Genomic DNA, 57671 nt, shown 5'->3' on the forward strand with positions numbered 1-57671 from the left:
GCAGCCCTGCTGGGTCTCGGCACGGCATCGAACCTCCAGGCGCGATTCGCCGCCGTCGATCTCGCCGCACCGGAGCACCGCGGACGATCGCTTGCAACCGTTGTCTGGGCAATCACCATCGGCGCCGTGGCCGGTCCGAACCTCATCCAACCTGGCGCTGCGGTGGGCGAAGCTCTGGGCCTGCCCGCAATCTCCGGGCCATTCGTCTTCTCCGTTGCCGGCCTCCTTCTGGCCGCGGTGTTACTGATGGGCGCACTGCGCCCCGACCCGCTGTTGCTGGCAAGGCGCCTGGCCGAGGGGACGCACGACGACGGCGGAAGCGCTGGCGCCCGTGCCGAAGCAGGAGGACCCCGACGTCGTTCATTGACTGCCGGATTCCAGGCCGTGCGGGCGTCTCCGCGCGCCAAGCTGGCCCTGACTGCGGTGGTTGCGGCGCATGGAATCATGGTGGCGGTCATGTCGATGACGCCGTTGCACCTGCAGGAGCTCGTCTCCACCGGGCCGGTTGGGGGCCATGTGGGTCACGAGGGCGGCCACGCCATGGGTACCGACGCCCTGGTGATCATTGGATTTACGATTTCCCTCCACATCGCCGGCATGTTCGCTTTGTCGCCGCTGATGGGGTGGCTGACGGACAGGGCGGGCCGGATCCAGACGATCGTGCTGGGCTTCGTGCTGCTGGCGGTGGCTGTCGCCGTGGCCGGCTTCGGGCAGCAGGACCCGGCCCTGGTCACGGTGGGGCTCGTTGTGCTCGGCCTAGGGTGGTCGGCCGCGACGATTTCAGGATCCACCCTGTTGGCCGAGAGCGTCGAGCGGCAGCAACGCGTCATCGTCCAGGGAGTCTCAGACACACTCATGGGGGCTGCCGGTGCCTTGGGCGGAGGCTTCTCCGGGCTCGTGCTGGGCTGGGTGGGCTACGAGGGTCTGAACATGGCTTCCGGTGCCGTGGCCGTCGTCGTGCTGGCCGTCGTCGCGGCTTCGGTGAAGCGTCCGGCAGTACGGCCGGCGGGCTGAGCTGAACAGCAGAACCTCAGTTCTTGCCGCGCACCATCCCCAGGAGCCGGTTGAAGATTCCTTCCCCGTCTTCGCCGATGCCATCGTGATGGAAATCCCCTGTGGTCCAGGCCTGCAGTCCGCGGACGGCGGCCGCGGTTTCCATGGATAGCTGGAAGTCCACATAGATGTCGTCGCGGTAGACAGCTGCCGCGACCGGCACAGTATTCGCCTTCAGCCGGGACACATCGTAGAGCGGTTTCCAGTCTTGTTTGCCGGCCAACAGCGCAGCCACTTCCTGCAGGGGCACGAGCGCTGGATCCTGTTCGAAGTACCAGGGGTAGACCATTTCGCCCGTAAGGAGCGGCTCCGCGGCGTCGGGATGGAACTCGGGGAACTCCCCGCTCACCCGCCACGCCGCCCAGCCGGTCGCCTGCCCCTGTCCGTAGATGGACTCGTGCAAGACCGCGTACAGGGGATTCGATGCCCGGGAAACGAGGCCGTAGACCTGTTCCAGAAAGGCGTCGGAGAGGCGTTCGCCCGCCGGAGACGGCACGAAGGCGTCCTCCAGGAGGGTGTGCAGGGCATCCACGCGGGCGTTCCCGCCCAGGAACGATCCCACCATTTGGAAGCGTTCCGTGGTGAGGCGTTCTCCGCTGGGCAGCCGCTCGTCCGTCGATTCCAGATGCCGCGCGATCCGGGTGACCCGCTTGCGGTCCTCCGGGTACCACCCGAAGTATTCCGCGTTGCGTTCCGCGACCCGTTGGAAAGTCGCCTTGTAGACGCGTTCGGCCGGACCTTCCAGCGGCGCCAGACCTCCCGTGATGAGCACTTCGCTCAAACCTTCCGGCGCGAAGGACAAGTAGGTCAGCGCGCAGAAACCGCCGAAGCTCTGGCCCAGGACGGTCCAGGGTTCCGAACCGAGGGTCTTGCGGATGAGTTCGGCGTCGGCCACGATCGAATCCGCCCGGAAATGCGTGAGGTAGTCTGCCTGTGCGGCGGCATCGCCCCGGAGCGGCAAGGTATTTCGGTCCGCCGGCGTGGACAGGCCCGTGCCGCGTTGATCCAGCATCAGGATGCGGAAACTCCTCGCGGCAGCCTTCATCCAGCCGGACAGGGAGGTGGTCCGGGTTCCGCGTCCGCCGGGCCCGCCCTGGAGGTAGAGCAACCATGGTAGCCGGGCTGTGTCCTCCTCCGAGTGCTCGGCGGAGACGAACTCCCGCGCGAAGACTGTGATCGTTTCCGCGGTGCTGTCGGCTTCCACACCTGCGGACGCCCAATGGTCGAGGGGGACCGCGAAGAAGTGTTCGGTGGTGCGGACGCCCCGGAATTCGTGACGTGCCCGGATGGTGTGCGCCACGCCCTCAACCACGCGCTCAGCCACGAGCCATGACCTTGTCGCTGCCGAAGGCACCCAGCGCTTCGCCGGTCAGCCGGAAGGTCGACCAGCCGTCCATGGGCACCGCTCCGAGGCCGCGGTAGAAGTTGATGGACGGTTCGTTCCAGTCCAGGACACTCCATTCCACCCGTGCATAACCGCGTTCGACGGCGGTGGCGGCCAGGTGCTGCAGGAGCGCCTTCCCGTGGCCTTCGCCCCGGGCATCGGGCGTGACGTAGAGGTCCTCGAGATAGATGCCGTGGACGCCTTCCCACGTGGAGTAGTTCAGGAACCACAAAGCGAATCCCTGGACGTCTCCTGCCGCGTTTTCCGCCATGTGCGCGTACACCCGTGGATTCTCGCCGAACAAGGCCTCGGTGAGCATTTCCGGCGTGTTCTTCACGGCGTCGGGCTCTTTTTCATAGACGGCAAGCTCATGGATCATCTGCAGGATCGCGGGGACGTCGGACACTGTGGCTGGGCGGACAACACTCATGATTCGAGCTTACTAGGCGCCTACAGGCGGTTGACCGAGGTCACCCTGACCACGGCGGTGCCGCTCTCGTCCGAGGCTGCCAGGTCCACTTCGGCGGAAACGCCCCAGTCATGGTTGCGGGCCGGGTCATCGAAAATCTGCCGCACCCGCCAGATGCCTGGTTCCTCCGTGATCATGAGGAGTCCCGGGCCGCGGGCATCGGGGCCGGTTCCGATGTCGTCGTGCTCGTCGAAGTAGTCGTCCAAAGCGTCTTCCCAGCGCTCCGCATCCCAGCCGCTGCCGACGTCGAGCTCGCCCAAGGCAGCCGCATCCTCGTCCGCGAACAACTCAACGCGCCGGAACATTTCGTTGCGGACCATGACCCGGAAGGCGCGGATGTTGGACGTGAGCGACGGCGGCGGGGGAGGTGGAGCGTCGTGCGGCGTCGGAGCCACCCCGGAGGTGAGCTCTTCCCACTCGTCGAGCAGGCTGGAGTCGACTTGGCGGACCAGTTCACCCAGCCAGGCGATGAGGTCCTCGAGGTCTTCGCGGAGCACGTCCTGCGGGACCGTCTGGCGCAGGGCCTTGAAGCCGTCGGCCAAATACCGCAGCACGATTCCCTCGGAGCGGGCCAGCCCATAGAACTGCACGAACTCACCGAAATTCATGGCGCGCTCATACATGTCGCGGACCACCGACTTCGGAGCCAGCTCAAAGTCGCCCACCCAGGGTGCGGCCTTGCGGTACACCTCGAACGCTTCGCCCAGGATCTCCGCGAGGGGCTGCGGGTAGCTGACCTCTTCAAGCATCGCCATGCGCTGGTCGTAATCGATGCCGTCGGCCTTCATCGCGGCGACGGCCTCGCCGCGTGCCTTCTTCTGCTGCGCAGAGAGGATCTGCCGGGGCTTCTCGAGGGTCGCTTCGATCACGGACACGACGTCCAAGGCGTACGACGGCGACTCCGGATCGAGGAGCTCGAGCGCGGCAAGCGCAAACGGTGAAAGCGGCTGGTTCAGGGCAAAGTTGGCTTGCAGGTGAACGGTCAGCCGGACGGATCGTCCTTCTTTCTCCTGCTCGGCCTCGGGAATGCGTTCAACCACTCCGGCTGCCAACAGCTCGCGGTAGATGCTCAGGGCCTTCTTCATGAGCTGCAGTTGGGCGGGCCGTGCCTCGTGGTTCTCAGTGAGGAGACGGCGGGCGGCGGCGAACGGGTCGCCGGGGCGCTCCATCAGGTTGAGCAGCATCGCATGCGTCACAGTGAAACTCGAGGTCAACGGGTCCGGCACGGACTCCACCAAACGGGTGAAGGTGGGCTGGCCCCAGGAGACGAAGCCTTCCGGTGGCTTCTTCCGAACCACTTGCCGCAGTTTCTTCTGGTCGTCGCCGAACTTCGCGGTGGCTTTCGCCATCGCCTTCGCGTTCTCCACGACGTGTTCGGGAGCCTGCACGACCACCGTACCGGCCGTGTCGTAGCCCGCCCGGCCGGCGCGGCCCGCGATCTGGTGGAACTCCCGGGAGTTCAGCAGGCGGGTGCGGACGCCGTCGTATTTGCTGAGCGCCGTCAGGAGGACTGTGCGGATGGGAACGTTGATCCCGACGCCGAGGGTGTCGGTGCCGCAGATGACCTTCAGGAGTCCTGCTTGTGCCAGCTGCTCAACGAGGCGGCGGTACTTGGGCAGCATGCCGGCGTGATGGACGCCGATGCCATGGCGGACCAGCCGGTTCAGGGTCTTGCCGAAGCCGGCGGCGAACCGGAAACCCGCGATCAGCTCGGCAATCTTGTCCTTCTCCTCGCGCGTGCACATGTTGACGCTCATGAGGTTCTGGGCCCGCTCGATGGCCTCGACCTGGCTGAAATGCACCACGTACACGGGAACCTGCTTGGTGCTGAGCAGTTCTTCGAGGGTTTCGTGGACCGGTGTTTCCTGGAAGTAATAGTGCAGCGGGATGGGCCGTTCGGCCGAACTCACGGTGGTAGTGGACCGTCCGGTGAGTTCGCTCAGGCCGGCTTCGAAGCGGCTGACGTCTCCCAGGGTGGCCGACATCAGCAGGAACTGGGCCTGGGGGAGCTCCAGGAGCGGCACCTGCCACGCCCAACCGCGCTGGGGATCGGAGTAGAAGTGGAATTCGTCCATGATGACTGTGCCGAGCTCGGCTTCCTTGCCTTCGCGCAAAGCGATGTTGGCGAGGATTTCGGCGGTGCAGCAGATGATCGGCGCATCCTGGTTGACTCCCGAATCTCCGGTGATCATGCCGACGTTCTCTGCTCCGAAAATGTCGCAAAGCGCGAAGAACTTTTCCGAGACCAAGGCCTTGATGGGGGCGGTGTAGTAGCTGCGCAAGCCGCGGGACATCGCCTCGAAGTGCGCGGCGATCGCCACGAGGGATTTTCCGGAACCGGTGGGGGTTGCCAGGATGACATTGGCGCCCGACGCGAGTTCCATGATGGCCTCGTCCTGGGCGGGGTAGAGCTGAAGTCCGCGGCTCTCCGTCCAGGCGACGAAGCGTGTGTAGATTTCGTCCGGGTCAACGCGTCCGCCGTCGGGGAGCTGCTCAAGAAGTTTCATTGCCTTCCAGCTTAGTGTGGGTGGAGCAGACCACGGGGACCGACCATGGAGGATGCAGTGAAGTGGGATCCAGCCAAGTACATCGAGTTCGGCAATCACCGCGACCGGCCGTTTTTTGACCTGACGTCGAGGATTCTGGCGGAGGACCCCCGGCACGTCGTGGATCTGGGCTGCGGTCCGGGGAACTTGACGGCGACCCTCGCGACGCGATGGCAGGGCGCCGCCGTCGTCGGGCTGGACTCCTCAGCCGAAATGCTGGCAAAAGCCCAAGTCCTCGCTGCCGCGCAACCGGGTCTTTCGTTCGTGCAGGCAGACATTGCCGGATGGGCACCGGAAGCGGACACCGACGTCGTGGTCAGCAACGCGGCGCTGCAATGGGTGCCGGGCCACTTGACGATGCTCGCCGGGTGGCTCGAAGCTCTGAAACCAGGTGCGTGGTTTGCGCTCCAGGTCCCCGGAAACTTCGGTGCGCCGTCCCACGTGCTCATGCGCGAACTGGCCGCTTCGCCGGAATGGTCCGGAAGGCTGTCCGGCGTGCTCCGCCATGACGACGCCGTGGGCGAACCGGCCGACTACCTGCGGATCATGCTCGACGCCGGATGCGACGCCGACGCCTGGGAAACCACCTACCAGCAACTCCTGCCGGGAGCCGATCCGGTACTGGAGTGGGTGCGCGGGACCGGCCTGCGTCCAGTGCTCGCAGGGCTTCCCGAAGACGAAGCACGCGAGTTCGAAAACCACTACGCAGCCGCGCTCCGCGAGGCCTATCCGCGGGGCCGGCACGGAACAGTGTTTGCCTTCCGCAGGGTTTTTGCGGTGGCACAAAAACGAGGCTGAGCGGGCCCGCGTCCAAAGCACGCCGGAAGTGCCGCGTTTACAAGGTTTCGCACTGTGTTCTGAACTACAATGGCAACGCGATCTCGGGGTGGCATCGTGTGGAATCCGCTGCTCCGGAGGCCAACGATTGGAGGCAGTGTGCTGGCATCCTTGCTGTTGCAGCGCCTCGCCCCCTACAAGCCCCACGTGCTGGCCATCGTTCTCCTGCAGCTCGTCCAGACCGGCGCCACACTCCTCCTGCCCACCTTCAACGCGAAGATCGTCGACGACGGCCTGGTCGCCGGGAACAGCGAGGTAATCCTGCGCCTGGGTACCTGGATGCTGGTCCTCACGGTGATCCAGGTGCTCGCCGCGGTGCTCGCCGGCTACCTCGGAGCGATTGTCGCCATGAAGGTCGGCCGCGGGCTGCGGCAGGAACTCTTCGACAAGATTCATTCCCTGCCCGACCAGGACGTCGCAGCCTTCGGACCGGCCAGCCTCGTGGTCAGGACGACGAATGATGTCCTGCAGCTGCAGAACATCACGGTCCTGGTTTTCGGCATGCTGGTGGCGGCGCCCGTCATGGGCATCGGAGGCGTGATCCTGGCGGTCGAACAGGACGTTGCCCTGTCTTGGATCGTTTTCGCCATCGTTCCCGTGTTGCTCGCCATCATGCTGTTGATTGTCCGCAAGCTCGTCCCGCTGTACCGCGAGGGCCAAGGCTTGGTGGACCGGATCAATAGCGTCCTCCGGGAACAGATCCTGGGGACCGCGGTCATTCGTGCGTTCGTCCGCCAGCCGTTCGAGATGAAACGGTTCGAGGCCGCCAACGACGCACTGACAAGGAACAATCTCCGTTCGGCCAGGATTGTCGCGGCCATGCTTCCCCTCGTCATGACCGTGGTCAATCTTTCATCCGCGGGCGTGGTCTGGCTAGGCGGGCACCGCATCATCGCGGGAGACATGGAGCTGGGTGCGCTCACGGCGTTCATCGCCTACATCATGCAGATCCTCCTCGCGATCATGATGGCAATGTACGTGTTGAGCACGGCCCCCCGGGCGGCTGTCAGCGCTGAACGCGTCACCGAAGTGCTCAACACGGAATCAGAAATCACGCAGCCGGGAAACACTGCCGGCGGGATGGTGGCACGCCCCTCGCGGGCTGAAGGCCTGCGCTTCGACAATGTCGTTTTCGCCTACCCGGGAGCCGAAACACCAGTAGTGGAAAGCATCACATTCCACGCGGCTCCGGGAAGCACGACCGCGGTCATCGGCTCCACGGGAAGCGGCAAGTCGACCATCGTCAGCCTTGTGCCGAGGCTGCTTGAGGTGAGCAGTGGAAGTATCTCGCTCGACGGCCGGGACATCGCGGCCGTTCCGCTCAATGCCTTGCGCAACCAGCTCGGCGTCGTGCCCCAGGAGAGTTGGCTGTTCCGCGGAACCATCGCCGAGAACCTGCGGATTTCCTTGCCTTCCGCGACAGATTCGCAATTGTGGCATGCCCTTGAGACGGCCCAGGCCGCGGATTTCGTGAACGAGTTGCCGCAAGGACTGGAGACCATGTTGTCCCAGGGCGGCGCCGGTCTGTCCGGCGGCCAGCGGCAGCGCTTATGCATAGCCCGCGCCATTCTGCGCCCTGCATCCGTCTATTTGTTTGACGACAGCTTCTCTGCGTTGGACACGGTGACGGAAGCAAAGCTCCGGGCCGCGCTTGAACCGGAACTCCGGGGGGCGACCGTCATCATTGTCGCCCAGCGCATCAACACCGTGGTGTCGGCGGACCAGATACTGCTCATCGACGAGGGCCGCCTGGTGGCACAAGGAACCCATGCCGAACTTCTCGAGTCCTCGGAAACTTACCGGGAAATCGTAGCGTCCCAGCTGGAAACGGACGACGCCGCGTGAGCAGCGAAGGCGAACACCTCGCCATTCCAGCGAAACCGTCGCGGTCGCTCCTCCGCCTGGTGGGCTTGATGAAGCCCTCCCGGGGAATCATGACCGCCGCGATCCTGTGCATCTGCGGCTTTGTCACGCTCAATGTCGCCGCACCCAAAATACTCGGTGACGCCACCGACGTCATCGCCGCCGCCGTGTTCGGCGCGCAGTTCGACGCCGGGCGCTTCGTCTTCCTCTTGCTCCTGGCCGCAGGCATGTATTGCGTCACGTCGCTGCTTAGCTGGGCGCAGGGCCGCCTCAACGCCCTCGCCGTCCAGCGCCTCGCACACGACCTCCGCGAAGCCGTGGAAGGGAAACTGCATCGCCTTCCCGTGGCCTACTACGACGGCCGCTCCCGGGGCGACGTGCTGAGCCGCGCGACGAACGATCTCGACAACGTGTCGCAGACGCTCAACCAGCTCCTCTCCCAGCTCCTGACCTCAACACTGATGGTCATCGGCTCGCTCGTGATGATGCTGCTGCTTTCGCCGCTCCTCGCCGTCGTGTCCCTGCTGGCAGTTCCGGTTTCGGCGCTGGCGTCGATTATCGTGACCCGACGCTCGCAGAAATACTTCGTCCGGCAGTGGGAAGCCACGAGCGACGTGAACTCGCTTGTGGAGGAGACAGCCACGGGTCACGAGACCATCAAGCTTTTCAACGCCCAGTCATCGATGGCGGTCCGCTTCGCTGATCACAACGACGGGCTTTACGCGGCCAGTTCCAAGGCACAGTTCGCTTCAGGGTTGCTGGTGCCCCTCATGGCTTTCGTGTCCAACGCCAGCTACGTGGGGGTTGCCATTGTCGGTGCCCTGCAGTTCCTCGCCGGGGCGATGAGTATCGGGGGCATTCAAGCGTTCATCCAATTCAACCGCCTCTTCAGCCAGCCGCTGGGCCAGATCGGCGGATTGGCCCAGGTCCTGCAATCATGCGCGGTTTCCGCCAGCAGGGTCTTCGAGCTGCTGGACGCCGCCGAACTGACAGGGGAACGTGCGGAACAGGGCGCAGATGCGCGCGCCGACGCCGGTCCGGGCCTTGAGTCGCGGTTTGACGCGCGGTTTGATGCCCCTTCGGGGCGCGTTGCCTTCGAACACATCTCCTTCAGCTACCGGCCGGATGCGCCCCTCATCGAGGACCTGTCCTTCCAGGTGGAACCGGGACAGACAGTTGCGATTGTCGGGCACACCGGAGCCGGGAAGACCACACTGGTCAGCCTCCTCATGCGTTTCCACGAACTCGGCTCCGGACGGATCACCATCGACGGCGTTGACATCGCGGGCATGGGACGCGACGCACTCCGCCGGAATTTCGGCGTCGTTCTCCAGGATCCGTGGATTTTCACCGGCACCATCCGGGAGAACATCGAGTATGGCTTTCCGGGCGCCAGCGAGGCCGAGATCGTGGCCGCAGCCGAGGCGAGCCACGTCGACCACTTTGTCCGCTCGCTGCCCAACGGGTACTCAACCATGCTCAGCAACGGAGGTGAACCCCTCAGCCAGGGCCAGAGGCAATTGCTGAGCATCGCGCGCGCACGGCTCTCGGGCCGCCCCATCCTGATCCTGGACGAAGCGACAAGTTCGGTGGATACCCGCACCGAAGTCCTTATCCGCCAAGCGATGCACCGGCTCCGGAGCAACAAGACGTCATTCGTCATTGCGCACCGCTTGTCCACCATCCGCGACGCTGATCTAATTCTCGTCATGGACCACGGACGGATCGTTGAACACGGCACGCATCATTCGCTGTTGGCGCTTGGCGGGCACTACGCCCATTTGCATGAAGCGCAGTTTGCCGCCGGAGGCGGCGAACTCGCCGCGATGCCGGTGAGGTCCGCGAAGCACCGCGCCGGGCAAGGAGAGAGGGAAGCATCATGAGCCCGCTTGAGTTTCCCGGTTCGTGGCGTCCCAATCAGTCCAGTACCGTCGCGCTGTACGAACAGCTTCGGCTCCGCGTCATCGAGTTGGCCGACGGCGGCATCCTGGCTGTCGGTACCAAGCTCCCCGCGGTGCGCAGCTTGGCCGAACAATTGGATGTCGCCCCCCACACGGTGGCCCGGGCCTATAAAGAACTTGAAGCTGCTGGAGTAGTGGCCACGCGTGGCCGCAACGGAACAGTTGTGTGCGCCCGGGATGACCGCTGGAGCGCATTGGCAGCCGTGGCTGCGAGCTACTCGGCGGCGGCCAAAGCGCAGGGCGCCAGTTTCGCGGAGGCGGTGCAGCTTCTGGCGGCTGCCTACGACGCCGATTGATACCCGTCGGTAGGCTGTGGGAAGCCACATGGAAATTCGAAGAAGTTTTCGATTAGCATTAGTGGGTGCCTAAAGCCGTAGCTGAAGTCCCCGCCGTCGAATCCTTCGCAAGTGTTTCCGAGCAGCAAGCTGCCACGCCCGTAAGACATGACCTGTCCCGGCTCGTGGTCAAGGGAGCGCGTGAACACAACCTCCGCAACGTCGATCTCGATCTTCCCCGTGACGCAATGATCGTTTTCACGGGCTTGTCAGGTTCAGGCAAGTCGTCCTTGGCTTTCGACACTATCTTCGCGGAGGGCCAGCGCCGGTACGTGGAGTCATTGTCGGCATATGCCCGCCAGTTCCTGGGCCAAGTGGACAAGCCGGACGTGGATTTCATCGAGGGCCTTTCGCCGGCAGTGTCCATCGACCAGAAGTCGACGAGCAAGAACCCGCGCTCCACAGTGGGCACCATCACCGAGATCTACGACTACATGCGCCTTCTCTGGGCACGTGTCGGCCGGCCGCATTGCCCCGTGTGCCACGAGCCGATCACGCGCCAGACGCCGCAGCAGATCGTCGACCAGTTGCTGGAACTCGAATCCGGCACCCGATTCCAGATTCTTGCCCCTGTGGTCCGCGGACGCAAGGGCGAATTCGTCGAGCTCTTCAAAGAGCTCACGGCCAAGGGATACTCACGCGCCCGGGTGGACGGAGATCTCGTCCAGCTGAGCGATCCGCCCAAGCTCGGCAAGCAATTCAAGCACTCCATTGAAGTGGTCGTGGACCGGCTCGTTGTCAAGGAAGGGATCAGCCAGCGGCTGACCGACTCGATCGAAACCGCGCTCCGGCTTGCGGAAGGCCGGGTACTGGTCGAGTTCGTGGATCTCGACGCCGAAGACCCAGCCCGGATCCGGGCCTTCTCCGAAAACCTTGCCTGCCCCAATGAGCACCCGCTGGCCATCGACGAGATCGAGCCACGCTCCTTCTCGTTCAACAACCCCTTCGGCGCATGTTCGGCCTGCAGCGGTATCGGCACCAAGCTCGAGGTCGACGAAGAGTTGGTTGTCCCCAATCCGGAACTTTCCTTGAACCAGGGTGCCATCGCACCTTGGTCGCTGGGTACTGCCACCACGGAGTACTGGAACCGGCTCCTCGAAGGCCTGGCCCTGGAGCTCGAGTTCTCCATGGACACCCCGTGGGAGAAGCTGCCGCAGGAAGTCCGGCAGACGGTGCTGCACGGCAAGGACCACAAAGTAGTCGTCCAGTACCGCAACAGGTTCGGCCGGGAGCGCAAGTACAGCACCGGCTTCGAAGGCGCCATCCAGTACGTTCACCGCAAGCACGGCGAAACGGATTCCGACTGGGCCCGCGACCGCTACGAAGAGTACATGCGGCAGGTTCCTTGCCCCGCATGCAACGGTGCGCGGCTCAACCCGGCGTCGCTGTCCGTGCTGATCAACGGCAAGTCCATCGCCGAAGTTGCGGCCCTTCCGATGCGTGATTGCGCGGATTTCCTCGGTAGCCTCACGCTCACCGACCGCGAGGCCCAGATCGCCCACCAGGTTCTCAAGGAGATCCAGGCGCGCCTGACATTCCTCTTGGACGTCGGGCTCGAATACTTGAATCTCGAACGGCCGTCCGGGACCTTGTCCGGTGGCGAAGCCCAGCGTATCCGGCTCGCCACGCAGATCGGCTCCGGCCTGGTGGGCGTCCTGTATGTCCTGGACGAGCCGTCCATCGGGCTGCACCAGAAGGACAACCGCCGCCTGATCGAGACGCTCACCCGATTGCGCGATCTCGGCAACACGCTGATTGTGGTCGAACACGACGAGGACACGATCCACGAGGCCGACTGGGTTGTGGATATTGGACCCGGCGCCGGTGAGCACGGTGGCCAGGTGGTGCACTCCGGTTCCTACAAGGAGCTCCTGGAAAACACGGACTCGCTGACCGGCGACTACTTGTCCGGTCGGCGCAAGATCGACATCCCGGCCAAGCGGCGCAAGTATGACAAGAAGCGCGAGCTCAAGGTCATCGGCGCACGCGAAAACAACCTGAACAACGTTGACGCGACGTTCCCGCTGGGCCTCTTCACGGCAGTCACTGGCGTCAGTGGATCGGGGAAGTCCACCCTGGTGAACGAGATCCTTTACAAGGTCCTTGCCAACAAGCTCAACGGTGCCAAGCAGGTCGCCGGCCGGCATCGCTCCGTGGCCGGCCTTGAGCACCTCGACAAAGTGGTGCACGTGGACCAGAGCCCCATCGGGCGGACCCCGCGCTCCAACCCTGCCACGTACACGGGCGTCTTCGACAACATCCGGAAGCTTTTCGCGGAAACCACCGAAGCCAAGGTCCGTGGATACCAGCCTGGACGGTTCTCCTTCAACGTCAAGGGCGGCCGCTGCGAGGCGTGCTCCGGTGACGGCACCCTGAAGATCGAGATGAACTTCCTGCCGGATGTCTATGTTCCCTGCGAGGTGTGCCACGGTGCCCGGTACAACCGCGAGACCCTGGAGGTCCATTACAAGGGCAAGACCATCGCGGACGTCCTCAACATGCCCATCGAGGAGGGTGCCGAGTTCTTTGCCGCTTTCACCCCCATTGCCCGGCATTTGAACACCCTCGTCGACGTCGGCCTAGGTTATGTCCGGCTCGGGCAGCCGGCCACCACGCTTTCCGGCGGCGAGGCGCAGCGCGTGAAGCTGGCCTCGGAACTGCAGAAGCGTTCGAATGGCCGGAGCGTCTACGTCTTGGACGAGCCCACAACGGGCCTCCACTTCGAGGACATCCGGAAGTTGCTCATGGTGCTGCAGGGTTTGGTGGACAAGGGCAATACGGTCATCACCATTGAGCACAACCTCGACGTCATCAAGTCCGCTGACTGGATTGTGGACCTTGGCCCCAATGGCGGTTCAGGCGGCGGCCGGATCGTGGCAACGGGCACGCCCGAACAGGTTGCCAAGTCCACGGAAAGCCATACCGCAACCTTCCTGGCGGAGATTCTCGGTTAGCCCTGCGTGAACGGCCGGGGAATTTTTCGGCAGTGGTCGAAGTATTCCCTGGCCGGCATGTGAGTTTCAGGCATGCCTCAACTCGTGAGAAACTAACCCGGTGACTCAAACAATGGTGCCCGTAATCTTTGATCTGGACGGCACCCTTGTCGATCCTGCAGGCGGCATAACCGGCGGTATCGCCGCGGCCCTGGGCGAAATGGGGCTCCGTGTCCCGGAACAGGCCGTGCTGGACTCCATGGTCGGGCCCAAGCTCAGCGATTCCCTGGAACACATTGCCGGGGTTCCCACAGGAAAAGTCGACGAAGTCATTGGGCTGTACCGCAGCTATTATCGTTCCGTCGGAATCGCTCAAAGCCGGCTATACCCCGGAATCCGTGAGCTCCTGCAGTTCTTCGCGGAGTCGCGGCGGCCGGTTGCCGTCGCCACCCAGAAACCCCAGGGCTTGGCCCACACCGTGTTGGAGCACCATGGCATTGCCGGTTTCTTTGCCTCCATCTGCGGTGCGCCGGACGACGAGTCAATAGCCGCCAATACAACTCCGGGTAAGGTGGCAATCGTTGGTGCCGCTCTGGCCACGTTGCGTTCCCAGCCTGCGGTGATGGTCGGAGACCGCCACCAGGATGTTGCCGGTGCCATGGCCAACGGCCTTGACTGCATCGGGGTCAGTTGGGGATTTGCGCCCGACGGCGAACTTCAGGAGGCAGGCGCCGTCGCCGTCGTGGACACCGCGGCGCAGCTGCTGAAGAAGATCGAAGAACTTGACGCTGTCCGCGCGGCGGCCCTGAGCGAGGTGCAGAACGATGGAAGCCTTTGATGTCATCCGCTGGACCACGCGCGGACTGATTTCCAGCACCTGCCGGCCCACGGTCATCGGGCTGGAGAACGTGCCCAAGGAAGGGCCTTTCATCGTGGCCCCGAACCATTTGTCTTTTCTGGACAGCGTTATTGTCCAAGCCTTGATGCCGCGCCCGGTGGGCTTCTTTGCCAAGGCCGAGTATTTCACCACCAAAGGCTTCAAAGGCCGCGCGATGAAGGCGTTCTTCCAGGCCGTTGGATCCATTCCGGTGGAACGCGGAGAGCAGGCAGCCAGCGTGCAGGCCCTCAAGACCCTCCTGGACATCCTGGAGAACGGCAGGGGCATCGGCATCTATCCGGAGGGGACCCGCTCGCGCGACGGCTTGCTCTACCGCGGGCGGACCGGTGTCGGCTGGCTTGCCCTGACAACGGGGGCGCCGGTGGTGCCGGTTGGCCTCATCGGCACGGACAAGCTGCAGCCCGTGGACCGGAACACCGTTCGTCCACAGCATTTCACCATGAAGGTCGGCGAGCCGCTGTACTTCGAGAAGACCGGTCCGGACCATTCCCTGCCGGCCAGGCGCGAAGTCACGGACAAGATCATGGAAGCCATTGCGGTATTGAGCGGCCAGGAACGTTCCACGAGCTACAACCAGAGCAAGTCCGCGGAGTAGCCCTCCGCGAAGCGGGCCCGTACGGGGGAGCGCGATTCCCTTACTAGACTGGATCTGTGGCAGATCCAGCGAGTTATCGACCCCAGACGGGAGAAATCCCCACCACCCCCGGCGTCTATCGGTTCCGGGATCCGCACGGCCGTGTCATCTACGTGGGCAAGGCGAAGAACCTCCGATCCCGGCTGAACTCGTACTTTGCCAACCCGGCGGGTTTGCTGCCGAAGACGCACGCGATGGTGCACGCGGCCAGTAGCGTCGAATGGACCATGGTGGGCAGCGAGCTTGAGTCGCTCCAGCTCGAATACACCTGGATCAAGGAATTCAAGCCCCGCTTCAATGTGGTCTTCCGCGATGACAAGACGTATCCGTACCTTGCCGTGAGCATGGCGGAGAAGCTCCCGCGGGTACAGGTCATGCGCGGGGAGCGCCGCAAGGGCACCCGCTACTTCGGGCCATACACGGCCGGGGCCATCCGCGAAACAATGGACACCTTGCTCCGCGTCTTCCCGGTCCGCAGCTGCAGTCCCGGCGTGCTGAAGCGCGCCCAGGCCAGCGGCCGGCCATGCTTGCTCGGCTACATCGACAAATGCTCGGCCCCGTGCGTCGGCCGCGTCACCGCCGAAGAGCACCGGGCCATCGCCGAAGACTTCTGCTCGTTCATGGGTGGCGAAGCCAAACGCTTCATCACCCGCCTCGAAAAGGACATGGGCGCCGCCGTCGCCGAGCTGGACTACGAGCGGGCGGCCCGGCTCCGGGACGACATCATCGCGCTCCGCAAAGTGTTCGAGCGCAACGCCGTCGTGCTCTCCGAAGACACCGACGCGGATGTCTTCGCCCTGCACGACGACGACCTTGAGGCTTCCGTGCAGGTATTCCACGTCAGGGGTGGCCGGGTGCGCGGCCAGCGGGGCTGGGTCGTGGAAAAAGTCGAAGACGCCACCACTCCGGAACTCATCGAACACCTCTTGCAGCAGGTCTACGGAGAGGACAGCGACAACCAAGGCCGTATTCCGCGCGAAGTCCTCGTCCCTGAGATTCCGAGCAACCATCACGAACTGCTAGAATGGCTCGGCGGCCTCAGGGGTGCCAAGGTGGACATCCGGGTGCCGCAGCGTGGCGACAAGGCCGCCCTCATGTCCACCGTCCGCGAAAACGCCGAGCAGGCGCTGAAGCTCCACAAAGTCCGGCGCGCCGGCGATATCACGGTCCGTTCCCAGGCGCTCCAGGAACTGCAGGAAGCGCTCGAGCTTCCCGTGCCGTTGCTCCGGATCGAGTGCTACGACATTTCCCATGTGCAGGGCACCAACGTGGTTGCGTCCATGGTGGTGGTGGAGGACGGCCTCCCGAAGAAGGCCGACTACAGGAAGTTCTCCATCACCGGTGCGGCGGCAAGCGACGACACCGCTGCGATGCACGACGTCCTCACCAGGCGCTTCAGGCACTACTTGCAGGATAAATCCGCCCAGCTTCCCAAGAGCGGAGAAGTTCCGCACCCGGGAACAGGTGAACCGCCGTCGTCGGAGGATGCTGCCCTCACGGGTGCCAAGGCGAGATTCGCCTATCCGCCCAACCTCGTCGTCGTCGACGGCGGGCAACCCCAAGTGAATGCGGCCGCCCGGGCCCTCGCGGAACTGGGCATCGACGACGTCTACGTCGTGGGCCTCGCCAAGCGCCTCGAAGAGGTCTGGTTGCCGGACAGTGACTTCCCGGTGATCCTGCCCCGCACCTCCCAGGGGCTCTATCTGCTCCAGCGCATCCGCGACGAAGCCCACCGTTTCGCCATCACCTTCCACCGGCAGAAACGTGGAAAGGCCATGACGGTGTCGGCGCTTGACGGCGTTCCGGGTCTCGGCGAAGCCAAACGGAAGGCGCTCGTGGCGCATTTCGGTTCGCTCAAGAAGATCAAGGCGGCAACGGCCCTCGAGCTCACGGCCGCGAAGGGGATCGGCCCGGCATTGGCGGAAGCGGTCGTCAGCCATCTCGCGGCGGCCGGTGCCTCCGGGGAGGCCGCTCCTGCCGTGAACATGACCACCGGCGAAATCCTTGAAATTTAGTTAGGGTAATAAGCGGACCCCTCCTGAAGGGGTCCGCTTGTGGACCATCCCAAAAACTTTGGACCATCTCAGAAACGGGGAAACTTGATGTCAGAGCCAACAGCAGGATCCGGCGCGGAGCAGGACGGTCTGGTACCCGTCAAGCCTGTCGAAGCGGAACTGCTGGTGGTGACCGGCATGTCCGGAGCAGGCCGGAGCACCGCCTCCGACGCCCTGGAGGACCATGGCTGGTACGTCGTCGAAAACCTTCCCCCGCAGATGCTGGGGACGCTGGCGGAAATCGTCTCGCACGCGCCACAGTCCATCCCCAAGCTTGCCGTCGTCGTGGACGTGCGCAGCAAGGGCCTCTTCACCGATATCAGGACGGCGCTCGGCGCGCTCAGCGCCACCGGAATCACCTTCCGCGTCCTCTTCCTCGATGCCAGCGACAACGTCCTGGTGCGGCGGTTTGAGCAGGGCCGCCGCCCGCATCCGCTCCAGGGCGGTGGCCGGATCCTGGACGGCATCGCGGCGGAGCGGGACGTCCTGAAAGAGCTAAAAGAATCCGCGGACGTCGTCTTGGACACGAGCACGTACAACGTCCACGGCCTGGCGACCGCCATCACCGAACTCTTCACCGACACGGGCCCTGTGGCGCTGCGCTTGAACGTCATGAGCTTCGGCTTCAAATACGGCCTGCCCGTGGACGCCAACTTCGTGGCGGATGCTCGCTTCATCCCCAACCCGCACTGGGTTCCGAAATTGCGTCCGCACACAGGGCTCGACGCCGACGTCAGCGACTATGTCCTGGGGGCCGCTGGCGTGAAGGACTTCGTCGACCGTTACGTCCTCGCCTTGGAGCCCGTCCTCGACGGCTATCGGACGGAAAACAAGCACTACGCCACCATTGCCGTCGGTTGCACCGGCGGCAAGCACCGTTCGGTCGCGGTCGCCGTCGAACTCTCCAAACGGCTCGCGCAATACCCGCGGGTCACCGTCACCACAAGCCACCGCGATCTGGGTCGCGAATAATGGGGGTCCTGACCGGACCCCTGCCGCTGGTTCCACCGAAGGGCACCCCGGGCAGCCAGCCCGCCAAGGGCCCCTCGGTTGTGGCACTCGGCGGCGGACACGGGCTTTCCGCGTCGTTGTCGGCGTTGCGGCTCTTGACCTCCGAGCTCACCGCTATTGTCACCGTTGCCGACGACGGCGGATCCTCCGGGCGGCTGCGCGAAGAGTACGGTGTCCTTCCGCCGGGCGACCTTCGAATGGCGCTGAGCGCACTGTGTGACGACACCGATTGGGGCCGCACCTGGCGGGACGTCATGCAGCATCGCTTCAAGACTCCAAGCGGACGCCAAGGCTCCCTGGACGATCACGCCATGGGGAACCTGCTCATTGTCACCCTCTGGGAGCTTCTGGGCGACGCAGTGGCCGGACTGAAATGGGCAGGCGCCCTTCTGGGTGCCCGCGGCCAGGTCCTCCCGATGTCCACCCAGCCGCTGAACATCGAGGGCGACGTCCGGGTGCCACTGCCCGGGGGCGGGTACGAGTTCCAGATCGTCAAAGGCCAGGCCAAGTGCGCCGTTGCCGGATCGCTCGAAAACGTCAGGCTCCTTCCGGAAGACGCACGCGCCTGCATCGAAGCGTTGACCGCAATCGAGCTTGCGGACTGGATCATCCTGGGTCCCGGCTCCTGGTACACGTCAGTGTTGCCGCATTTGCTGCTGCCGGAAATGCGCCAGGCCTTGTGCGACACCCCCGCCAAACGCTGCCTCACCATGAACCTCGCCATGGACACCAAGGAAACCTCCGGGATGTCCGCGGCGGACCACCTGGATGCCCTGCGCCACTATGCGCCGGAGTTCAGCGTGGACGTTGTCCTGGCCGATCCCACCTCGATATCGGACCTCAAGGAATTCGAACGCGCTGCCGGGATGATCGGTGCGGAGGTGGTCTTGGGTAAAGTGGGGGCGTCGAGCCGCCGTCCAGTCCACGACCCGCTGCGTCTGGCATCGGCGTATCACGATATCTTCGGGAATAGTTAGGAACATGCGATGGCACTGACCGCATCGGTCAAGGAAGAACTTTCCCGGCTGGACATCAAGAAGTCGTCCGTCCGCAAGGCCGAAGTTTCGGCCATGCTGCGTTTTGCCGGCGGGCTGCACATCATTTCGGGCCGCATCGTGATCGAGGCGGAGGTTGACCTCGCCTCAACGGCGCGGCGGCTGCGCGCCGCGATCGCCGAAGTCTACGGGCACCAGAGCGAGATCATCGTCGTCTCCGGCGGGGGACTCCGTCGGGGTAGCCGCTACGTTGTCCGCGTAGTGCGCGACGGCGAAGCCCTGGCCCGCCAGACCGGCCTCCTCGACGGCCGCGGGCGGCCCGTGCGCGGCTTGCCGTCCGCCGTCGTCAACGGTTCGGCGTCGGACGCGGAGGCTGTGTGGCGCGGCGCGTTCCTGGCTCACGGTTCCCTCACCGAACCCGGCCGGTCCTCCTCGCTCGAGGTCACGTGCCCCGGGCCGGAATCGGCGCTTGCCCTGGTGGGCGCTGCCCGCCGCCTCGGCATCCAGGCCAAGGCCCGGGAAGTGCGCGGCGTGGATCGCGTGGTCATCCGTGACGGCGACACCATCGCCGCGTTGCTCACCCGGATGGGCGCGCATGACGCCCTCATGGTGTGGGAGGAGCGCCGCATGCGGAAGGAAGTCCGGGCCACGGCCAACCGCCTCGCGAACTTCGACGACGCCAATCTGCGCCGTTCGGCCCAGGCCGCCGTCGCGGCTGGCGCCCGCGTGGACCGGGCCCTGGAAATCCTGGGTGACGACGTTCCGGACCACCTCAAGTACGCGGGTGAACTCCGGGTCGCGCACAAGCAGGCCAGCCTCGATGAATTGGGCCGGCTTGCCGATCCGCCCATGACCAAGGACGCCATCGCGGGAAGGATCCGCCGGCTGCTGGCCATGGCGGACAAGCGGGCCGGCGACCTGGGGATCCCGGGCACCGAGGCAAATGTGACCCCCGAAATGATGGACGAATAGGGCGCCCGTCCTAGAATCGTCAGGGTGTAGATTTCCGGCCGGTTCGCCGGTCGGATGAACAAAACGAGAGTTACCAAACGGACCCCGGTCCACTACATTGGAGGATTTCGTGACAGAGTACGTACTGCCCGAGCTCGGCTACGACTACGCAGCACTTGAGCCGCACATTTCGGCGAAGATCATGGAGCTGCACCACAGCAAGCACCACGCCGCCTATGTAGCAGGCGCCAACAACGCTTTGGCCCAGTTGGCCGAGGCGCGCGACAAGGGCGACTTCGCCAACATCAACCGCCTCTCCAAGGACCTCGCGTTCCACACCGGCGGCCACATCAACCACTCCGTGTTCTGGAACAACATCTCCCCGGACGGTGGCGACAAGCCCGAGGGTGAGCTGGCTGCGGCCATCGATGACGCCTTCGGCTCCTTCGATGCTTTCCGTGCCCAGTTCTCGGCAGCCGCGCTTGGACTGCAGGGTTCCGGCTGGGGCTTCCTTGCCTACGAGCCCATCGGCGGCAACCTCCTCATCGAGCAGCTCTACGACCAGCAGGGCAATGTCGCAGTCGGCACCACGCCGCTGCTCATGCTGGACATGTGGGAGCACGCTTTCTACCTGGACTACGTCAACGTCAAGGCCGACTATGTCAAGGCCTTCTGGAACATCGTCAACTGGGCCGACGTCGCAAAGCGCTTCGAAGCGGCCCGCGCGAACGCCACCGGGCTGATCGTTCTCTAGGGACTCCGCCCAGGATCGGTGAGTGACGCGGAATACACGGGGATGTAACAAACTTCACATTCAGGTGAATTTCGCCCAAATACCGGATTGTCTGCCCCCGCAGTTGCGGGGGCAGACGTAGTTAAACGTAAGATGGGTCACGGAAGGCGGTTAGCCTTCAGCAATGTGGCTGGTCGCCCTCCGATCTGATAATCACTTCTGCCCAATGATGTGCGGGAATTGTTAGTTGGAATCAAGATCCGACTCACTAGGTGTGCTTGCAAGAGCACCAAGGAGACTGAAATAGTGACCACCCGTATTGGTATCAACGGCTTTGGCCGCATCGGCCGCAACTACTTCCGCGCAGCACTCGCCCAGGGTGCCGACCTCGAAATTGTTGCGGTCAACGACCTCACGAGTCCCGAGGCACTTGCCCACCTTTTGAAGTACGACTCCGTCGGCGGCCGCCTGACCCAGTCCGTCGAAGTCAAAGAGGGCAACCTCATTGTCGACGGCAGCATCATCAAGGTCCTCGCAGAGCGCGACCCTGCAAACCTGCCGTGGGCCGAACTGGGCGTCGACATCGTCATCGAGTCCACCGGCTTCTTCACCAAGGCCGCCGCTGCGCAGAAGCACATCGACGCAGGTGCCAAGAAGGTCCTGATCTCCGCTCCTGCTTCGGACGAAGACATCACCATCGTCATGGGCGTCAACCACGAGCTCTACGACCCCGCAGCACACCACATCATTTCCAACGCTTCCTGCACCACCAACTGCCTCGGCCCGCTGGCCAAGGTGGTCAACGACGCCTTCGGCATCGAACGCGGCCTCATGACCACGGTGCACGCCTACACGGCGGACCAGAACCTGCAGGACGGCCCCCACAGCGATCTCCGCCGTGCCCGCGCCGCAGCGATCAACATGGTTCCCACCTCCACTGGTGCTGCCAAGGCGATCGGCCTCGTCCTTCCGGAACTCAAGGGCAAGCTCGACGGCTACGCCATCCGCGTCCCGGTCCCCACCGGTTCCGCCACGGACCTGACCGTCACGGTTTCCCGCGAAGTAACCGTTGAGGAAGTCAACGCGGCTCTCAAGGCAGCTTCGGAGACCGAGCAGTTCAAGGGCATCCTCAGCTACACGGCAGACCCGATCGTCTCTTCTGACATCGTCGGCGACCCCTCTTCTTCGATCTTCGACTCCGGCCTCACCAAGGTCATCGGCAACCAGGTCAAGGTTGTTTCCTGGTATGACAACGAATGGGGCTACTCCAACCGCCTCGTTGACCTCACGGAGCTCGTCGCATCCAAGCTGGGCTAGGGTAGACACATGACATCTCACACCCTCAACGAACTGATCGCTGAAGGTGTCCGCGGGCGGTACATTCTTGTCAGAAGTGACCTGAATGTGCCGCTCGACGGCTCTACAGTGACCGACGACGGCCGCATCAAGGCCTCCCTCCCGGTCATCGAAAAGCTCTCGGACGCCGGTGCCCGCGTGCTCGTCACGGCCCACCTGGGACGCCCCAAGGGCGCTCCCGAGGCCAAGTATTCGCTCAAGCCGGCTGTGGCGCGGCTTGCGGAGCTCGCGCCATTCAAGGTCCAGCTCGCGGAAGACACCGTTGGTGAGTCCGCCAAGGAGCTGGCCGGGTCCCTGGACGATGGAGACGTCCTGGTCCTGGAGAACGTCCGTTTCGACGCCCGCGAAACCAGCAAGGACGACGCCGAGCGCGGCGCCTTCGCCGATGAACTCGTGGCGCTCACCGGCGACAACGGTGCCTTCGTGGATGACGCCTTCGGCGCTGTCCACCGCAAGCACGCCAGCGTCTACGACGTCGCCACCCGGCTTCCTTCCTACCAGGGTGACCTTGTGCACACCGAGGTGGAGGTTCTGCGCAAACTCACCACGGATACCCAGCGCCCGTACGTCGTGGTCCTCGGCGGTTCCAAGGTCTCTGACAAGCTCGCAGTGATCGACAACCTCCTCGGCAAGGCAGACACCATCCTCGTCGGTGGCGGAATGCTCTTCACCTTCCTCGCAGCGGCCGGTCACAAGGTTGCGGGCAGCCTGCTTGAAGCTGACCAGATCCCCGTGGTCCAGGACTACCTCAAGCGCGCCTCCGACGCCGGTACCGCCTTCGTCATCCCCACCGACGTCGTGGTCGCAAGCCGCTTCGCCGCCGACGCTGAACACGAAGTGGTCGCCGCTGACGCGATCGAGGACAGCGCGTTCGGCGCCTCCGGCATTGGCCTGGACATCGGACCGGTATCCGCGGAGGCTTTCGCCGGGCAGATCAAGGCCGCACAGACCGTGTTCTGGAACGGCCCCATGGGCGTCTTCGAATTCGAAGCCTTCTCCGGCGGCACCCGTGCCATCGCCCAGGCCTTGACTGAGACGCCGGCATTCACCGTGGTTGGCGGCGGCGACTCCGCCGCGGCCGTCCGGACCCTCGGCTTTGAGGACTCCCAGTTCGGACACATTTCCACGGGCGGCGGCGCCAGCCTGGAATACCTTGAAGGCAAGGATCTTCCCGGCCTGAGCGTTCTGGACCGCTAAGGCTACATGGCCGGCGGGGCGCCCTTCCTTGAAGGCAAGCGCCCCGCCGGCTTTCCCTATCTCAACGCATCTTTGGAGCACACGTGACAACTTCTGCCAACGGAAACTTCATCCGCAAGCCCTTCATTGCCGGCAACTGGAAGATGAACATGGACCACGTCCAGGGCATCACCCTGCTGCAGAAGCTGGCTTGGACCCTCTCCGACGCCAAGCACGACTACAGCCGGGTGGAGGTGTCGGTCTTCCCCCCGTTTACCGATCTGCGCGGTGTGCAGACCCTCGTCCAGGGCGACGAGTTGGACGTCGTCTATGGCGGACAGGACCTCTCGCAGTTCGACTCCGGAGCGTACACCGGCGATATCTCCGGCCAGTTCCTCAACAAGCTCGGTTGCGCCTATGTCCTGGTGGGCCACAGCGAACGCCGCACCATCCACAACGAGGACGACCAGGTCCTCAACGCGAAGGTCAAAGCAGCCTTCCGCCACGACGTTACGCCGGTCCTGTGTGTCGGCGAGGGCCTTGAGGTCCGCCAGGCCGGCACCCATGTGGAGCACACGCTGGCCCAGTTGCGCGCCGGCGTCGAAGGCCTCACCGCAGACCAGGCCGGCGAACTGGTTGTCGCGTACGAGCCTGTCTGGGCCATTGGTACTGGCGAAGTCGCGGGTCCCGAAGACGCACAGGAGATGTGCGCCGCTATCCGTTCAGAGCTCGCATCCTTGTTCGACGATGCTGTGGCCGCCAAGACCCGCCTCCTTTACGGTGGTTCGGTCAAGGCCAACAATGCGGCAGCGATCATGGCCGAAAGCGACGTCGACGGCTTGCTGGTGGGTGGCGCGAGCCTGGACCCCGCCGAGTTTGCTAACATTGTCAGGTTCGAGAGCCACCTCAGCGCGGCGTAGTCCGTTTCCGGTTCCGCTCCCGTTTTCCGTTCTTCTGAAAGGCCGTCGTGGACGTTCTTCAAGTCATTCTGCAGATTCTGCTGGGCATTACCAGCCTTCTGCTGACGCTGCTCATCCTCCTCCACAAGGGACGTGGCGGCGGGTTGTCCGATATGTTTGGCGGTGGCATGAGCTCAGGATTGAGTTCTTCAGGTGTCGCAGAGCGAAACCTCAACCGCTTCACCATCGTCTTGGGCTGCACTTGGGGTGTCGTGATCATTGGACTTGGCCTCATCATGCGCTTCACCGCGGGCGGAGACTCCTAGCACTGCCGTCGCCGGGATCCTCCCACTAGACTAGGCTGCATGGCCTTCAAGCCATGCAGCCGAACTCTCAAGGGGATCGACGATGGTTCATGGTACTTCTGGATTCCGGGGCACACGGGCCGGCGTAACAGCTGGATCGGCCCCAAGAAACCAACCCGACTCTGTAGTCGGCGAAAGCTTGCCGCGTATTCGTGTTCCCTATTGGTGCGCCAAGGGACATGAGACGCGGCTTGTTTTCGTTAAACTCCCGGAAGATCAAATCCCGATCCGGTGGGATTGCCCGAAGTGTGGCCTGGTTGCCGTCCGCGAACAGGGCGAAGCCACCATGGAACGTGCGGACGAAGAAATCTTCAAGAGCCACCTGGACTACGTTAAAGAAAGACGCTCCAGCCAGGACGCGGAGATTGTCCTGGCCGGAGCGCTCAAGCGGCTACGCGCCCGCGGGGTCCTTTCGGACGAGCTGCTGGGGGACGCGTGAGGCTGCATTCTCATCGATAAGCCACAGGGTCCTCGAGCGGCCACTGGGCCCGGAGGCGGGAACCTGCACCGGGTTGGCCCCGGCAAGTGCCAGCCCCACGGCGCCGGCCTTGTCCTCGCCTGCCACGACCATCCAGATTTCCTGGGCGGAGTTGATGGCGGGCAAGGTCAGCGAAATCCTCGACGGCGGTGGCTTGGGGGAGTTCTCGACCCCCACCACCGTACGGTCCTTCACGCGGATACCTGCCTGCTCCGGGAAGAGCGAGGCAATATGCGCATCCGGACCCACCCCGAGCAGCAGGATGTCGAAGCGGGGCAACTCGCCTGCCTCCTCGGGACGGTTGTCCGAGGTGTCGGCGGAGTGCTCGGCCTCGGCCGCGGCTTTGAGCCGGGCCGCGTAGTCCGCCGCGGCCTCGTCCGCGGTGGCGAACTCATCCGATGATCCCGGTTCGTGCACGCGGGCCGGGTCCACTGGCAAGCTGGAGAGCAGTGCCTCACGCGCTTGCACGGTGTTGCGGTCGGTGCTGTCCTTGCCGACGAAGCGCTCGTCACCCCACCAGAAGTTCACCCGGGACCAGTCAACGGCCGGCGCCGCGGGCGAATCGGCAACGGCTTTCAGGGTGCCGATGCCCACGGTTCCGCCGGTGAGGACCACAGTGGCTTCTCCGTGCTTGTCCTGGACATCCACCAGCTTGGTGATGAGCCGTGCTGCGATCGCGGCCATAAGGACGGCGGAGTCGGGATGGATGCTTACTCTTGGGTCAGCGCTCACTGGGACGGTCACTCCTTGCTATTGGTTCGGGGCAGTCCCATAGTAATCACTTCTCCGAAGACATCGTCCGGATCTAGGCGGCGCAGTTCTTCGGCGAGGCAGTCCCGCAGGCTGCGGCGAGGCAGTGAAATCCGCTGCGCGGGCTGGCCCGGCTGGGTCAGTTCCGCAATGGTGAGTCCGGGACGGACCAGCTGGACGTCGCCTGTGGCGCGGCTCAGCCGTACCCTGCGTATGCCTGTTCCCGCCGGGTCGGCAACAATCTGGACCGGAGCGTCGAGGAACAGGGTGAGCCAGGCGGCCAGCAGCAGCGTGCTGGGCGAGTCCGAAGCACCCTCGACGGCGATGGCCGTGACGGGGGATTCGTCTACCTGGTCCAGGGCTGCCGCGAGCTGGAGGCGCCAGTTGGTCAGGCGTGTCCAGGCCAGATCGGTGTCGCCGGCCCGGTACGTGTTCCGGATCCGGGCCAGCGCTGCTGCGGGGTCGGCCTCGTTGGCGGAGTCCGTGATGCGGCGGTGCGCGATCCTGCCGATGGATGTCTCGCAGGCGTTCTCGGGTGCTCCGTGCGGCCACCAGGCCACGATCGGCGCGTCCGGGAGCAGCAGTGCCGCGACGAGGGATTCGCTTTCCTTGGCGAGTTCACCGTAACCGCGCAGCACGATGACTTCCGACGCGCCGGCGTCGCCACCCACGCGGATCTGGGCGTCGAGGCGGTTCGGCGCTTCGCTGCCTGCGTCCGCGAGGACGATGATGCGGCACGGGTGTTCGCGGCTGGCCTCGTTGGCTGCCTCGATGGCTTCTTCCTCAAGCCCGGACTTGGTCACCACCACGAGGGTCAGGACGCGTCCAAGGGCGATCACACCTCCCTGCTCGCGCAGGGAGGTGATCTTCTTGGAGATCTTGGAGGTGGTGGTGTCGGGAAGATCTACGATCATGGCCTTCTCCAGGTTCGTCCGTCGCGGGCAAGCAGCTCGTCGGCCGAGGCCGGGCCCCAGCTGCCGGGAGCGTAGGGTTCGGGCTGTTCGTCGAGTCCGGCCCAGTATTCCTCGAAGGGGTCCAGGATCTTCCAGGACTCCTCGACTTCCTGGTGCCGGGGGAAGAGCGGGGGCTCGCCCAGCAGCACGTCCAGGATCAGGCGCTCGTACGCCTCGGGGCTGGACTCCGTGAACGAGTGGCCGTAGCCGAAGTCCATGGTCACGTCGCGGACTTCCATCTGCGTGCCGGGAACCTTGGACCCGAAGCGGATGGTAGCGCCCTCGTCGGGCTGGACCCGGATGACCACGGCGTTCTGGCCGAAGTCGTCCTCGCCGTGGCCGCGGAACAGCAGGTTGGGTGCGCGCTTGAACACCACGGCGATTTCCGTGACGCGGCGGCCAAGACGCTTGCCGGCCCTCAGGTAGAACGGAGCCCCGGCCCAGCGCCGGGTGTTGATGTCCAGGCGGATGGCCGCGTAGGTTTCCGTCTTGGAATCGGCCGGAATGCCGTCTTCCTCGAGGTAGCCCTGCACCAATTCCCCGCCCTGCCAGCCCCCGGTGAACTGGCCGCGGGCCGAATGGGTGGAGAGGTCCTCGGGAAGCCTGACAGCAGCGAGGACCTTTTCCTTCTCGGCACGCAGGTCATCGGCATTGAAGGAAATGGGCTCCTCCATGGCCGTCAGGGCCAGCAACTGCAGCAGGTGGTTCTGGATGACGTCGCGGGCCGCGCCGACGCCGTCGTAATACCCCGCCCGGCCCCCGGTGCCGATGTCCTCGGCCATGGTGATCTGGACGTGGTCAACATAGTTGGCGTTCCACAAAGGCTCGAACAACTGGTTGGCGAAGCGCAGGGCCAGGATGTTCTGGACCGTCTCCTTGCCAAGGTAGTGGTCGATGCGGAAGACCGCGTCCGGCGGGAAGACGGACTCCACGATGTCGTTGAGCTTGCGCGCGGACTCCAGGTCGTGGCCGAAGGGCTTCTCGATGACCACGCGGCGCCACTGCCCGTCGCCGGCCTGCGCCAGCCCGTGCTTGGAGAGCTGCTGGCAGACCTGCTCGAAGGCCTTGGGCGGGATGGACAGGTAGAAACCGTGATTGCCGCGGGTGCCGCGGGTTTCGTCCAGTTCGTCCAGCGTGGCGCTGAGGCGCTTGAACGCCTGGTCGTCGTCGAATTCTCCCTGGACGAAGCGGATGCCCTCGGAGAGCTGGTTCCAGACGGCGTCGTCGAACGGGGTGCGGGAGTGCGCCTTGACGTTCTCCTTGACCTCGTTCGCGAAGTCCTCGTTGCTCCAATCCCGCCGGCCGAAGCCGACGAGCGCGAAGCTCGGCGGCAACAGCCCGCGGTTGGCGAGGTCGTAGACCGCCGGCATGAGTTTCTTCCGGGCAAGGTCGCCGGTGACTCCGAAGAACACCAGCGACGATGGCCCTGCGATGCGGTTCAGGCGCCGATCCCGAGGATCCCGAAGGGGATTGCGGTGGCTTGCCTTTCCGGTGGACCGGTAACCGATTTCAGTTTCTGGCATGTTTGGGTTTGTGCCTTAGCTCTCGAGCGCGCTGGCCTGGCCGGCCAATGCGGCGACGATTTCCTGGAGCTGGGCAACGCCGGCTCCGCGGTCCGTGAGGTGCAGACGTAGTACCGGGCGGCCGTGGTTCTCGAGAACCTGGGCATCGCCGGCCGCCTGGGCTGCAATCAGCTGGCCGAAGGTGAACGGCCGTTCCGGAATGGCGATGTCGCCGGTCGCGGAAGCGGTCACTTGCAGGAACGAACCGATGGCCGGTCCGCCCTTGTGGAATTGCCCGGTGGAGTGCAGGAAGCGCGGACCCCAGCCAAAAGTGACCGGGCGGCCGCTGACCCCGGCGAGTTCGTCCCGGATGCCCTCAAGCTGCGCGAACGCGATCCGGTCGAAATACGCCTGGACGCTCAGGTAGCCGTCCGTGCCGAGTTCGCCGAGGAGCGCCTTGACGGCATCGGCGGCCGTTGCCGCGTCGCCGAGCCACGCACCTCCGCGGACCTCGATCGCGCCGTCGACGAAGTTCGCCGGCGTCGGCTCGGGACGCGCGTCCAACAGGCCGCGCGCGGCAATCTTGGCTGCCTCGACGTCGGGCTGGTCAAAGGGGTTGATGCCCAGCAGGCGGCCGGCGACCGAGGTGGCGAATTCCCAGACGAACATCTGGGTGGCGAGGCCACCGGCGATGGCGGCTTCGTTTTCGCCGAGTTCGACGTCGGATTCCGCACCGACGAGGCGGATCACCAGGACGTCTTCCGCACCGCTGCTGACCTCGGGTGCGGAAGGACCTGCAACAACCGGCAGGACCCCCGTGCCGAGCTTGCCCGTGGATTCGGCGATGAGCTGTTCGGCCCAGTCCGCGAAGCCGACGATTCCGGAACCGTCTTCGACGATGACGATCTTGTTGCGCAGCGGGGTGGTTCCGCCCAGGGCGGCACCGAGCCGGAGCCCGATGTTCTCGGGTGAGTCTTCGTTGAGGATTTCCGCAGCTTCCTCGGCCTCGTCCAGGAATGCCTGGATGTCGACTCCCGCGAGGCCGCTGGGGACCAGGCCGAAAGCCGTCAGCGCCGAAAAGCGGCCGCCGACGTTCGGGTCGGCGTTGAAGACGGCACGGTAGCCGGCTTCACGGGAGGCCTTGTCCAGCGGGGAACCCGGATCGGTCACGATGACGATGCGGCTCTTGGCGTCGATCCCGGCCTCGGTGAAGGCCTGCTCGAATGCCCGTCGCTGCGAGTCGGTTTCGACAGTGGAGCCTGACTTGGACGAGACCACGATGGCGGTCTCGGCCAGGCGGTCCGCGAGGGCAGCACCGACTTGTTCGGGGTCTGTGCTGTCCAGCACGGTCAGCTCGACGCCAGCAGTGCCGGCAATGACCTCGGGGGCAAGCGAAGAGCCGCCCATGCCACACAGGACAATGCGGGAGACGCCTTCGGCCCGGAGGGCATCCCGGAGTTCCAGGATCCCTTCGACCAAGGGCTGGGAAACGGTTGCCGCTTCCACCCATCCGAGACGGATGGCGGATTCGGATTCGGCATCCGGACCCCACAGAGTGTGGTCCTTGGCGAAAATCCTGGTGGCAATCCGGTCTTCGACAAGTGCCGGGATGTGTTGCTCGATGGCCTGCTGCGCAGCACCGCTGGCGTCGTAGCTGAGAGTGCTCATGTGGGTTAGGAAGCCTTCCGTGCAGAGGCGAGGGCACCTTCGACGTCGGCCAGAAGTTCCTTCCAGCTGGCGACGAACTTGTCCAGGCCCTCGGATTCGAGGATTGCGACGACGTCGTTGTAGGAGATGCCCAGGCCCTCGAGTGCGTTGAGGACGTTGTTTGCTTCTTCGTAGGTGCCGGAGATGGTGTCACCCGTGACGACGCCGTGGTCGAACGTGGCGTCGAGGGTCTTTTCCGGCATGGTGTTGACGACGCCGGCCGCGACCAGTTCGGTCACGTACAGGGTGTCCGGGTACGCCGGGTCCTTGACGCCGGTGGAGGCCCACAGCGGGCGCTGGGGGAGCGCGCCTGCTTCGGCCAGGACTGCCCAACGCTCGGTGGAGAACAGCTCTTCGTAGACCTGGTAGGCGAGGCGGGCGTTGGCGACGCCTGCCTTGCCCTTGAGGGCCTTGGCCTCATCGGTGCCGATGGCGTTGAGGCGCTTGTCGATCTCGGTGTCCACGCGGGAGACGAAGAAGGACGCCACGGAGTGGATCTTGGAGAGGTCGTGGCCGTTTTCCTTGGCCAGCTCCAGGCCGGACTGGAAAGCGTTGATGACGGCGCGGTAGCGCTCCAGGGAGAAGATCAGGGTTACGTTGACGCTGATGCCCTCGGCCAGGGTTGCCGTGATGGCGGCGAGGCCTTCGAGGGTTGCCGGGATCTTGATGTGGACGTTGTCCTTGTTGACCTTCTTGTACAGGTGCTTGGCCTCGGCGATGGTGCCTTCGGTGTCCCACGCCAGGCGGGGGTCCACCTCGATGGAGACGCGGCCGTCCACGCCGTTGCTCGCTGCCGCGACCGGGGCGAAGAGGTCGCAGGCATCGGCGACGTCGGTGGTGGTGATCTCGAAGACAGTCTCTTCAACGGTTGCGCCCTTGGCGGCCTCTTCGGCAATCACGGCGTCGTAGTCGCTGCCGGCGGTGATGGCGGCGTGGAAGATGGACGGGTTGGTGGTGACACCAACTACGTTCTTCTCTTCGATGAGCTTCTGCAGGCTGCCGCTGGAAAGGCGTTCGCGGGAGAGGTCGTCAAGCCAGATGGACACGCCGGCGTCGGAAAGCTGCTGGGTGGGAGTCGTAGTCATTTCTTTAATCTCCTTGGAAATCTGTTCGTTGCTGTCGGATTCGTCTCAAACGCTTTTTCAGCTATTGAGACCCGCGAGGGAGTCCTTTGCGGCGGCGGCGACTGCTTCTGCCGTGATGCCGAACTCCTTGAAGAGGCGCTTGTAGTCTGCCGAGGCGCCGAAGTGCTCGAGGCTGATGGAGCGTCCGGCGTCGCCGACGAATTCCTTCCAGCCCAGTGCCAGGCCGGCTTCGACCGAGACGCGGGCCTTGACGGCGGCGGGGAGCACGGACTCGCGGTACGCGGAGTCCTGCTTGTTGAACCACTCGACGCACGGCATGGAGACGACGCGCGTGGCGATGCCTTCGGCCTGGAGCGCTTCGCGGGCGTTCACCGCGAGCTGGACCTCGGAACCGGTGCCGATCAGGATGACCTCGGCCGGGACCGTAGCGCCGTCCTTTGAAGCCTCTGCCAGGACGTAGCCGCCCTTGGCGACCCCGGCGGTGGAGCCGAAGGTGTCACCCTCGGCAAGGCCTTCGCCGCGTGCGTAGGTCGGGATGTTCTGGCGGGTCAGCACGATGCCTGCCGGGTTCTCGTGGTTCTCAAGCATGGTCTTCCATGCCGCGGCAACCTCGTTGGCGTCGCCGGGACGGACAACGTCCAGGCCCGGAATGGCGCGGAGGGTGGACAGCTGCTCCACCGGCTGGTGGGTTGGGCCGTCTTCGCCCAGGCCGATCGAGTCGTGGGTCCAGACGTACAGCGACGGGACGCCCATGAGCGCGCCAAGGCGGATCGCGGGACGCTGGTAGTCACTGAAGATCAGGAACGTGCCGGAGAACGCCCGGGTCCGGCCGTGCAGCGAGATGCCGTTCACGATCGACGCGGCAGCGTGCTCGCGGATACCGAAGTGCAACACCCGGCCGTACGGGTTGCCCTTCCACGCGCCGGTGGAGCGCGAGGCCGGGATGAACGACGGCGAACCCTCGATGGTGGTGTTGTTGGACTCGGCGAGGTCGGCTGAGCCGCCCCACAGTTCCGGAAGGACCGGGCCGATCGCGTTCAGGACCTTGCCGGAAGCGGCGCGGGTGGAAACTTCCTTGCCTGCTTCGAACACCGGCAGTGCGGCGTCGAGCTCGACGGGGAGCTTCTTGGCCTCGATGCGCTCAAGCAGTGCCGCGCCCTCGGGGTTGGCGGTCTGCCACGCCTCGAAGGATGCCTGCCATTCGCTGCGCTCGGCTGCGCCGCGCTCGACGACTGCACGGGCGTGCGCCAGGACGTCCTCGTCAACCTGGAAGGAACGCTCGGGATCGAAGCCCAGGACTTCCTTCAATGCTGCGACTTCTTCGGCACCGAGGGCGGAACCGTGGATCTTGCCGGTGTTCTGCTTCTTGGGAGCCGGGTAGCCGATGATGGTGCGCAGCGAGATGATGGACGGCTTGCCGGTCTCGGCCTTGGCGGCGAGCAGGGCACCGTAGAGCTCCTGGACGTCTTCGACGTATTCGCCGGTCTTCGTCCAGTCCACGCGCTGGGTGTGCCAGCCGTAGGCCTCGTAGCGCTTGAGGACGTCTTCGGTGAAGGCCACGTCGGTGTCGTCTTCGATGGAGATGTGGTTCTCGTCGTAGATCACCACGAGGTTGCCCAGTTCCTGGTGGCCGGCCAGGGAAGAAGCTTCCGAGGTGACGCCTTCCTGGAGATCGCCGTCGGAGGCAATGACCCAGATGGTGTGGTCGAACGGGCTCTCGCCGGCGGGAGCATCGGCGTCGAACAGGCCGCGTTGGCGGCGCTGCGAGTAGGCGAAGCCCACCGAGGAGGCCAGGCCCTGGCCCAGCGGGCCGGTGGTGATCTCGACGCCGGCGGTGTGCTTGTATTCCGGGTGGCCGGGGGTCAGCGAGCCCCAGGTGCGCAGAGCCTCGAGGTCCTTCAGCTCCAGGCCGTAGCCGGAAAGGAACAGCTGGATGTACAGGGTCAGCGATGTGTGTCCGGGGGACAGGATGAACCGGTCGCGGCCGATCCAGTCCGGGTGCTTCGGGTCGTGGCGCATCAGCTTCTGGAACAGCAGGTAGGCGGCCGGCGCAAGGCTCATGGCCGTACCGGGGTGACCGTTGCCGACCTTCTCGACGGCGTCAGCGGCCAAAACGCGGACGGTGTCCACGGCGCGCTGGTCCAGGCTTGTCCAAGTCAGTTCTTGCTCTTCCAAATGTGGCACGTAAACCGAGCCCCTCTCTGTGCTGACGGCTGGTGACGGCACATGGCAAGCCTCGGGCACAGGATGGCGCCCGCTGCGAAGTTCCTACCAGCCGTTCACCATTGAAACGTTGATCTATCATCCAGACATGCAAATCTGAGAATACGCTTTCTCGGAAACCTGCGTGAGCTGATCTGCAGACAGCTTAGCCCGGTTCGCCACCCCGAATGGTGGGAATCTCAAAAAATGGACGCATATTCCGTTTTATGAATCACGGCAGCGGCAAAGCGCCGGTGAACTTTCGGAAACAAAGGAAAGTTCCGGGTGCCATGGCGTCGGACAGGCCACGGTATGATATCTGGAGGCCGAACCGGGGTGCCGCCACCGCGGGAAACCCGCCTTGACAACACCAGCAAAGAACAGAGTGACTGCCAACGTGAGCACAACAGATACGCCCCTCAATGCTTCCCCGGCTGTGGGGAAGCGCGGAATGTCCCGTAAGTTCAAGGCGTATCTGGCACTGACCAAACCCCGCGTGATCGAATTGCTGCTGGTCAGCACCCTGCCCACCATGATCTTCGCGCAACGGGGCTTCCCCTCGATCGGCTTGATCCTCGCCACGTTGGTGGGCGGCGCCTTCGCAGCGGGCAGCGCAGGGGTCTTCAACTGCTACATCGACCGCGACATCGACAAGCTGATGCACCGCACCGAAAAGCGGCCCCTCGTGACGGGCGAAGTCACCCCTCGCGAAGCACTCGTCTTCGCATGGATCCTTGGAGCTGCCTCCATCGCCATCCTGTGGTTCGGGGCCAATCCGCTGTCGGCGTGGCTCGGCCTTGGTGCGATTGTTTTCTACGTTGTCATCTACACGATGATCCTCAAGCGCCGCACTGCACAGAACATCGTGTGGGGCGGCGCGGCCGGCTGCTTCCCGGTGCTGATCGCCTGGGCCGCCGTGACCAACACTGTGGAGTGGCCCGCCGTCGTGCTCTTCATGGTGATCTTCCTGTGGACTCCTCCGCACTACTGGCCGCTGTCCATGCGGTACGGCGAGGACTACCGCAACGCCAACGTCCCCATGCTGGGTGCCATCGCAGGCGCCAAGGTGGTTTCCGTGCAGGTGGTTCTCTACGCCTGGGCCATGGTTGCGTGTTCGCTGCTTTTGGTGCCCGTGGGCCGCGCCGGCTGGGTGTACACCATCGCCGCCGTCCTCGCGGGCGCCTGGTTCCTGTATGAATCACACGCCCTCTACAACCGGGCACAGGGCGGGGACGTCTCGAACAAGGGAGCCATGAAGGTCTTCCACGGCTCCATCAGCTACCTGACGCTCCTCTTCATTGCCCTCGCGGTGGACCCGTTCATCGGTTCCCCGATCATCGGCGCCTGACGGCCCGTCACACTCGCCCTCTACATCCCCGTCACCCCCAAACGCCCGCTCACCTATGGGGCCGTTTTCCAAAACGCCCGCTCACTGATAGCGCGAAAACGAAAGACCCTCTTTCACGTCGCATGACGTGAAAGAGGGTCTTTCCTTTGGCTTTCGCAGGGGCCATCAGCCGCCAGGGGCTAGAGCTTCGGGCTGAACCGGGCCACATCCGCCGCGTTCGTGGCGGCACTCATGAGCAGGGCGGCGCCCAACATGTGCGCGCCTACCAGGAGGGCGGGGATGCCGTTGTAGTACTGGGCAAAGCCAATGACCGCCTGCAGGACCGTCACGGCGAGCAGCAGCAGGGCAGCTGTGCGGAACAAGCCGGTGATGCCCTTGCGCAGGACGAAGTAGACGGCGAAGACGGCTCCCGCCGTGACGAGGTACGCGGGCACTGCGTGGATATGCGAGAAGAGGTCCCAATCGAGATCGTTGCGCGGCGCGTTCGCGTCGCCTGCGTGGGGTCCGGCACCGGTCACCACCACGCCGAGGCACACAGCGACTGCCGAGAAGAACGCGACGGCGGTCATGACGGGGCTCATGGCGCCCGGAATCGGCGCCAACGTCAGCTTCATGAAGCGGCCGGTCCGTCCGTAGGCGCGGTTGACCAGGAGCGTGGAGAAGACAACCAGGGCCATCGAAACCAGGAAGTGCAGGCCGACAACCCAGGGGTTCAGATTCGACAGCACGGTGATGCCGCCGATGATGGCCTGGGCCGGAATGCTCGCGAGCAGGCCCACGGCGAGGAGGAAAAGGTCGCGGCGTTCCTTACGGAGGTTCCACAAGTACACCAGCATCAGGACGGCGACGGCGGCCAGGGCGAACGTCAACATGCGGTTGCCGAATTCGATGAAGCCGTGGATGCCCATCTCCGGCGTGTTCACCAGGGAACCGCTGGTGCAGCGCGGCCACGTGGGGCAGCCGAGCCCGGAGGATGTCAGCCGGACCGCGCCGCCGGTGACCACCAGGACCACCTGGCCGATCAGCGACAACATCGCCAGCCTGCGGACGGTGCTGTTGACCTCCGTGGGGAGCTTGGCGGTCAACTGCTGGATGGACTTCGGGAGGCGGGAAGCCGTGCTCACAGTTTTCTCAATTCTCGGTACTCAATTCACGCTGACGTTTTGGTTCCACAACGGGACGCTCAGTTCCATTTGAACCAGCGGACGGCGGCCGCGCCAGGAACGATGGTCCACAGCAACAGCACAAGAACGTAGGGCAGGGAGACGCTGCCATGGAGGAAAGCGTCCCTGAGCGACTGCCCCAGGGCTCCCGAGGGCAGGAAATGCACAATGTTCTGTGCCAGTTCCGGCAAACGCTCGGCAGGAACCACGATTCCGCCGAGGGCGCCCAGCAGAATCCAGAGCAGGTTCGTGATGGCGAGGGTTGCCTCCGGCCGCACTGTACCGGCAACCAGAAGCCCGAGCGCGGTGAAGGCGGCAGCGCCGAGAACCAAAAGCACCAGGCCCGGAAGCCAGCCTTCGGGACGCGGATGCCAGCCCAGCAACCCGGCCACGGCGCCGATCACCAGGACCTGGAGGACCAGGACGGCCAAGACGGCGATGATCTTGCCGGCGATGAGGCCGGTCCGGCCCAAGGGAGTGGTCGAGAGGAAGCGGAGCACGCCGTAGCGCCGGTCGAAGCCCGTGGCGATGCCTTGGCCCGTGAATGCCGTGGACATGGCGCACAATGCGAGGACGCCCGGCGTCGCGATGTCCACGCGGCTGGCGCCCAAGCCATCGAGCAGCGGTGTGACGGCGAGTCCCACCAAGGCCAGCAAGGGCATGATCACAGCCAGGATCAGCTGCTCGCCGTTCCGGATCATGGTCAAGGTTTCGTAGCGCCCCTGCAGCAGGATCCTTCGCATCAAAGGTGCGGGTCCGGCGTGGGGTGTGCTGCGCACGGGGATCGCAGTGGTCATCGGATGTCCCTTCCGGAAATGTCCAGGAATACGTCTTCCAAGCTGCGCGCCTCCAAGCGGAGGGACGCCGGCATAATGCCCTTTTCGGCCCACCAGGCCGTGAGTTTGGCCAGATGTTGCGGAGTCAGCGTGCCTGCGATCGCGTAGCTGCCTGCCCGGCTTTCCGTGATGGTGAGTTCGTCGCCGATGGCCGCGGCTATGTCGAGTCCGGCCGGGGCATCGAAGAACAGGGTGCGTTCGGTCACGCCGTCCATGGCCTCGTGGCCGTGGCTCAACAAGTCGGCGACGGTGCCCTCTGCGACGTTGTGACCGGCGTCGATGATGTAGACGTAGTCGGCAAGCCTCTGGGCGTCATCCATGAGGTGTGTGGTGAGGATGATGCCCATGCCGGCATCCCGCAGTTCGGCGATGAGCTCGAAGACGATCTGGCGGGACTGGGGATCGAGGCCCGCGCTGGGCTCGTCCAGGAACAGGACTTCGGGGTTGCCGATCAAGGCGGCCGCAAGCGAGAGCCGTTGCTTCTGGCCGCCCGACAGGCGGCGGACTCCGGTGCGGCTGAAAGTGTCGATGCCCAAGCGCTCCACGAGTCCATCCAGGGGCAGCGGGTTTTGGTACATGCCCGCAATGTGCCGAAGCAAGGGGATGGGCCGGGCCGACGGCGGGAGGCCGCCGTCCTGCAGCATCACGCCGACGCGCGAACGAAGGTTCGCGCCGGCCGTGTCGGGGTCTTCGCCAAGGAGCGCGATGCGGCCGCCGGTACGTTTTTGAAGGCCTTGCGCGCATTCGAGCGTTGTCGTCTTGCCCGCACCATTGGCACCCAGCAAGGCAGTGATCTGGCCGCGCTCTGCGAACATTGACAGGCCGCTGACTACCCGGAGCATCTTGCCGTCAAGGGAAGCCAGCGGGCCAACGTCCTTGATGAGTCCATCGATGGTGAGGACAGGGGATTCGGGGGATCGCACCAGAGTATTCTACGTGAAGTAGTAGGGGTGCGGCGGGCAAGGTGCCGCAGGCCAGCCTTGCCTTACTGGATGCCCGGACTAAATTACGACATGATTGTGTTGTGTATTCCATGAGGAGTTCTGTTTCCGTGCCCGCAGGGCATAGCGCGGTCATGCCTGTGCCCGGTGGCACAGCTGCTGGCGCGGCTGACGCGGAAGACCGCACCCGCGACCGTGTACTCAACGCGGTGTTGGAGCACGGCCCCGTCAGCGCGGCTGAACTCGGCGACATGCTGGGTTTCACCCCCGCAGCCGTCCGCCGTCACCTGGATCACCTCCAGCGCGCCGGGGTCATTGAGGTAAAACGCGTCGCGAAGGCGGGTGCCGGCGCAGGCCGGCCGGCCCGTCGCTATGTCCTCAGCTCACAAGGGCAGTCGAAGCTCGGGGATGACTACCTGAACATTGCCAGTTCCGCGTTGCGGAAGCTCCGGGACCTCGCAGGCGAGGAAGCTGTCAGGGACTATGCGGTGGAGCGCTTCGCCGAAATGGAAGAGCGCTACGCACCCGAAGTGGACCTGGCGGGTTCCGACATTGCGGCCCGCGCTGTGGCACTGTCCAAGGCGCTGAGCAGGGACGGATATGTCGCGTCCGCTGCGTCTATTGAGACCAAGGCGCCGTTGCCCGCTTCCCTCTCGAGCGTCCAGCTGTGCCAAGGCCATTGCCCCATCCAGCAGCTCGCCGCGGAATTTCCCGTTTTTTGCGACACCGAGACCGAATTGTTTTCCCGTTTGGTCGGTGTCGACGTCCGCAGGCTTTCCACCCTCGCGCAGGGCGGACATGTCTGCACCACCCACATTCCAACCGGCAGGCCGGCCGCCAAGGAAGCCCTCGGGTTTCCGAAGCTGCGGGCCACGCCCCATGTCGAATCCAACAATCAGTAAGAAAGGCCGTGATGACGGGTCAATTAGCTGAAGGAACAGCAGAGAAAGCGCTAGCTGACGGTGCTGTGATCTCGGAGATTCTGGAGAAGAATCCCGAGCTGCACGGTATTGGCAACTACGAGTACGGATGGGCTGACAAGAACGACGTCGGCGCCAACGCACGCCGTGGTCTCAACGAAGAGGTAGTCCGCGACATTTCGGCCAAGAAGAACGAGCCGCAATGGATGCTGGATCTCCGCCTGAAGGGCTTGAAGTACTTCGACCGCAAGCCCATGCCCACCTGGGGTGCAGACCTCTCCGGCATCGACTTCGACAACATCAAGTACTTCGTGCGCTCCACGGAAAAGCAGGCTGCCACGTGGGAAGACCTCCCCGAGGACATCCGCAACACCTACGAGAAGCTGGGCATCCCGGAAGCCGAGCGCAGCCGCCTCGTGTCCGGCGTGGCCGCGCAGTACGAGTCCGAGGTCGTGTACCACCAGATCCGCGAGGACCTGGAAAAGCAGGGAGTCATCTTCCTGGACACCGACACCGCGCTGCGTGAGCACCCGGAGATCTTCCAGGAATACTTCGGCACCATCATTCCGGTGGGCGACAACAAGTTCGCTTCGCTGAACACGGCCGTATGGTCCGGCGGTTCCTTCGTGTACGTCCCCAAGGGCGTCCACGTGGACATCCCGCTGCAGGCCTACTTCCGTATCAACACCGAGAACATGGGCCAGTTCGAGCGCACCCTGATCATCGCGGACGAAGACTCCTACGTCCACTACATCGAAGGCTGCACCGCTCCGATCTACACTTCGGACTCGCTGCACTCGGCAGTGGTGGAAATCATCGTGAAGAAGGGCGCCCGCGTCCGTTACACGACCATCCAGAACTGGTCCACCAACGTGTACAACCTGGTCACCAAGCGCGCCATCTGCGAAGAAGGCGCCACCATGGAATGGATCGATGGCAACATCGGCTCCAAGGTGACCATGAAGTACCCGGCTGTCTACCTGGTCGGCGAGCACGCCAAGGGTGAGACCCTGTCCATCGCCTTCGCCGGCGAAGGCCAGCACCAGGACACCGGCTCGAAGATGGTCCACATCGCGCCGAACACCAAGAGCTCCATCATTTCCAAGTCCGTTGCCCGCGGCGGCGGCCGTGCAGCCTACCGAGGCCTGGTCCAGGTCCGCGAAGGCGCCAAGCACTCCGCCAACACGGTGCGTTGCGACGCCTTGCTGGTAGACACCATTTCCCGTTCCGACACCTATCCCTACATCGACATCCGCGAGGATGACGTGGTGATGGGTCATGAGGCCACCGTTTCCCGAGTCAGTGAGGAGCAGCTCTTCTATCTGATGTCACGCGGTATGCCCGAGGACGAGGCCATGGCCATGATCGTGCGCGGCTTCATTGAGCCGATTGCCCGTGAGTTGCCCATGGAATACGCCCTTGAACTCAACCGCCTGATTGAACTGCAGATGGAAGGATCCGTCGGTTAGCAATGACTGAAATCACTACTGAAAAGGCCCGCATCGGCGCGCCCTCGGCACAGCCATTTATTGACGGCTTCACCGAAGAAGGCGAGAACCTCTCGCCTGTCAACACCGGCACGAACACCTCTTCCACCTCGGAAAAGACCTCGGAACAGGCTCCTTCGGCCGGACCGCTTGCGGGCGCCTCGGCCAAGAGCCACTCCCACGGCGGCGGCGTTGGAATTCCGGACAGTTCGCGCGCAGGTCGACTGACCTCGTACAAGCTGGCCGACTTCAAGCCCCTCACCGGACTGGAAGAAGACTGGCGCTTCACCCCGCTCAAGCGGCTTCGCGGCCTACACAACGAGGTCCTCTCCGGTTCGGCACCGTCGGTCGCCGTGACCGCCCCGGAAGGCGTCGTCGTCGAGACCGTGGGGCGGGACGACGTCCGCATCGGCTCCGCAGCCATCCCGGAGGACCGCGTGTCCGCCAACGCTTGGGAGAACTTCACCGAGGCCACCGTCATTACGGTGCCCGCGGAGCTCCAGCTCGACGGCGAAGTGTCCGTCCTGCTGACCGGCACCTCCACTGAAGCTTCCGCCCAGCACATCGTGATCGTGGCAGGGCGCTTCTCCAAGTCCCGGATCGTCCTGGACCACCAGGGCAGCGCGATCGTTTCGGAGAACGTCGAAATCCTCGTCGAAGACGGTGCCGACCTGACGGTCATCTCGCTCCAGGAATGGAACGACGACGCCGTTCACGCCTCTTCGCAGCAGGCCAAGCTGGGCCGGGACGCCAAGTTCAAGCACATCGTGGTCAGCCTCGGCGGCGACGTCGTGCGCATGACTCCGTCCACGCGCTTCACGGCGCCGGGCGCGGAAGCCGAGATGTTCGGCCTGTACTTCGCCGACGCCGGCCAGCACCTCGAGCAGCGCTTGTTTGTTGACCACGCCGTGGCCAACTGCAAGTCCAACGTCCTCTACAAGGGCGCCCTGCAAGGCCGCAACGCGCACACGGTGTGGGTCGGCGACGTCCTGATCCGCAAGGAAGCAGAAGGCACCGACACCTACGAGGCCAACCGCAACCTGGTCCTCACTGACGGTGCACGCGCCGACTCGGTGCCGAACCTGGAAATCGAGACCGGTCTGATCGAGGGTGCCGGCCACGCCAGCGCCACCGGCCGCTTCGACGATGAGCACCTGTTCTACCTGATGGCACGCGGCATTCCGGAAGACGTCGCCCGCCGTTTGGTGGTCCGTGGCTTCCTCAACGAGATCATCCAGCAGATCAAGGTACCGGCACTCGAAGAGCGCCTCACCGAAGCTGTTGAGCGTGAGCTCGCCGCGAGCGACAACTAATTCAAGCCAAGCAGGGAAAACAGACTATGAGCGATCAGCCACAAGGCGAACTGGTATGCAACGCCAACGAGATCCAGGTCAAGCAGGCGCTGCGCATCCTGATCGATGACTACCCCGTAGCCATCGTCAAGGACTCGATGGGGGAGATCCACGCCATCGGCGACACCTGCTCGCATGCGGACATTTCGCTCGCCGAGGGTGAAATCGAAGGCTGCGCGATCGAATGCTGGGGCCACGGCTCCCAGTTCGATCTCCGCACCGGACAGCCCTTGCAGCTCCCTGCCTATGACCCCGTCCCCGTCTTCGCCGTCACCCTCGACGGTGACGACGTCTACGTGGACGTGACCAACGTTGTGAACGGCGCGTCAGTACAGAACTACTGAGCGCCAAGTGCCTAAAGACTTACGAAAGAAAGAAGAGCATGTCTACTCTTGAGATCAAGGACCTGCACGTCAGCATCGAGACGGAGCAGGGTACCAAGGAGATCCTGAAGGGCGTCAGCCTGACCATCAAGACCGGCGAGACCCACGCAATCATGGGCCCCAACGGTTCGGGCAAGTCCACCCTGGCGTCTACCATTGCCGGCCACCCGCGCTACAACGTCACGAGGGGCACCATCACGCTCGACGGCGAAGACGTATTGGCCATGACCGTTGACCAGCGCGCCCGTGCAGGCGTCTTCCTGGCCATGCAGTACCCCGTAGAGGTTCCGGGCGTCACCATGACCAACTTCCTGCGCACCGCCAAGACGGCAATCGACGGCGAAGCTCCCGCTCTCCGCACCTGGACCAAGGATGTCAAGGCGGCCATGCAGCAGTTGCGCATCGACGCCGACTTCGCACAGCGCAACGTCAACGAGGGCTTCTCGGGCGGCGAGAAGAAGCGCGTGGAGATCCTCCAGCTCGAACTCTTCAAGCCGAAGTTCGCCGTGCTTGACGAGACCGACTCCGGCCTGGACGTCGACGCGCTCAAGGTCGTCTCCGAGGGCGTCAACCGCGCCCACGCCACGGGCAACATGGGTACTTTGCTCATCACCCACTACACCCGCATCCTGCGCTACATCAAGCCGGACTTCGTCCACGTGTTTGTTGATGGCCAGGTTGTCGAAGAGGGCGGCCCCGAATTGGCCGACCGCCTCGAAGAAGAAGGCTACGACCGTTACGCCACGGGCGCCGGCGCAGCCACCATCGCTGCTGCCGCAGCAGCACAGGCCTAGTTAGGACTCCCGCCATGACCGAAATCAACGCGGCTCGCACCAGCCTCGAGGACGTCGAGGAGGCGCTCAAGGATGTCATTGACCCGGAACTCGGTGTCAACGTGGTGGACCTTGGGCTGCTCTACGGTCTGAAATACTCGGAGGAGGACGGCGCCCTGCTCATCGACATGACGTTGACGACGGCGGCCTGTCCGCTGACGGATGTCCTCGAGGAGCAGGTCGGCCAGTCCCTCGACGGCATCGTCGACGACTGGCGCCTCAACTGGGTATGGATGCCGCCATGGGGTCCCGAGCGGATCACTGACGACGGCAAGGACCAGATGCGGGCACTCGGCTTCAACATCTAGGATCCCCACCGCTTGCTTAAAGTACGACGACGGCCGGCCACCTTTCGCGAAAGGTGACCGGCCGTCGTCGTACCCGCACAGCGTCACAGAAGGCCGGGGAGCTGGCGCAGAGGCTAAAATTCGATGATGCCTTTTCTGGACAAACTTCAGCTCTGGGCCGATGACCGCCCCGACGACACCGCCGTCGTCGTCGGCGGCAAACGGCTCAACTGGGCTGACCTTCGGGACGCCGCAACGTTGCGCCTGGGCGAGACCGCCGCGACGACGATACTCGCCGAGCCCAATTCCCTGGACTTCGTGGTGGCGTACACGGCCGCGGTGGCCGGCGAGCGGCGCTGCGCCGTGCTCGACCCGTTGTGGCCGCACGCCATGATCGATGAGGTCACCGGGAGGATGAGGCAAGCCGGGTCCGCCACCGGCCTCCACCATGGCGAAGGCGAACAGCTGACCGACGGCGATCCGGACTCCACGTTCCTGATCGGCCTGACATCCGGAACCACGTCCGTCCCCAAGGCCTTCACCCGTTCACGGCGTTCGTGGCAGGTCTCGTTCGACGCCTCCATCGAATTCTTCGGGCTGACGCCGGAGGACAGGACGCTTGCGCCCGGACCGCTGGCCGCGAGCTTGAACCTCTACGCCTTGTCCGAATGCTTGTATGCGGGGGCGGCTTTCCATACCCTGGAGACCTTCGACGTCGGCGATGTCCACGCGGCCATCGCTTATGACGGGGTCACCCGCCTTGTCCTCGTGCCTACTATGCTGCGCCTCTTGAGTGAGCGCGGATTGACCGGGGGCGTGGACGCATCCGGTGTTCGGAGCATTATTTGCGCAGGCTCGAAGCTGGACGCCCGTACCCTTGAGGCGGCCAGGCGGTGGGCGCCCAATGCGGCAATTTTCGAGTATTACGGTGCGTCCGAGCTCAGTTTCGTTTCCGGAACGCGCCTTGCCGCCGGGGAACCGCTCGACGCCGGCGGAACGGGAATCGGCCAACCGTTTCCCGGCGTCGAACTCAAGATCATGGACGACGACGGCGCGGAGCGGCCCGAAGGGGCAGACGGGAATATCTGTGTCCGCTCCGGCATGGTCAGCAACGGGTATCTGTGGGGCGACGACGGCCAAGCGCTGCGGTGCTTTGACGGTTGGTACACGGTGGGGGACCAGGGCTATGTGGACTCCGGTGTCCTGCACATCCTCGGCCGTCGGTCCGACATGATCATCACCTCCGGGAGGAACGTCTATCCCCACGAGGTGGAACTCGCCCTGACATCGGTCCCCGGGGTCTCGGCGGCTGTAGCGGCCGGGATGTTGGACGAAGTGCGCGGCCAGAAAGTCGTCGCCGGAATCGTACCCGCCTATGGTTCGGTGACGGCAACCCAAGTGAAGACGGGACTGGACGGTTTGCTCGCCCGGGACAAGCGACCCCTGCGGTATTTCACGCTGTCCGAATTGCCCGTGACGGACCGCGGGAAGGTCAGCCGCCAAATGTTGCTCGACTGGATTGAGAACAACGATCCGCGGGCGAAACCCCTTGCCTAGCCGTGAGCGGGCCACGGGGCTGGACCCCTCGCGCCAGCCGGTGATCATCGCCGCCTTGCGTACACCAATTTGCCGGGCCAATGGGCAACTGAAGCCGCTTCGCGCCGAGGAACTCCTCGCTCCCGTGCTGCGCTCACTCCTGAAAGCCACCGGTGTTGCCGGCCCGGACGTCAGCGACGTCGTCATCGGCAATGCGGTGGGCGGGGGCGGAAACCTGGCCAGATATGCCGCATTGCTCGCGGGACTGCCCGTGGGTGTTCCAGGACTGACCGTGGACCGGCAGTGCGGTTCCGGACTCGACGCCATCGCCCTGGCCTCCCGGCTCGTGGCCGCGGGGGGTAACGGCGTCTTCCTCGCCGGGGGTGTGGAGAGCATCAGTACTGCTCCGTTGCGTGCCAGGCGAAATCCGGACCCCGACGGCGAGCCGGACTTCTACACCCGCGCCACCTTCGTGCCGCCCGGGTTCGGGGATCCGGACATGGGTGTGGCCGCTGAAAACGTAGCGCGGGAGTGTGGCGTCAGTCGCGAACATCAGGACGGGTTCGCCGTGCGGAGTCACGAGCGCGCCGTCGCTGCCCGTGCCGCCGGCGCATTCGCCTCCGAAATTGTTCCCTTGGAAGCCGGGGGCACCGTGGTGCAGGCGGATGACGGACCCCGGGCATCCCTCAAGGCCGGACTCATGGCCCGCTTTCCGTCGGCATTCGTACCGGGCGGCACTGTGACCGCCGGAAACTCGTGCTTCGACGCTGACGCGGCCTCCGCCGTCGTGATCACCTCACTCGAGCGCGCACGGCAACTTGGTGCCGCCGACGGATTGCTCGTCCTGGGCTGTGACACCGCGGGGGTGGACCCGGAATTGCTGGGGCTCGGAGCTTCGGTGGCGGCCAGACGGTTGCTGGCCGGGCTCGATCTTGAACCTGCGGAACTGGACCTCGTGGAATTCAACGAGGCATTCGCTTCGCAGACCCTCGCCTGCCTTGAGGCGCTGGGAGTGGAACCGGAACGGGCGAACCTCGACGGCGGTGCGCTGGCGTTGGGACACGCCTACGGTGCGTCGGGCGCTGTCCTGGTAACGCGGCTACTTGCCCAGGCCCGCAGGATTGCCGAAGATCAGCCCGGCCGGGAGAGCCTGGCACTGGCAATGATTAGCATCGCGGGTGGCATGGGCACGGCGGCAATGTTCCAGTACTCCCAGTTGCAGGGCAATTAGTCTTCCGCGTCGCCAAGACCGCGCGCGGCCAGGGCATCGCCGGTCTGGCGCGCATAGGCAACCGTGGTGATGAATACCGGCAGTACCAGGGCGCGGGGATTGCGTTCGAGGCCGCGCGCACGGGCTGAGTCACGGACATCGGAGAATGCGCCGGCGATGAACGGAAGGCTGCGTAGCATAATGGCGATGGTCAGCGCGAAACGCTCGGGGTCCGCCCCGAACCGCTTGAACGGCTTGGACAGGGCAACCACCCCGTCCAGCAACGCCTGCACCGGAGTCGTGACCGTCAATACCGACGCCGCAACGACGCAGACCAGCACATTGAGCACGATCCGCGCGGCTACGGGGCCGCCCAGTTGCCACCATTGGAAGGCGCCGATCACGGCGAGGATGGGCGTCACGAGCCACACGGAACGCGCGAGACGTTTGAGTCCCGCGCCGCTGAGCAGGAAGAGCACGCACATCACCCCGAGGACGGCTGCCGAGACAAGCCAGTCGACAACGAGGAACGACGCCAGGCCGCAGCCGGCAACGAGCAGGAACTTGAGCCATAGGGGAGTGCGGTGCACGATCGAGTCGCCCGGCACATAATTCGGGATCAGGACCCCGTGGCCCCTCACGTCGCCTCGACCTTGCCTTGTGCGGGCTCAGCGGCGCACAGCGCGCGGTAGTGGGGGGNAGGGGAGTGCGGTGCACGATCGAGTCGCCCGGCACATAATTCGGGATCAGGACCCCGTGGCCCCTCACGTCGCCTCGACCTTGCCTTGTGCGGGCTCAGCGGCGCACAGCGCGCGGTAGTGTTCGACGGCGTCGGCTGCTCCGCCGTCGAACACTATCCGTCCGCAATCCACCACGAGGGCACGATCCGCTTCGAGGGCGAGGTCGAGATCGTGGGTGGACATGATGATCTGTTGCTCCAGGCCCGCAAGCGTCCGCCTGAGCAGCTCCCGGTTGCGCAGGTCCAGCAATGTTGACGGCTCGTCGAGGACCAACACGCCGGGGTTTACCGCGAGGACTGCGGCCAGGGCGAGTAGTTGCCGTTCGCCGCCGGACAGCTCGTAAATGCTTTGGTCGGCAAGGTCGAGGAGCCCGAACCGTTCCAGGACAGCTTCCGCCCGGGCTGTACGCTCCTTGGAGTTCTTGATGGAACGCCGCAGTGATAGTTCGACGTCTTCCCGCCCGGTCGGCATGACCAATTGCGACAGGGGGTCGGTGAACACGAATCCCACCTGGCTGCGGACCTGGCGAACGTCCCGCAAGCTGTCGGCGCCGTTGACGCTGACGGTGCCTTCGCTGGGCGCCACCAAGCCGTTGAGCAAGCGCAGCAGGGTGGACTTTCCTGAGCCGTTCGCCCCGATGACTGCGATGCGTTGCTCTGTGAGGTCCAACGAGACGTCCTGCAGCAGAGTCTTGGGCGCCGGACTGCCATCGACGGCTACGCGCACCGCGACTTCGCTGAGAATGATGGTGTTCATGTACCGATTGTTCCCGCTTTATTTGACGCGGCGGACCAGGATGTCAGGGAAGGCCTTGTGGAGCGAGACGGCGATGATCGCAGCAAGGACGTTCTTGATGGTGTCGCCGGGGTAGTAGGGTAGATCGGCCAGGAATGCCTTGGCGAAGTCGAACTTGCCATTGACCATGAAGCCAAGCACTCCGAGGCCGTGGATGAGGACGATCGTGCTGATCATGGCTGCGGCAAACAGGAAAACGGCGCGGTATTTGACGGTCTTGCGGATCACGATTGCCGCCAGCCAGCCGGTGGCGGCCGCCGCCAAGGGAAAGGCGATGATGTAGCCGGCCGACGGTGTCGCCAGGATACCGAGCCCGCTGCGACCTCCGCTGAAGATCGGCAGTCCCGCGAAACCAAGCAGGGTGTAAAGCCCGACGGCGGCAAAAGCCCGCCCGCCGCCGAGCACAAGGCCCGTGAGGATGACGGTGAGGGTCTGCAGGGTGATCGGCACGCCCAGGGCGCCCACCGGAATGCCTGGAATCAGTGTTGAGGCGGCCACGAGGGCTGCGAATACCGCAATGAGGCCGATGTCCGTGGACGTCCAGCGGGTTCGGGGTGAAGTTTTTCGCGTGGATGCGGTTTCGGTGCTGCTCATCGTGAGTCCTATCTGGTGCCGGGGCAGAGGGAATCCCCTGAAACCGACACTACAGAGCGGCCTGACACTGCATTTTGTAGGGTGTCCACGAGCAACGCGCCCGGGCCTTGGGGCCAAGGTACAAAGAGCGGCGCTGTTGGTTGCCGGAGCCGCCTTGGCTAAGCCTCGACGTCCTCTGCTGTTGGGGTAAAGCCCGCGCGGTCAACCCTGCGGTGGTAGTGCATTCCAGCCAGTCCGCCCAGTGCCGCGGCGATGAGGGTCACTGCTGCCACGACCAGGGCGGCGATGATGCCGATGGTGCTCAGCTGTCCCTCATTCACCGGAATCCTCGGGAAACTGTTCACGGTGGCGAGGATATTGAACCGCGGTCCGGCGAACAAGCCCAGCAACGCGACCAACACGGCGACAATAATTGCCCAAAACCAGACCATGAGCCCCTGCCTGATGCCGTTGAACCGGGCCATGCGTCCGGCAACGTAGCCGCCGCAATAATAGGAGAGGAACAGGATCACCAGAAGCGCGATGATCCCGGCAATGCCGACGGGCTGCGATGATGCCAGGTTCGCTGCGTCACTGACGTTCGCGTTGTTCGCGAGTCCAACAGCGATCCCGGCCGCCGCCACGAGGGCGACCAGGAGCACGGCCATTCCCGTGGCGGTCAGCCAACCGAAGAAGGCCGAGCCGATCTTGATTCCGCCGAACTGCTCCTTTTCGCGGGCGATGACTGTCTCCCGGGTGGCGGCGTTTGGGTCTGATGCGGCGCGAACCACGGGGTAGCTGCTCGTCTCGTCGACGTAGCTGTTGTCAGTGTAGCCAGGGCCGGTTCCAGGTACATCTCCTACCCGGTCACGGCGTGGTTCGGTGTAAGGGACTTCATCCTGGCCGCGGTGGGCCCGGACGTGTTTGCCATCGGATCCTGTTGTGCTGCTCATCGAGAGCCTCCTTCGCAATCGTCCTACCTTCACCTAACCACGCACCGAAAATAGTAGCAAGGGTGCTTACTATTTCGGGGCGTTCCGCGCCCTGCCCTGGCGCTGGCGAGTGTGGGACCCCGTGGGCGGTAGAATCGTAAAGGCCGTTTGTTCGGCCCCTCCACTTCAGCCGCGCCTTGACTTCGGGTGCTGCGGGTGTTCCCCATTGAAAGGCATCCCCCGAATTGATTACCGTCCAGGAACTCGAACTGCGCGCCGGCGCCCGCCTGCTCATGGACCAGGTGAGCTTCCGCGTGGACAAGGGGGACAAAATCGGTCTGGTGGGCCGGAACGGTGCAGGCAAGACGACCCTCACCCGCGTCCTCGCCGGTGAGGGACTCCCCGCTGCCGGCAAGGTTGCCCGCAGTGGCGAGATTGGCTACTTGCCCCAGGATCCCCGGACCCCGGACATGGAACAGCTTGCACGCGACCGCATCCTTTCCGCCCGCGGCCTCGACGTGGTGGTGGGCAAGCTGAAGCAGGCGCAAACGGACATGTCCAGCGAGGACGCCACGGTCCAGCGCAAGGCCATGAACCGCTACGACCGTTTGGAAGCCGAGTTCCTCGCGGGAGGCGGTTATGCGGCCGAGGCGGAAGCCGCAGCTATTTCCTCCAACCTGGCACTTCCCGAGCGTCTCCTGAACCAGCCGCTCAAGACACTCTCCGGCGGCCAGCGCCGCCGCGTGGAACTAGCCAGGATCCTCTACTCGGACGCCGAGACCCTCCTCCTGGACGAACCCACGAACCACCTCGATGCAGACTCCATCACGTGGCTCCGCGACTTCCTCAAGGGCCACCAGGGCGGGCTGATTGTGATCAGCCACGATGTGGAGCTCCTGGAAGCCACCGTCAACAAGGTCTACCACCTGGACGCCAACCGGGCGCAGATCGACTTCTACAACATGGGTTGGAAGCGCTACCTGCAGCAGCGGGAAACCGACGAGCGCGCCCGAAAGCGCGAACGCGCCAATGCCGAGAAGAAGGCCCAGGTCCTCATGGACCAAGCCAACAAGATGCGTGCCAAGGCCACCAAGGCCGTGGCCGCGCAGAACATGGCGAAGCGTGCCGAACGGCTGCTTGGCGGCCTGGAAGCAGTCCGCGAGAATGACCGCGTGGCAGCCTTGCGTTTCCCGGATCCTGCTCCGTGCGGCAAGACTCCGCTCACGGCAGAGGGTTTGAGCAAGTCGTACGGCTCACTGGAAATCTTCACCGACGTGGACCTGGCAATCGACCGTGGCTCCAAAGTGGTCATCCTGGGCCTCAACGGTGCCGGCAAGACCACCCTCCTGCGGATGCTCGCGGGGGTGGACAAGCCGGACACCGGCGATATCGTCCCGGGCCACGGGCTCAAAGTGGGCTACTACGCGCAGGAACACGAAACCCTGGACCACGACCGTACGGTCCTGGAGAACATGCGTTCATCGGCTCCGGACATGAAGGACGCAGAGGTCCGCGGGATCCTCGGGTCGTTCCTGTTCTCGGGTGACGACGTCGACAAGCCGGCAGGTGTGCTTTCCGGCGGTGAGAAGACGCGGCTGGCCCTCGCCACGATCGTGGCCTCAAGTGCCAACGTGCTGCTACTCGACGAACCCACCAACAACCTCGACCCGGCCAGCCGCGCCGAGATCCTGGGCGCACTGCGAAACTATTCCGGCGCCGTCGTGCTCGTCAGCCACGATGAGGGCGCCGTGCAGGCCCTGAACCCGGAACGTGTTGTCCTGCTTCCGGACGGGGTCGAAGACCACTGGAACGAAGACTACCTGGACCTCATCACGCTCGCTTAAGGCTGAGGGTCAGGGCATTTCCCACGGCACGGAGGCAAGCGGGCGGCCCAGTTCAATGTAGCTTTTCAGATTGGACAGGACCGCCGACCAGCCGCGGCCTGCGATCGCCAACTGTTCGTCGTCGGCGATGTTCCTGTGATGGACCGTGAGCCTTGCAATGCCGTCATGCGACTCGATGGTGAACGTGACAACGTCGGGCTTCACCACCGCTGGAACCGCGGGATCCTCCCACGTGTTCACCAGGCGCGCCGGGGGTGTTGCTTCCAGGATAGTTCCCACGACGTCGGCGGTTCCGGAGCCGTCCGTGCGCTGGTGTTCCCATCGTGAACCTGCCTTCCAATCCGAGACATTGGCATGGCCCCAGTATTCAGCGCTTTGGGCTGCGTCCGTGAGCGCCGTCCAAATCTGGTCCGCGGTTCCTTCGATGTACGTGACGTAGGTGTATTCAGCCATGCTCAACAGCCTAGCCCCAGGCTGCAGCGGAACGACGGCTCCGCAGGATCAATAACCCGCAGGATCAATAACCCGCCGGATCAATGACCCGACGGACCACCGGATCAGCGGACCTTGAGGGGCTGGGCGGCCGTAATCCGCTGGAGTTCGCTGTAACTGATGGAGAACATCGAGTTATGGTCACCCGCGCCCGCCCAGAGCAGTGGATGCTCCTGGAGCGAGATGTCGAGGATGGTTCGTAGGGGCCGCGGGTGTCCAAGGGGAGCCACGCCGCCTACGGCCTGGCCGGTGTGCTCCAAGACGAAGTCCGGCCTGGCCCGGCGGATCCTGGCTGTCCCCAGGGAATCCGCGACCAAGGCGGTGTCCACCTTCGCGGCCCCGCTCGCGAGAATCAACAGGGGAGTGCCGTCGAGTTCGAAGACGAGGCTGTTGGCGATGGCCGCAATGTCGCAACCCAGCAAGGATGCTGCCGCAGCGGCGGTGGGGACATCGTCGTCGAAGGTGAGCACCGTGTCCTGGGCGCCCGCCGCGGTCAGGGCGGACTTCACGTTCAGCACGGAGGCCGGGATCGTTTCAGTAGCCTTGCGCATCCAGGATGGCGTCTTCCTCTTCTTCGGCCGTTGGCCGCTTTGATTTCCGTGGCGCGGGTGCCTTCGGACGAGGCATCGCGCTGATTTCTTCGTCCTCGTCCTCGGCATCAATCCGGGCATTGCGGGCCTGTTGCCTGGCCGCGTAGCCGAAACCAACGAACATCAGCACGCCGAACGCGAACCACTGCAAGGAGTAGGAAAGGTGGGTGCCCTCGTCGGTGGCCGGCTTGGCGAACGGCGCGGGCATCACCTGGACGGCGGGCGATTCCGTGGCGAGCTGCCCGTAGGCCCCGGTCATGATGGGGTAGCCAAGTTCCGTGGCATATGAAGGGAGGTCGATCGATGCCAGCTGGCCGTCCACGGCGCCGCGGCCCAGATCCGGTTCAGAGGCCTTCAAGCGGGCGACGACGGTAACCTCGCCGGCCGGCGGGGCCGGGATGCTGTCGGGGTGCCCGGGTGTCTTGTTTCCGATGGGCAACCATCCGCGGTCAATTACCACGGCGTCGCCGCTCGACAATCGGAACGGGACCACTACTTCGTACCCGGGCTGGCCGTTGAGGGGACGGTTACGGACGACTCGTTGGCCCGCAACGTCATACCTTCCGTGGAGCTCAACTTGTGCCCATTCCCGTTCGGGGTCCAGGGACTGGAACTCCGCCTTGGCGGCGGAGAAGGGAAGGGGAGCGGCCGAGTAGTTGGTGACAACGCGGTTGATCTCGGCCAACGTCTCGGCCCTGCGGTCCATTTGCCAGCGACCCAGCAAGACGCAGCCGGTGGCGAAGATCACGGCCAAGACGAAGTAGCCCAGCCACTTGCTGGAAAAGAGAAAGCGGTACATTCAGCTGGCCTCGCCTGGGTCAGTGGTCATCGCGAACGGGATGGTCTCTTTCAAGAGGCCGCGGGTCTGCAAGTAGTCCTCCAACCATTCCCGGTGCTCCTCGCAGGACAGCCATACTTTGCGGCGCTCGGGAGTGTGGATGCGGGGATTGTTCCACAGGAGCTGCCACGTCGCCTCGGCGCGGCACGCCTTGCGTGAGCAGACGGCCGGATGCGTCCCGCCCCGGCCCGCGTGCTCTTCATTCTCCAGCCCAAGGCCGCCCATAGTGAAGATATTCATGAAGCCGCCTGTTCTTCCCCGCCGAGCGGATATCGCTGCTTGCTGGCACCGGTGTTGTCGGCTGGTTCCGGACCGGAAGCGTCCTGGACGGTGGCGTCGTCGCCGTCGTCGTCGATGAGTTCGCCTTCCAGGACGGTGACGGGCGCCGCCGACGGCGCCCCTTCTTCAGCCGGTGCCGCTTCCAGCTCGACGGCCGGGACGTAGTCCAGCAAGGCGTCGCTGTGGACTTCGGCCTTGTCGCTGCCATTGGCGATCACTACGGCAATCCAGGGCAGGAACACGGCCCCTGCGACAGCGATGATCTTGAACCAGCCGTCGACCACGAAAATGAGAATGAGGCACACCAAGCGGATACCCATTGCCAAGGCGTACTTGATCATTCGTTCGCGCATGTCGTCCGAGTGGGCGGCGGCGGCGTCGGTAATGCTATGCACCACGGGGTCACCTGATACGGCGTCCGGGTCCCCGGGCGCCTGCAGGGGACTGCTATCTCTTGTCACGGCTGATTCATCACGCTCCAACGGCTTCCCTCAATTCTCTCACCCTTGAACGGGCCTCCCAAACCGCGCCAGGTGCAGCTACCCGCGGCCGGGGCCTCGCGGCGGCTAAGATCGATGCAGGAAATCACCCACTTTCAAGCGGCACAGTCCTGCCGCGGAACTCTGGAGAGCAGCATGTCTGAAGCAGTATCAACCGCCCGCAGCGTCCTCATTACGGGCGGAAACCGCGGCATCGGCCTGGCTATCGCAGAGGCATTCCTCGCCAACGGCGACAAGGTCGCCGTGACCTACCGCAGCGAAACCCCCCTTCCCGAGGGCATCCTTGGCGTCAAGGCCGATGTGACGGACGAGGCCTCCGTCGACGCAGCCTTCAAGGAAGTCGAGGCCGCCCATGGACCCGTGGAGGTTTTGGTAGCCAACGCCGGGATCACCAAGGACACTCTCCTTTTGCGCATGAGCGAGGACGACTTCACGTCCGTCATCGACACCAACCTCACGGGCGCCTTCCGGGTGATCAAGCGTGCCTCCAAAGGCATGATCCGCCTGCGCAAGGGCCGGGTTGTGCTGATCTCTTCCGTGTCGGGTCTCTACGGCGCACCGGGACAGATCAATTACTCGGCCTCGAAGGCGGGCATGGTGGGCATCGCCCGTTCCCTCACCCGCGAACTTGGTAGCAGGGGCATCACGGCGAACGTGGTGGCACCGGGGTTCATCAACACGGACATGACCGCCGAGCTTCCCGAAGACACCCAGAAGGCCTACTTGGCGAGTGTTCCGGCCGGCCGCTTTGCCGAAGCCTCCGAGGTGGCCAACGTGGTCCGCTGGATTGCCAGTGACGAAGCCGCATACATTTCCGGTGCCGTCATCCCCGTGGACGGCGGCCTGGGCATGGGCCACTAGATCACCAATCCCGCTGGCATGATTGACTCGGAATTAATAGAAGTTGGATGTTTTCAACAAGTTGGACGTTTTGAATAAAGGAGCACGAATGGGACTGCTGGACAACAAGACGGCAATCGTCACCGGTTCTTCGCGCGGCATCGGCGCTGAAGTAGCCAAGATCCTGGCTGGCGAGGGCGCTGCCGTCGTCGTCAACTACCGCCAGAAGGCCCCCCGGGCCAACAAGGTAGTCGGCGAGATCCAGGCGGCCGGCGGCCGTGCCGTAGCCGTTGGCGCGGACCTGACCACGCAGGAAGGCGTCCAGGCGCTGGCCAGCGCCGCCATGGAGGAATTCGGTTCGCTGAACGTCCTCGTGCTCAACGCTTCCGGCGGCATGGAGTCCGGCATGGAAGAGGACTACGCCCTCAAGCTGAACCGCGACGCCCAGATCAACATGCTCAACGCCGCAGTTCCGCTGATGCCGGAAGGTTCCCGCGTGGTGTTCGTCACGAGCCACCAGGCGCACTTCGTCGAGACCGTTCCCACGATGCCCGAGTACGAGCCCGTTGCCCGGAGCAAGCGCGCCGGCGAAGACGCATTGCGTGAACTTCTGCCGAACCTTAGCGACAAGGGCATCTCCCTCGTCGTGGTTTCCGGCGACATGATCGAGGGCACCGTGACGGCCACCCTGCTGGACCGCTCGAACCCTGGCGCCATCGAGGCCCGCCGGGCCGAGGCCGGCAAGCTGTACTCGGTGGAGGAGTTCGCAGCCGAGGTGGCGAAGATGGCCACGGCCGACGTCGAGAGCGGCCACACCGAGTACGTCGGCGGCGCCGATTACTTCGGCAAGAGCGCCTGATTACTTTTTAGCGCATGAAAAAAGCGGCCCGGGACTGTCTGTCCCGGGCCGCTTCGTCGTTGCGCGTGAATTTCCGCCTAAACGCCGGCGATATGCCGGACCGCGTCCAGGTACGGCATGTTGATGGCGGCATCGGCTACCGCCCGGACGGCAGGCTTGGCGTTGAACGCCACACCGATGCCCGCAGCGCCCAGCATGTCCAGGTCATTGGCACCGTCGCCCACTGCGATGGTGTGCTCCAGGTCGATTCCCTCGGCGGCTGCCCACTCGCGAAGGTACTTCTCCTTGGCGGCGCGGTCGATCACGTCGCCAAGGACCTTGCCCGTCAGGAAGCCGTCAACGATTTCAAGTTCATTTGCGATCCAGTAGTCCAGGCCGAGTTCCTCAGCGATGGGCCGAAGGATCTGGTTGAAGCCACCGGATACCACCGCCACCGCATGGCCGGCGGCCTTGAACGCGGCCACGAGTTCCGCGGCCCCCTCGCTCAGGCGCACCTCAGCGCGGACGGCGTCGACGACGGCGGCCGGCAGGCCTGCGAGGACCGCCACCCGGGCGTGGAGGCTTTGCGCGAAGTCCAGTTCGCCGCGCATCGCAGCCTCGGTCACGGCGGCTACTTCCTCGCGTTTGCCGGCGTGCGCGGCAAGCAGTTCGATCACTTCCTGCTGGATCAAGGTGGAGTCCACATCCATGATCAGCAGCTTGCGCGAAGCGTCACGCAGCGCGTCGGCGACAATCGCGGTGTCCATGCCCGGTGCGGAGGCCTCGGCGACCCTGCGCCGGAGGCCTGACAAGTCGGTGTCAGTAGCCCCGTCAACGGCCAGGCCCATGGTATAGACCCCGAAGCGCTCGTCGCCCGAACGCGACTCCGACGTGAAGGTAGCCCCCGATCCGGACAAGACCTTGCGCAGGTGTTCAAGCTCCGAAAGGGACAAATTCACGCCATAGCTGACCGCGGTCAAGTTCGAACTCATGGCTGCAATCTTAGCGAGCGGGGAACCGCCGCCCGAACTCGTGTTTCATCCACGTCGTCGCACAAACCATGTGACCGAAGTTCCAGTTATCTATCGCCCCTATTTTTGTCCTAGTGTCTACTCCTATGAGTGATGTTCTTGAATTGGCTTCCGTCAGCGTTGTCCGAGGTACCAAGACCCTGCTGGACAAGGTTGACTGGCAGGTCAATGAAGGCGAACGCTGGGTCATCCTCGGTCCCAACGGTGCCGGAAAGACCACTCTGCTCCAGATCGCCGCCGCCCGGATGCATCCCACTAGCGGGAAGGCCGGGATCCTGGACGAGACGCTAGGCCGGGTGGACGTGTTCGAGCTCCGTCCGCGGATCGGCCTTTCCTCTGCGGCCCTGGCTACCCAGATCCCGGAACAGGAAAACGTGTTGAACGTCGTGGTCACCGCGGCCTACGGTGTGACCGGCCGCTGGCGTGAGGGATACGAGCGCGACGACGAGCGCCGGGCCTTCGGCCTTCTCAACGAATGGGGCATGGGTCCGCTGCTGAACCGCTCCTTCTCTTCGCTTTCCGAAGGCGAGCGCAAGCGCGTGCAGATCGCCCGGGCCCTCATGACCGACCCGGAGCTGCTCCTCCTCGACGAGCCGGCCGCCGGCCTGGACCTCGGCGGACGCGAAGAGCTCGTCCACAAACTCGGTGAACTCGCCCGTGACGAGGACGCCCCCGCCATGGTCCTCGTGACGCACCACCTTGAAGAAGTTCCGCCCGGATTCACCCACGCCATGCTGCTTCGCGACGGCGGGGTGGTTGCCGCAGGACCCATCGAGGAAGTCCTGACCGCGGAACATCTCAGCAACACCTTCGGCCTGCCCCTGGATGTGACCGAAAACGCCGGCCGATACACGGCCACCGCCCGCCGCTAGACCGGGGCAGCGAGAAGCAGTGGAGATCCTTAGCAGCATCCTGATCTTTTTCGCGGGCTTGTGGGCCGGAACCATCAACAGCGTTGTCGGCTCCGGCACCCTGGTGACGTTCCCGGTCCTCATCGCCCTGGGCTACGCGCCCGTCACGGCGACCATCAGCAACGCCATGGGGCTTGTGGCCGGCAACGTGACAGGGGCCTGGGGCTACCGACACGAACTCAGGGGCAGGGGCCGGCAACTGCTCAGGCTCTTGCCGGCGTCGCTGCTCGGCGGCATCACGGGTGCTTGGCTGCTGCTGCACCTTCCGGAAAAGGTCTTCTACTACGCCGCTCCCATCCTGATTGTGGTCGCGCTGCTCATGGTGCTCTTCCAGCCGAAACTCCAACGGTGGGTCCAGGACCGGGCCGGCAACCCGGAGCACGCCATCCACGACAAGCGGCACACCGTGATCCTGGTGGTGTTGGTGTACCTCGCGGGGGTCTACGGCGGCTACTTTGTCGCAGCCCAAGGCATCCTGCTCGTTGGCATTCTGGGTGTCTTCATGACCGGCACCATCCAGAACGCCAACGCGATGAAGAACATCCTGGTGCTGGCCGTCAACGTAGTGGCAGCCTGCTCCTACCTCTTGTTTGCCTTTGGCCGGATCGAATGGCCGGTGGTGGCAGTCATCGCGGTCAGTTCGTTGATCGGCGGTCTGGTGGGCTCCAAAGTGGGACGGCGTTTGAAGCCCCTCGCGCTGCGCATCGTGATCTTCGCGCTCGGCATCGTGGCCCTCGGGTTCATGATCGCCAACCTGCTGAAATAGGAACCCCGTGACTTTCCACTACCTCGAGTCGGCCGACGATCCGTGCGTTGCCGACTACACGCAATTGACGGATGTACACCTCCGCAAGCTCCGCGAGCCTGCTGAGGGCATGTACATCGCAGAGTCGTCACGGGTCCTGCGACGCGCCCTCGCGGCCGGGCACCAACCCCGTTCCTTCTTCCTGGCGGAGAAATGGTTGGAAGACCTCGACGACGTCTTCCAACAGTTCCCGGAGGTCCCGGTCTACATCGGCAAAGCTTCGCTGCTTGAGGAAAT

Annotated in this window: 55 protein-coding genes (2 of these 55 only partly in view); 33 read left to right on the forward strand and 22 right to left on the reverse strand. The window is 64.4% G+C overall.

Annotated elements, in window-relative coordinates:
• On the forward strand, positions 1-1014 hold the 3' portion of the coding sequence (locus VLA65_RS07060; protein ID WP_332602111.1) for an MFS transporter. 342 nt of this gene lie to the left of the window's left edge; only the last 1014 of its 1356 coding nucleotides appear in the window; its start codon lies off the left edge, out of view; it ends in the stop codon at positions 1012-1014.
• A 16-nt stretch (positions 1015-1030) separates the two neighbouring features.
• On the opposite strand, the gene VLA65_RS07065 is transcribed toward VLA65_RS07060, so the two are convergent.
• Genes VLA65_RS07065 through VLA65_RS07075 form a run of 3 tightly spaced genes read right to left on the reverse strand, consistent with a single transcriptional unit; the run spans position 1031 to position 5413 of the window.
• Positions 1031-2377 carry an alpha/beta fold hydrolase gene (locus VLA65_RS07065; protein ID WP_059389290.1) on the reverse strand — a complete coding sequence of 449 codons (1347 nt, stop codon included), beginning with the start codon at positions 2375-2377 and terminating at the stop codon, positions 1031-1033.
• A complete protein-coding gene (locus VLA65_RS07070; protein WP_284988232.1) occupies positions 2370-2867 on the reverse strand; it encodes a GNAT family N-acetyltransferase in 498 nt (165 codons plus the stop codon). Before VLA65_RS07070 ends, VLA65_RS07065 begins: the two co-directional genes overlap by 8 nt.
• Positions 2868-2887: 20 nt before the next feature.
• Positions 2888-5413, reverse strand: a complete 2526-nt coding sequence (locus VLA65_RS07075; RefSeq protein WP_332602112.1) for a DEAD/DEAH box helicase — start codon at positions 5411-5413, stop codon at positions 2888-2890.
• Between the two features lie 57 nt (positions 5414-5470).
• Here VLA65_RS07075 and VLA65_RS07080 point away from each other — a divergent pair, with 57 nt between their 5' ends.
• The 17 genes from VLA65_RS07080 (at position 5471) to VLA65_RS07160 (ending at position 24892) form a co-directional block, all read left to right on the forward strand.
• Complete coding sequence (locus VLA65_RS07080) at positions 5471-6250, forward strand: trans-aconitate 2-methyltransferase (RefSeq protein ID WP_284988230.1); 780 nt, start codon at positions 5471-5473, stop codon at positions 6248-6250.
• 138 nt (positions 6251-6388) lie between these two features.
• Positions 6389-8134 carry an ABC transporter ATP-binding protein gene (locus VLA65_RS07085; RefSeq protein ID WP_284988229.1) on the forward strand — a complete coding sequence of 582 codons (1746 nt, stop codon included), beginning with the start codon at positions 6389-6391 and terminating at the stop codon, positions 8132-8134.
• Between the two features lie 89 nt (positions 8135-8223).
• Positions 8224-10035: an ABC transporter ATP-binding protein gene (locus VLA65_RS07090; protein ID WP_442880270.1), complete on the forward strand. Its 1812-nt coding sequence runs from the start codon at positions 8224-8226 to the stop codon at positions 10033-10035.
• Entirely contained in the window at positions 10032-10409 is a 378-nt protein-coding gene (locus VLA65_RS07095) for a GntR family transcriptional regulator (RefSeq protein ID WP_284988227.1), read from the forward strand. Before VLA65_RS07090 ends, VLA65_RS07095 begins: the two co-directional genes overlap by 4 nt.
• 65 nt (positions 10410-10474) lie before the next feature.
• On the forward strand, positions 10475-13402 hold the full coding sequence (gene uvrA, locus VLA65_RS07100; protein WP_059389287.1) for an excinuclease ABC subunit UvrA: 2928 nt from the start codon (positions 10475-10477) through the stop codon (positions 13400-13402).
• A gap of 112 nt (positions 13403-13514) precedes the next feature.
• Positions 13515-14219 carry an HAD hydrolase-like protein gene (locus tag VLA65_RS07105; protein ID WP_307053011.1) on the forward strand — a complete coding sequence of 235 codons (705 nt, stop codon included), beginning with the start codon at positions 13515-13517 and terminating at the stop codon, positions 14217-14219.
• Positions 14206-14874, forward strand: coding sequence for a lysophospholipid acyltransferase family protein (locus VLA65_RS07110; protein ID WP_332602114.1), 669 nt, complete (start codon positions 14206-14208; stop codon positions 14872-14874). The genes VLA65_RS07105 and VLA65_RS07110 overlap by 14 nt, the downstream gene beginning before the upstream one ends.
• Positions 14875-14930: 56 nt before the next feature.
• The gene (uvrC, locus tag VLA65_RS07115) at positions 14931-16928 is read left to right on the forward strand and encodes an excinuclease ABC subunit UvrC (RefSeq protein WP_332602115.1); all 1998 of its coding nucleotides are present in this window, start codon (positions 14931-14933) and stop codon (positions 16926-16928) included.
• Positions 16929-17015: 87 nt separating this feature from the next.
• Positions 17016-17939, forward strand: a complete 924-nt coding sequence (gene rapZ / locus VLA65_RS07120; RefSeq protein WP_284988224.1) for an RNase adapter RapZ — start codon at positions 17016-17018, stop codon at positions 17937-17939.
• Positions 17939-18955, forward strand: a complete 1017-nt coding sequence (locus tag VLA65_RS07125; RefSeq protein WP_059389284.1) for a gluconeogenesis factor YvcK family protein — start codon at positions 17939-17941, stop codon at positions 18953-18955. The genes rapZ and VLA65_RS07125 overlap by 1 nt, the downstream gene beginning before the upstream one ends.
• A 9-nt stretch (positions 18956-18964) precedes the next feature.
• Positions 18965-19945: a DNA-binding protein WhiA gene (gene whiA / locus VLA65_RS07130; protein ID WP_133202987.1), complete on the forward strand. Its 981-nt coding sequence runs from the start codon at positions 18965-18967 to the stop codon at positions 19943-19945.
• 109 nt (positions 19946-20054) lie between these two features.
• A complete protein-coding gene (locus VLA65_RS07135) occupies positions 20055-20678 on the forward strand; it encodes a superoxide dismutase (protein WP_059389282.1) in 624 nt (207 codons plus the stop codon).
• 285 nt (positions 20679-20963) lie between these two features.
• On the forward strand, positions 20964-21974 hold the full coding sequence (gene gap, locus VLA65_RS07140) for a type I glyceraldehyde-3-phosphate dehydrogenase (protein WP_059389281.1): 1011 nt from the start codon (positions 20964-20966) through the stop codon (positions 21972-21974).
• A gap of 9 nt (positions 21975-21983) precedes the next feature.
• Complete coding sequence (locus VLA65_RS07145) at positions 21984-23210, forward strand: phosphoglycerate kinase (protein ID WP_332602116.1); 1227 nt, start codon at positions 21984-21986, stop codon at positions 23208-23210.
• Between the two features lie 83 nt (positions 23211-23293).
• A complete protein-coding gene (tpiA, locus tag VLA65_RS07150) occupies positions 23294-24109 on the forward strand; it encodes a triose-phosphate isomerase (protein WP_059389279.1) in 816 nt (271 codons plus the stop codon).
• Positions 24110-24156: 47 nt separating this feature from the next.
• The gene (gene secG, locus VLA65_RS07155; RefSeq protein WP_059389278.1) at positions 24157-24414 is read left to right on the forward strand and encodes a preprotein translocase subunit SecG; all 258 of its coding nucleotides are present in this window, start codon (positions 24157-24159) and stop codon (positions 24412-24414) included.
• Positions 24415-24496: 82 nt separating this feature from the next.
• Positions 24497-24892, forward strand: coding sequence for an RNA polymerase-binding protein RbpA (locus VLA65_RS07160; RefSeq protein ID WP_284988220.1), 396 nt, complete (start codon positions 24497-24499; stop codon positions 24890-24892).
• Here the strand turns inward: VLA65_RS07160 and pgl are convergent.
• The 6 genes from pgl to tkt are packed head-to-tail and all read right to left on the reverse strand — an operon-like array spanning position 24845 to position 33112.
• Entirely contained in the window at positions 24845-25663 is an 819-nt protein-coding gene (gene pgl / locus VLA65_RS07165) for a 6-phosphogluconolactonase (RefSeq protein ID WP_284988219.1), read from the reverse strand. The genes VLA65_RS07160 and pgl overlap by 48 nt on opposite strands.
• An 8-nt stretch (positions 25664-25671) precedes the next feature.
• Positions 25672-26595, reverse strand: coding sequence for a glucose-6-phosphate dehydrogenase assembly protein OpcA (locus VLA65_RS07170; RefSeq protein WP_284988218.1), 924 nt, complete (start codon positions 26593-26595; stop codon positions 25672-25674).
• On the reverse strand, positions 26592-28157 hold the full coding sequence (gene zwf, locus VLA65_RS07175) for a glucose-6-phosphate dehydrogenase (protein ID WP_059389277.1): 1566 nt from the start codon (positions 28155-28157) through the stop codon (positions 26592-26594). The genes VLA65_RS07170 and zwf overlap by 4 nt, the downstream gene beginning before the upstream one ends.
• Positions 28158-28172: 15 nt before the next feature.
• Entirely contained in the window at positions 28173-29804 is a 1632-nt protein-coding gene (locus VLA65_RS07180; protein WP_332602117.1) for a glucose-6-phosphate isomerase, read from the reverse strand.
• A gap of 5 nt (positions 29805-29809) precedes the next feature.
• On the reverse strand, positions 29810-30928 hold the full coding sequence (tal, locus tag VLA65_RS07185; RefSeq protein WP_284988216.1) for a transaldolase: 1119 nt from the start codon (positions 30926-30928) through the stop codon (positions 29810-29812).
• Between the two features lie 57 nt (positions 30929-30985).
• Positions 30986-33112, reverse strand: a complete 2127-nt coding sequence (tkt, locus tag VLA65_RS07190; RefSeq protein WP_370872085.1) for a transketolase — start codon at positions 33110-33112, stop codon at positions 30986-30988.
• Between the two features lie 403 nt (positions 33113-33515).
• On the opposite strand from tkt, the gene VLA65_RS07195 reads away from it, so the two are divergent.
• Positions 33516-34478, forward strand: coding sequence for a heme o synthase (locus VLA65_RS07195; RefSeq protein WP_307053018.1), 963 nt, complete (start codon positions 33516-33518; stop codon positions 34476-34478).
• Between the two features lie 179 nt (positions 34479-34657).
• On the opposite strand, the gene VLA65_RS07200 is transcribed toward VLA65_RS07195, so the two are convergent.
• From VLA65_RS07200 to VLA65_RS07210, 3 genes are read right to left on the reverse strand one after another with little or no spacing between them, the layout of a single operon-like run.
• The gene (locus VLA65_RS07200) at positions 34658-35602 is read right to left on the reverse strand and encodes a COX15/CtaA family protein (protein ID WP_332602118.1); all 945 of its coding nucleotides are present in this window, start codon (positions 35600-35602) and stop codon (positions 34658-34660) included.
• Positions 35603-35661: 59 nt separating this feature from the next.
• Positions 35662-36438, reverse strand: coding sequence for an ABC transporter permease (locus tag VLA65_RS07205; RefSeq protein WP_306959616.1), 777 nt, complete (start codon positions 36436-36438; stop codon positions 35662-35664).
• On the reverse strand, positions 36435-37400 hold the full coding sequence (locus VLA65_RS07210; RefSeq protein WP_284988214.1) for an ABC transporter ATP-binding protein: 966 nt from the start codon (positions 37398-37400) through the stop codon (positions 36435-36437). The genes VLA65_RS07205 and VLA65_RS07210 overlap by 4 nt, the downstream gene beginning before the upstream one ends.
• A 152-nt stretch (positions 37401-37552) precedes the next feature.
• Between VLA65_RS07210 and VLA65_RS07215 the strand changes: the two genes are divergently transcribed.
• From VLA65_RS07215 to VLA65_RS07250, 8 genes are all read left to right on the forward strand, one after another.
• Positions 37553-38320 carry a helix-turn-helix transcriptional regulator gene (locus tag VLA65_RS07215; protein WP_059389270.1) on the forward strand — a complete coding sequence of 256 codons (768 nt, stop codon included), beginning with the start codon at positions 37553-37555 and terminating at the stop codon, positions 38318-38320.
• 11 nt (positions 38321-38331) lie between these two features.
• Positions 38332-39807, forward strand: coding sequence for a Fe-S cluster assembly protein SufB (gene sufB, locus VLA65_RS07220; RefSeq protein ID WP_284981344.1), 1476 nt, complete (start codon positions 38332-38334; stop codon positions 39805-39807).
• Positions 39808-39809: 2 nt separating this feature from the next.
• Positions 39810-41138, forward strand: coding sequence for a Fe-S cluster assembly protein SufD (gene sufD, locus VLA65_RS07225; protein ID WP_306959620.1), 1329 nt, complete (start codon positions 39810-39812; stop codon positions 41136-41138).
• Positions 41139-41164: 26 nt separating this feature from the next.
• The gene (locus tag VLA65_RS07230) at positions 41165-41521 is read left to right on the forward strand and encodes a non-heme iron oxygenase ferredoxin subunit (protein WP_059389267.1); all 357 of its coding nucleotides are present in this window, start codon (positions 41165-41167) and stop codon (positions 41519-41521) included.
• Positions 41522-41559: 38 nt separating this feature from the next.
• Positions 41560-42354: a Fe-S cluster assembly ATPase SufC gene (gene sufC / locus VLA65_RS07235; protein ID WP_284988212.1), complete on the forward strand. Its 795-nt coding sequence runs from the start codon at positions 41560-41562 to the stop codon at positions 42352-42354.
• A gap of 14 nt (positions 42355-42368) precedes the next feature.
• Positions 42369-42701 (forward strand): metal-sulfur cluster assembly factor, encoded by a 333-nt coding sequence (locus VLA65_RS07240; RefSeq protein ID WP_059389266.1) that lies wholly within the window; start codon positions 42369-42371, stop codon positions 42699-42701.
• A 126-nt stretch (positions 42702-42827) separates the two neighbouring features.
• Positions 42828-44237 (forward strand): class I adenylate-forming enzyme family protein, encoded by a 1410-nt coding sequence (locus VLA65_RS07245; protein ID WP_332602119.1) that lies wholly within the window; start codon positions 42828-42830, stop codon positions 44235-44237.
• Positions 44230-45447 carry a thiolase family protein gene (locus VLA65_RS07250; protein WP_332602120.1) on the forward strand — a complete coding sequence of 406 codons (1218 nt, stop codon included), beginning with the start codon at positions 44230-44232 and terminating at the stop codon, positions 45445-45447. The genes VLA65_RS07245 and VLA65_RS07250 overlap by 8 nt, the downstream gene beginning before the upstream one ends.
• Here VLA65_RS07250 and VLA65_RS07255 read toward each other — a convergent pair.
• From VLA65_RS07255 to VLA65_RS07270, 4 genes are all read right to left on the reverse strand, one after another.
• The gene (locus VLA65_RS07255) at positions 45444-46067 is read right to left on the reverse strand and encodes an energy-coupling factor transporter transmembrane component T family protein (RefSeq protein ID WP_059389265.1); all 624 of its coding nucleotides are present in this window, start codon (positions 46065-46067) and stop codon (positions 45444-45446) included. The genes VLA65_RS07250 and VLA65_RS07255 overlap by 4 nt on opposite strands.
• Before the next feature lie 123 nt (positions 46068-46190).
• On the reverse strand, positions 46191-46922 hold the full coding sequence (locus VLA65_RS07260; RefSeq protein ID WP_332602121.1) for an energy-coupling factor ABC transporter ATP-binding protein: 732 nt from the start codon (positions 46920-46922) through the stop codon (positions 46191-46193).
• 18 nt (positions 46923-46940) lie between these two features.
• Positions 46941-47555, reverse strand: coding sequence for a biotin transporter BioY (locus tag VLA65_RS07265; protein ID WP_059389263.1), 615 nt, complete (start codon positions 47553-47555; stop codon positions 46941-46943).
• A gap of 158 nt (positions 47556-47713) precedes the next feature.
• Complete coding sequence (locus VLA65_RS07270; RefSeq protein ID WP_332602122.1) at positions 47714-48487, reverse strand: YrzE family protein; 774 nt, start codon at positions 48485-48487, stop codon at positions 47714-47716.
• A 224-nt stretch (positions 48488-48711) separates the two neighbouring features.
• Here VLA65_RS07270 and VLA65_RS07275 point away from each other — a divergent pair, with 224 nt between their 5' ends.
• Positions 48712-50310 (forward strand): ABC-F family ATP-binding cassette domain-containing protein, encoded by a 1599-nt coding sequence (locus VLA65_RS07275; protein ID WP_306959633.1) that lies wholly within the window; start codon positions 48712-48714, stop codon positions 50308-50310.
• 9 nt (positions 50311-50319) lie between these two features.
• Here the strand turns inward: VLA65_RS07275 and VLA65_RS07280 are convergent, their stop codons facing one another.
• The 5 genes from VLA65_RS07280 to VLA65_RS07300 all read right to left on the reverse strand — a co-directional run bounded on the left by VLA65_RS07280 (position 50320) and on the right by VLA65_RS07300 (position 52991).
• Positions 50320-50763 (reverse strand): SRPBCC domain-containing protein, encoded by a 444-nt coding sequence (locus VLA65_RS07280; protein WP_059389261.1) that lies wholly within the window; start codon positions 50761-50763, stop codon positions 50320-50322.
• A 104-nt stretch (positions 50764-50867) separates the two neighbouring features.
• Positions 50868-51353, reverse strand: coding sequence for a YbaK/EbsC family protein (locus VLA65_RS07285; protein WP_332602123.1), 486 nt, complete (start codon positions 51351-51353; stop codon positions 50868-50870).
• Entirely contained in the window at positions 51337-52191 is an 855-nt protein-coding gene (locus VLA65_RS07290) for an SURF1 family cytochrome oxidase biogenesis protein (protein ID WP_306959637.1), read from the reverse strand. Before VLA65_RS07290 ends, VLA65_RS07285 begins: the two co-directional genes overlap by 17 nt.
• Positions 52192-52470: a hypothetical protein gene (locus VLA65_RS07295; RefSeq protein ID WP_332602124.1), complete on the reverse strand. Its 279-nt coding sequence runs from the start codon at positions 52468-52470 to the stop codon at positions 52192-52194.
• Entirely contained in the window at positions 52467-52991 is a 525-nt protein-coding gene (locus VLA65_RS07300; RefSeq protein ID WP_332602125.1) for a DUF3099 domain-containing protein, read from the reverse strand. Before VLA65_RS07300 ends, VLA65_RS07295 begins: the two co-directional genes overlap by 4 nt.
• Before the next feature lie 153 nt (positions 52992-53144).
• On the opposite strand from VLA65_RS07300, the gene VLA65_RS07305 reads away from it, so the two are divergent.
• Both VLA65_RS07305 and VLA65_RS07310 read left to right on the forward strand, forming a co-directional pair.
• Positions 53145-53870 carry a beta-ketoacyl-ACP reductase gene (locus tag VLA65_RS07305; RefSeq protein ID WP_332602126.1) on the forward strand — a complete coding sequence of 242 codons (726 nt, stop codon included), beginning with the start codon at positions 53145-53147 and terminating at the stop codon, positions 53868-53870.
• Between the two features lie 88 nt (positions 53871-53958).
• Positions 53959-54708, forward strand: a complete 750-nt coding sequence (locus VLA65_RS07310; RefSeq protein WP_284988202.1) for an SDR family oxidoreductase — start codon at positions 53959-53961, stop codon at positions 54706-54708.
• A gap of 77 nt (positions 54709-54785) precedes the next feature.
• On the opposite strand, the gene serB is transcribed toward VLA65_RS07310, so the two are convergent.
• Positions 54786-55679: a phosphoserine phosphatase SerB gene (serB, locus tag VLA65_RS07315; protein ID WP_284988201.1), complete on the reverse strand. Its 894-nt coding sequence runs from the start codon at positions 55677-55679 to the stop codon at positions 54786-54788.
• A 125-nt stretch (positions 55680-55804) separates the two neighbouring features.
• On the opposite strand from serB, the gene VLA65_RS07320 reads away from it, so the two are divergent.
• The 3 genes in view from VLA65_RS07320 to VLA65_RS07330 are tightly spaced (at most 19 nt apart) and all read left to right on the forward strand, a layout consistent with a single transcriptional unit that may run on beyond the window.
• Positions 55805-56590, forward strand: coding sequence for an ABC transporter ATP-binding protein (locus VLA65_RS07320; RefSeq protein WP_332602127.1), 786 nt, complete (start codon positions 55805-55807; stop codon positions 56588-56590).
• Between the two features lie 19 nt (positions 56591-56609).
• On the forward strand, positions 56610-57395 hold the full coding sequence (locus VLA65_RS07325) for a sulfite exporter TauE/SafE family protein (protein WP_306959643.1): 786 nt from the start codon (positions 56610-56612) through the stop codon (positions 57393-57395).
• Positions 57396-57402: 7 nt separating this feature from the next.
• Positions 57403-57671: the 5' end (the start) of a TrmH family RNA methyltransferase gene (locus tag VLA65_RS07330; RefSeq protein WP_332602128.1), read on the forward strand. It continues 550 nt past the right edge of the window; 269 of the gene's 819 nt are visible here — the first part of the coding sequence; it begins with the start codon at positions 57403-57405; its stop codon lies beyond the right edge, outside the window.

It is taken from the genome of Arthrobacter sp. S2(2024) (assembly GCF_036662515.1).
Classification (GTDB): Bacteria; Actinomycetota; Actinomycetes; order Actinomycetales; family Micrococcaceae; genus Arthrobacter.

Bases quoted from the DNA above. Each gene is read 5' to 3' on its own strand.
- VLA65_RS07090 (WP_442880270.1), top strand. From the start codon at position 8,224: ATGACCGCCGCGATCCTGTGCATCTGCGGCTTTGTCACGCTCAATGTC.
- VLA65_RS07205 (WP_306959616.1), bottom strand. From the start codon at position 36,438: ATGACCACTGCGATCCCCGTGCGCAGCACACCCCACGCCGGACCCGCA.
- VLA65_RS07290 (WP_306959637.1), bottom strand. From the start codon at position 52,191: ATGTACCGCTTTCTCTTTTCCAGCAAGTGGCTGGGCTACTTCGTCTTG.
- VLA65_RS07110 (WP_332602114.1), top strand. From the start codon at position 14,206: ATGGAAGCCTTTGATGTCATCCGCTGGACCACGCGCGGACTGATTTCC.
- VLA65_RS07280 (WP_059389261.1), bottom strand. From the start codon at position 50,763: ATGGCTGAATACACCTACGTCACGTACATCGAAGGAACCGCGGACCAG.
- sufB (WP_284981344.1), top strand. From the start codon at position 38,332: ATGACGGGTCAATTAGCTGAAGGAACAGCAGAGAAAGCGCTAGCTGAC.
- VLA65_RS07305 (WP_332602126.1), top strand. From the start codon at position 53,145: ATGTCTGAAGCAGTATCAACCGCCCGCAGCGTCCTCATTACGGGCGGA.
- VLA65_RS07180 (WP_332602117.1), bottom strand. From the start codon at position 29,804: ATGAGCACTCTCAGCTACGACGCCAGCGGTGCTGCGCAGCAGGCCATC.
- VLA65_RS07240 (WP_059389266.1), top strand. From the start codon at position 42,369: ATGACCGAAATCAACGCGGCTCGCACCAGCCTCGAGGACGTCGAGGAG.
- whiA (WP_133202987.1), top strand. From the start codon at position 18,965: ATGGCACTGACCGCATCGGTCAAGGAAGAACTTTCCCGGCTGGACATC.
- VLA65_RS07145 (WP_332602116.1), top strand. From the start codon at position 21,984: ATGACATCTCACACCCTCAACGAACTGATCGCTGAAGGTGTCCGCGGG.
- VLA65_RS07160 (WP_284988220.1), top strand. From the start codon at position 24,497: ATGGTTCATGGTACTTCTGGATTCCGGGGCACACGGGCCGGCGTAACA.
- rapZ (WP_284988224.1), top strand. From the start codon at position 17,016: ATGTCAGAGCCAACAGCAGGATCCGGCGCGGAGCAGGACGGTCTGGTA.
- VLA65_RS07070 (WP_284988232.1), bottom strand. From the start codon at position 2,867: ATGAGTGTTGTCCGCCCAGCCACAGTGTCCGACGTCCCCGCGATCCTG.
- sufC (WP_284988212.1), top strand. From the start codon at position 41,560: ATGTCTACTCTTGAGATCAAGGACCTGCACGTCAGCATCGAGACGGAG.
- tal (WP_284988216.1), bottom strand. From the start codon at position 30,928: ATGACTACGACTCCCACCCAGCAGCTTTCCGACGCCGGCGTGTCCATC.
- VLA65_RS07230 (WP_059389267.1), top strand. From the start codon at position 41,165: ATGAGCGATCAGCCACAAGGCGAACTGGTATGCAACGCCAACGAGATC.
- VLA65_RS07265 (WP_059389263.1), bottom strand. From the start codon at position 47,555: ATGAGCAGCACCGAAACCGCATCCACGCGAAAAACTTCACCCCGAACC.
- VLA65_RS07125 (WP_059389284.1), top strand. From the start codon at position 17,939: ATGGGGGTCCTGACCGGACCCCTGCCGCTGGTTCCACCGAAGGGCACC.
- VLA65_RS07270 (WP_332602122.1), bottom strand. From the start codon at position 48,487: ATGAGCAGCACAACAGGATCCGATGGCAAACACGTCCGGGCCCACCGC.
- VLA65_RS07095 (WP_284988227.1), top strand. From the start codon at position 10,032: ATGAGCCCGCTTGAGTTTCCCGGTTCGTGGCGTCCCAATCAGTCCAGT.
- zwf (WP_059389277.1), bottom strand. From the start codon at position 28,157: ATGCCAGAAACTGAAATCGGTTACCGGTCCACCGGAAAGGCAAGCCAC.
- VLA65_RS07245 (WP_332602119.1), top strand. From the start codon at position 42,828: ATGCCTTTTCTGGACAAACTTCAGCTCTGGGCCGATGACCGCCCCGAC.
- VLA65_RS07320 (WP_332602127.1), top strand. From the start codon at position 55,805: ATGAGTGATGTTCTTGAATTGGCTTCCGTCAGCGTTGTCCGAGGTACC.
- sufD (WP_306959620.1), top strand. From the start codon at position 39,810: ATGACTGAAATCACTACTGAAAAGGCCCGCATCGGCGCGCCCTCGGCA.
- VLA65_RS07215 (WP_059389270.1), top strand. From the start codon at position 37,553: ATGCCTGTGCCCGGTGGCACAGCTGCTGGCGCGGCTGACGCGGAAGAC.
- VLA65_RS07105 (WP_307053011.1), top strand. From the start codon at position 13,515: ATGGTGCCCGTAATCTTTGATCTGGACGGCACCCTTGTCGATCCTGCA.
- VLA65_RS07075 (WP_332602112.1), bottom strand. From the start codon at position 5,413: ATGAAACTTCTTGAGCAGCTCCCCGACGGCGGACGCGTTGACCCGGAC.
- VLA65_RS07170 (WP_284988218.1), bottom strand. From the start codon at position 26,595: ATGATCGTAGATCTTCCCGACACCACCACCTCCAAGATCTCCAAGAAG.
- VLA65_RS07285 (WP_332602123.1), bottom strand. From the start codon at position 51,353: ATGCGCAAGGCTACTGAAACGATCCCGGCCTCCGTGCTGAACGTGAAG.
- VLA65_RS07295 (WP_332602124.1), bottom strand. From the start codon at position 52,470: ATGAATATCTTCACTATGGGCGGCCTTGGGCTGGAGAATGAAGAGCAC.
- VLA65_RS07260 (WP_332602121.1), bottom strand. From the start codon at position 46,922: ATGAACACCATCATTCTCAGCGAAGTCGCGGTGCGCGTAGCCGTCGAT.
- serB (WP_284988201.1), bottom strand. From the start codon at position 55,679: ATGAGTTCGAACTTGACCGCGGTCAGCTATGGCGTGAATTTGTCCCTT.
- VLA65_RS07310 (WP_284988202.1), top strand. From the start codon at position 53,959: ATGGGACTGCTGGACAACAAGACGGCAATCGTCACCGGTTCTTCGCGC.